This is a genomic window from Streptomyces sp. NPDC000878 (assembly GCF_053599695.1).
In genome coordinates this window covers 56,184-112,514 of the sequence record NZ_JBSFMT010000013.1, presented here as the reverse complement: position 1 = coordinate 112,514, position 56,331 = coordinate 56,184, and the positions used below count along the sequence as shown (strand labels likewise).

Annotated in this window: 50 protein-coding genes (1 of these 50 cut by a window edge); 21 read left to right on the top strand and 29 right to left on the bottom strand. The window is 70.7% G+C overall.

Features of this window, described 5'->3' with window-relative positions; all coding sequences use genetic code 11:
* Positions 1 to 32: 32 nt before the first annotated feature.
* The 4 genes from ACWDR4_RS14855 to ACWDR4_RS14840 all read right to left on the bottom strand — a co-directional run bounded on the left by ACWDR4_RS14855 (position 33) and on the right by ACWDR4_RS14840 (position 6,648).
* Complete coding sequence (locus tag ACWDR4_RS14855; RefSeq protein ID WP_450408414.1) at positions 33 to 758, bottom strand: methyltransferase domain-containing protein; 726 nt, start codon at positions 756 to 758, stop codon at positions 33 to 35.
* 227 nt (positions 759 to 985) lie between these two features.
* Positions 986 to 3,448, bottom strand: a complete 2,463-nt coding sequence (locus ACWDR4_RS14850; protein WP_450408411.1) for a SpoIIE family protein phosphatase — start codon at positions 3,446 to 3,448, stop codon at positions 986 to 988.
* A gap of 210 nt (positions 3,449 to 3,658) precedes the next feature.
* Positions 3,659 to 6,037, bottom strand: coding sequence for an MFS transporter (locus ACWDR4_RS14845; RefSeq protein ID WP_450408409.1), 2,379 nt, complete (start codon positions 6,035 to 6,037; stop codon positions 3,659 to 3,661).
* 167 nt (positions 6,038 to 6,204) lie between these two features.
* Positions 6,205 to 6,648: an SRPBCC family protein gene (locus ACWDR4_RS14840; protein WP_450408407.1), complete on the bottom strand. Its 444-nt coding sequence runs from the start codon at positions 6,646 to 6,648 to the stop codon at positions 6,205 to 6,207.
* 206 nt (positions 6,649 to 6,854) lie between these two features.
* Here ACWDR4_RS14840 and ACWDR4_RS14835 point away from each other — a divergent pair, with 206 nt between their 5' ends.
* The gene (locus ACWDR4_RS14835; RefSeq protein ID WP_450408404.1) at positions 6,855 to 7,907 is read left to right on the top strand and encodes an Rv2578c family radical SAM protein; all 1,053 of its coding nucleotides are present in this window, start codon (positions 6,855 to 6,857) and stop codon (positions 7,905 to 7,907) included.
* 64 nt (positions 7,908 to 7,971) lie between these two features.
* Positions 7,972 to 8,508: an N-acetyltransferase family protein gene (locus ACWDR4_RS14830; protein ID WP_450408403.1), complete on the top strand. Its 537-nt coding sequence runs from the start codon at positions 7,972 to 7,974 to the stop codon at positions 8,506 to 8,508.
* 4 nt (positions 8,509 to 8,512) lie between these two features.
* Here the strand turns inward: ACWDR4_RS14830 and ACWDR4_RS14825 are convergent, their stop codons facing one another.
* Positions 8,513 to 9,094 (bottom strand): adenylosuccinate lyase, encoded by a 582-nt coding sequence (locus tag ACWDR4_RS14825; protein ID WP_450408401.1) that lies wholly within the window; start codon positions 9,092 to 9,094, stop codon positions 8,513 to 8,515.
* 357 nt (positions 9,095 to 9,451) lie between these two features.
* Here ACWDR4_RS14825 and ACWDR4_RS14820 point away from each other — a divergent pair, with 357 nt between their 5' ends.
* From ACWDR4_RS14820 to pssA, 9 genes are all read left to right on the top strand, one after another.
* On the top strand, positions 9,452 to 11,257 hold the full coding sequence (locus tag ACWDR4_RS14820) for a 3-hydroxyacyl-CoA dehydrogenase family protein (RefSeq protein WP_450408398.1): 1,806 nt from the start codon (positions 9,452 to 9,454) through the stop codon (positions 11,255 to 11,257).
* Between the two features lie 148 nt (positions 11,258 to 11,405).
* On the top strand, positions 11,406 to 12,218 hold the full coding sequence (locus ACWDR4_RS14815) for a TetR family transcriptional regulator (protein WP_450408577.1): 813 nt from the start codon (positions 11,406 to 11,408) through the stop codon (positions 12,216 to 12,218).
* 409 nt (positions 12,219 to 12,627) lie between these two features.
* Complete coding sequence (ccrA, locus tag ACWDR4_RS14810; protein WP_450408396.1) at positions 12,628 to 13,971, top strand: crotonyl-CoA carboxylase/reductase; 1,344 nt, start codon at positions 12,628 to 12,630, stop codon at positions 13,969 to 13,971.
* 9 nt (positions 13,972 to 13,980) lie between these two features.
* A complete protein-coding gene (locus tag ACWDR4_RS14805; RefSeq protein WP_450408395.1) occupies positions 13,981 to 16,008 on the top strand; it encodes a protein meaA in 2,028 nt (675 codons plus the stop codon).
* Positions 16,005 to 16,970, top strand: a complete 966-nt coding sequence (locus ACWDR4_RS14800; protein WP_450408393.1) for an HpcH/HpaI aldolase/citrate lyase family protein — start codon at positions 16,005 to 16,007, stop codon at positions 16,968 to 16,970. The genes ACWDR4_RS14805 and ACWDR4_RS14800 overlap by 4 nt, the downstream gene beginning before the upstream one ends.
* Positions 16,971 to 16,975: 5 nt before the next feature.
* Entirely contained in the window at positions 16,976 to 17,488 is a 513-nt protein-coding gene (locus ACWDR4_RS14795; protein WP_383950957.1) for a MaoC family dehydratase, read from the top strand.
* Positions 17,489 to 17,490: 2 nt separating this feature from the next.
* Positions 17,491 to 18,696, top strand: coding sequence for an acyl-CoA dehydrogenase family protein (locus ACWDR4_RS14790; RefSeq protein WP_405534625.1), 1,206 nt, complete (start codon positions 17,491 to 17,493; stop codon positions 18,694 to 18,696).
* Positions 18,697 to 18,865: 169 nt separating this feature from the next.
* Positions 18,866 to 19,522 carry a phosphatidylserine decarboxylase gene (locus ACWDR4_RS14785; protein WP_053747193.1) on the top strand — a complete coding sequence of 219 codons (657 nt, stop codon included), beginning with the start codon at positions 18,866 to 18,868 and terminating at the stop codon, positions 19,520 to 19,522.
* Positions 19,523 to 19,544: 22 nt separating this feature from the next.
* The gene (pssA, locus tag ACWDR4_RS14780; RefSeq protein WP_450408575.1) at positions 19,545 to 20,366 is read left to right on the top strand and encodes a CDP-diacylglycerol--serine O-phosphatidyltransferase; all 822 of its coding nucleotides are present in this window, start codon (positions 19,545 to 19,547) and stop codon (positions 20,364 to 20,366) included.
* A gap of 85 nt (positions 20,367 to 20,451) precedes the next feature.
* On the opposite strand, the gene ACWDR4_RS14775 is transcribed toward pssA, so the two are convergent.
* From ACWDR4_RS14775 to ACWDR4_RS14755, 5 genes are read right to left on the bottom strand one after another with little or no spacing between them, the layout of a single operon-like run.
* Positions 20,452 to 21,720, bottom strand: coding sequence for an ABC transporter substrate-binding protein (locus ACWDR4_RS14775; RefSeq protein WP_450408389.1), 1,269 nt, complete (start codon positions 21,718 to 21,720; stop codon positions 20,452 to 20,454).
* On the bottom strand, positions 21,717 to 22,820 hold the full coding sequence (locus ACWDR4_RS14770) for a branched-chain amino acid ABC transporter permease (protein ID WP_450408387.1): 1,104 nt from the start codon (positions 22,818 to 22,820) through the stop codon (positions 21,717 to 21,719). Before ACWDR4_RS14770 ends, ACWDR4_RS14775 begins: the two co-directional genes overlap by 4 nt.
* A complete protein-coding gene (locus ACWDR4_RS14765; RefSeq protein WP_450408384.1) occupies positions 22,813 to 23,703 on the bottom strand; it encodes a branched-chain amino acid ABC transporter permease in 891 nt (296 codons plus the stop codon). Before ACWDR4_RS14765 ends, ACWDR4_RS14770 begins: the two co-directional genes overlap by 8 nt.
* A complete protein-coding gene (locus ACWDR4_RS14760) occupies positions 23,700 to 24,506 on the bottom strand; it encodes an ABC transporter ATP-binding protein (protein WP_450408572.1) in 807 nt (268 codons plus the stop codon). The genes ACWDR4_RS14765 and ACWDR4_RS14760 overlap by 4 nt, the downstream gene beginning before the upstream one ends.
* A 15-nt stretch (positions 24,507 to 24,521) precedes the next feature.
* Positions 24,522 to 25,472, bottom strand: a complete 951-nt coding sequence (locus ACWDR4_RS14755) for an ABC transporter ATP-binding protein (protein ID WP_450408381.1) — start codon at positions 25,470 to 25,472, stop codon at positions 24,522 to 24,524.
* Between the two features lie 198 nt (positions 25,473 to 25,670).
* On the opposite strand from ACWDR4_RS14755, the gene ACWDR4_RS14750 reads away from it, so the two are divergent.
* Positions 25,671 to 26,912: a PucR family transcriptional regulator gene (locus ACWDR4_RS14750; RefSeq protein ID WP_450408378.1), complete on the top strand. Its 1,242-nt coding sequence runs from the start codon at positions 25,671 to 25,673 to the stop codon at positions 26,910 to 26,912.
* A gap of 301 nt (positions 26,913 to 27,213) precedes the next feature.
* Here the strand turns inward: ACWDR4_RS14750 and ACWDR4_RS14745 are convergent, their stop codons facing one another.
* A complete protein-coding gene (locus tag ACWDR4_RS14745; RefSeq protein WP_450408569.1) occupies positions 27,214 to 28,332 on the bottom strand; it encodes a glycerate kinase in 1,119 nt (372 codons plus the stop codon).
* Between the two features lie 219 nt (positions 28,333 to 28,551).
* Here ACWDR4_RS14745 and ACWDR4_RS14740 point away from each other — a divergent pair, with 219 nt between their 5' ends.
* On the top strand, positions 28,552 to 29,631 hold the full coding sequence (locus ACWDR4_RS14740) for an ADP-ribosylglycohydrolase family protein (RefSeq protein WP_450408375.1): 1,080 nt from the start codon (positions 28,552 to 28,554) through the stop codon (positions 29,629 to 29,631).
* 51 nt (positions 29,632 to 29,682) lie between these two features.
* Positions 29,683 to 30,174, top strand: a complete 492-nt coding sequence (locus ACWDR4_RS14735; protein WP_450408373.1) for an NUDIX domain-containing protein — start codon at positions 29,683 to 29,685, stop codon at positions 30,172 to 30,174.
* Between the two features lie 19 nt (positions 30,175 to 30,193).
* Here the strand turns inward: ACWDR4_RS14735 and ACWDR4_RS14730 are convergent, their stop codons facing one another.
* Positions 30,194 to 30,400 (bottom strand): DUF2191 domain-containing protein, encoded by a 207-nt coding sequence (locus ACWDR4_RS14730; protein ID WP_450408371.1) that lies wholly within the window; start codon positions 30,398 to 30,400, stop codon positions 30,194 to 30,196.
* Positions 30,401 to 30,524: 124 nt separating this feature from the next.
* Between ACWDR4_RS14730 and ACWDR4_RS14725 the strand changes: the two genes are divergently transcribed.
* Positions 30,525 to 31,259 carry an SIR2 family NAD-dependent protein deacylase gene (locus tag ACWDR4_RS14725; RefSeq protein ID WP_450408369.1) on the top strand — a complete coding sequence of 245 codons (735 nt, stop codon included), beginning with the start codon at positions 30,525 to 30,527 and terminating at the stop codon, positions 31,257 to 31,259.
* A gap of 25 nt (positions 31,260 to 31,284) precedes the next feature.
* Here the strand turns inward: ACWDR4_RS14725 and ACWDR4_RS14720 are convergent, their stop codons facing one another.
* From ACWDR4_RS14720 to ACWDR4_RS14710, 3 genes are all read right to left on the bottom strand, one after another.
* Complete coding sequence (locus ACWDR4_RS14720) at positions 31,285 to 31,767, bottom strand: methylated-DNA--[protein]-cysteine S-methyltransferase (RefSeq protein WP_450408366.1); 483 nt, start codon at positions 31,765 to 31,767, stop codon at positions 31,285 to 31,287.
* Positions 31,768 to 31,810: 43 nt separating this feature from the next.
* Entirely contained in the window at positions 31,811 to 33,307 is a 1,497-nt protein-coding gene (locus ACWDR4_RS14715) for an AlkA N-terminal domain-containing protein (RefSeq protein WP_450408566.1), read from the bottom strand.
* A 91-nt stretch (positions 33,308 to 33,398) separates the two neighbouring features.
* Positions 33,399 to 35,396, bottom strand: coding sequence for a heavy metal translocating P-type ATPase (locus tag ACWDR4_RS14710; RefSeq protein WP_450408363.1), 1,998 nt, complete (start codon positions 35,394 to 35,396; stop codon positions 33,399 to 33,401).
* 68 nt (positions 35,397 to 35,464) lie between these two features.
* On the opposite strand from ACWDR4_RS14710, the gene ACWDR4_RS14705 reads away from it, so the two are divergent.
* Positions 35,465 to 35,851, top strand: a complete 387-nt coding sequence (locus tag ACWDR4_RS14705) for an ArsR/SmtB family transcription factor (RefSeq protein ID WP_450408360.1) — start codon at positions 35,465 to 35,467, stop codon at positions 35,849 to 35,851.
* 33 nt (positions 35,852 to 35,884) lie between these two features.
* Here the strand turns inward: ACWDR4_RS14705 and ACWDR4_RS14700 are convergent, their stop codons facing one another.
* Positions 35,885 to 36,295, bottom strand: a complete 411-nt coding sequence (locus tag ACWDR4_RS14700) for a winged helix-turn-helix transcriptional regulator (protein ID WP_450408356.1) — start codon at positions 36,293 to 36,295, stop codon at positions 35,885 to 35,887.
* A gap of 92 nt (positions 36,296 to 36,387) precedes the next feature.
* Between ACWDR4_RS14700 and ACWDR4_RS14695 the strand changes: the two genes are divergently transcribed.
* Positions 36,388 to 37,242, top strand: coding sequence for an SDR family oxidoreductase (locus tag ACWDR4_RS14695; RefSeq protein ID WP_450408353.1), 855 nt, complete (start codon positions 36,388 to 36,390; stop codon positions 37,240 to 37,242).
* Positions 37,243 to 37,305: 63 nt separating this feature from the next.
* Here ACWDR4_RS14695 and ACWDR4_RS14690 read toward each other — a convergent pair whose 3' ends face one another.
* Positions 37,306 to 37,818, bottom strand: a complete 513-nt coding sequence (locus ACWDR4_RS14690) for an O-acetyl-ADP-ribose deacetylase (RefSeq protein ID WP_450408350.1) — start codon at positions 37,816 to 37,818, stop codon at positions 37,306 to 37,308.
* The gene (locus tag ACWDR4_RS14685; protein ID WP_450408562.1) at positions 37,815 to 39,224 is read right to left on the bottom strand and encodes a phytoene desaturase family protein; all 1,410 of its coding nucleotides are present in this window, start codon (positions 39,222 to 39,224) and stop codon (positions 37,815 to 37,817) included. Before ACWDR4_RS14685 ends, ACWDR4_RS14690 begins: the two co-directional genes overlap by 4 nt.
* Positions 39,225 to 39,320: 96 nt before the next feature.
* Here ACWDR4_RS14685 and ACWDR4_RS14680 point away from each other — a divergent pair, with 96 nt between their 5' ends.
* Positions 39,321 to 39,983: a hypothetical protein gene (locus tag ACWDR4_RS14680; protein ID WP_450408348.1), complete on the top strand. Its 663-nt coding sequence runs from the start codon at positions 39,321 to 39,323 to the stop codon at positions 39,981 to 39,983.
* Here the strand turns inward: ACWDR4_RS14680 and ACWDR4_RS14675 are convergent.
* Both ACWDR4_RS14675 and ACWDR4_RS14670 read right to left on the bottom strand, forming a co-directional pair.
* On the bottom strand, positions 39,919 to 40,764 hold the full coding sequence (locus tag ACWDR4_RS14675; RefSeq protein WP_450408345.1) for an inositol monophosphatase family protein: 846 nt from the start codon (positions 40,762 to 40,764) through the stop codon (positions 39,919 to 39,921). The genes ACWDR4_RS14680 and ACWDR4_RS14675 overlap by 65 nt on opposite strands.
* Before the next feature lie 86 nt (positions 40,765 to 40,850).
* Entirely contained in the window at positions 40,851 to 42,725 is a 1,875-nt protein-coding gene (locus ACWDR4_RS14670; protein ID WP_450408342.1) for a gamma-glutamyltransferase family protein, read from the bottom strand.
* A 301-nt stretch (positions 42,726 to 43,026) separates the two neighbouring features.
* Between ACWDR4_RS14670 and ACWDR4_RS14665 the strand changes: the two genes are divergently transcribed.
* Entirely contained in the window at positions 43,027 to 43,689 is a 663-nt protein-coding gene (locus ACWDR4_RS14665) for a hypothetical protein (protein ID WP_450408340.1), read from the top strand.
* A gap of 48 nt (positions 43,690 to 43,737) precedes the next feature.
* Here ACWDR4_RS14665 and ACWDR4_RS14660 read toward each other — a convergent pair whose 3' ends face one another.
* The 9 genes from ACWDR4_RS14660 to ACWDR4_RS14620 all read right to left on the bottom strand — a co-directional run bounded on the left by ACWDR4_RS14660 (position 43,738) and on the right by ACWDR4_RS14620 (position 55,131).
* Positions 43,738 to 45,288: an NCS1 family nucleobase:cation symporter-1 gene (locus ACWDR4_RS14660; RefSeq protein WP_450408337.1), complete on the bottom strand. Its 1,551-nt coding sequence runs from the start codon at positions 45,286 to 45,288 to the stop codon at positions 43,738 to 43,740.
* Between the two features lie 163 nt (positions 45,289 to 45,451).
* Positions 45,452 to 46,471: a TIGR03842 family LLM class F420-dependent oxidoreductase gene (locus ACWDR4_RS14655; protein WP_450408334.1), complete on the bottom strand. Its 1,020-nt coding sequence runs from the start codon at positions 46,469 to 46,471 to the stop codon at positions 45,452 to 45,454.
* 11 nt (positions 46,472 to 46,482) lie between these two features.
* On the bottom strand, positions 46,483 to 47,886 hold the full coding sequence (gene hydA / locus ACWDR4_RS14650) for a dihydropyrimidinase (protein WP_450408331.1): 1,404 nt from the start codon (positions 47,884 to 47,886) through the stop codon (positions 46,483 to 46,485).
* 111 nt (positions 47,887 to 47,997) lie between these two features.
* The gene (locus tag ACWDR4_RS14645) at positions 47,998 to 48,840 is read right to left on the bottom strand and encodes a nitrilase-related carbon-nitrogen hydrolase (protein ID WP_450408329.1); all 843 of its coding nucleotides are present in this window, start codon (positions 48,838 to 48,840) and stop codon (positions 47,998 to 48,000) included.
* A gap of 189 nt (positions 48,841 to 49,029) precedes the next feature.
* Positions 49,030 to 50,592, bottom strand: a complete 1,563-nt coding sequence (locus ACWDR4_RS14640; RefSeq protein WP_450408326.1) for a PucR family transcriptional regulator — start codon at positions 50,590 to 50,592, stop codon at positions 49,030 to 49,032.
* Between the two features lie 29 nt (positions 50,593 to 50,621).
* Positions 50,622 to 51,908, bottom strand: a complete 1,287-nt coding sequence (locus ACWDR4_RS14635; RefSeq protein WP_450408323.1) for an aspartate aminotransferase family protein — start codon at positions 51,906 to 51,908, stop codon at positions 50,622 to 50,624.
* On the bottom strand, positions 51,905 to 52,747 hold the full coding sequence (locus ACWDR4_RS14630; protein ID WP_450408320.1) for a nitrilase-related carbon-nitrogen hydrolase: 843 nt from the start codon (positions 52,745 to 52,747) through the stop codon (positions 51,905 to 51,907). The genes ACWDR4_RS14635 and ACWDR4_RS14630 overlap by 4 nt, the downstream gene beginning before the upstream one ends.
* Before the next feature lie 164 nt (positions 52,748 to 52,911).
* Entirely contained in the window at positions 52,912 to 54,708 is a 1,797-nt protein-coding gene (locus tag ACWDR4_RS14625; RefSeq protein WP_450408317.1) for a hypothetical protein, read from the bottom strand.
* Positions 54,709 to 54,870: 162 nt separating this feature from the next.
* Positions 54,871 to 55,131 carry a helix-turn-helix domain-containing protein gene (locus ACWDR4_RS14620; protein ID WP_450408315.1) on the bottom strand — a complete coding sequence of 87 codons (261 nt, stop codon included), beginning with the start codon at positions 55,129 to 55,131 and terminating at the stop codon, positions 54,871 to 54,873.
* Positions 55,132 to 55,163: 32 nt separating this feature from the next.
* Between ACWDR4_RS14620 and map the strand changes: the two genes are divergently transcribed.
* Positions 55,164 to 55,955, top strand: coding sequence for a type I methionyl aminopeptidase (map, locus tag ACWDR4_RS14615; protein ID WP_450408312.1), 792 nt, complete (start codon positions 55,164 to 55,166; stop codon positions 55,953 to 55,955).
* On the top strand, positions 55,952 to 56,331 hold the 5' portion of the coding sequence (locus ACWDR4_RS14610) for an N-acetyltransferase family protein (protein ID WP_450408309.1). The gene runs 172 nt beyond the window's last position; only the first 380 of its 552 coding nucleotides appear in the window; it begins with the start codon at positions 55,952 to 55,954; its stop codon lies off the right edge, out of view. Before map ends, ACWDR4_RS14610 begins: the two co-directional genes overlap by 4 nt.

The window sequence follows — 56,331 nt, the reverse complement described above, 5'->3', positions numbered from 1 at the left end:
TCGGTGGCGCCCCTGGCGTCCGGCCGCCGTCCTCACCGCTGGTGCGCCACCACCACCCAGTTGGAGGGCAGCACGACCCGGGTTCCCTCCGAGGTGTACTCCGTGGTGGTGAGCGGGAGTTGGCCGCTCGCGAGGATCTCCAGGCCGGCCGCGCCCAGGTACACGGGCACCGCCGAGTCCGCCACCTCGCCGGGTGCGATGCCGTGTTCGAGGACCGGGCGCAGCTTGGGCGGCGGGCCCTCGGGGCTCTGGGCGAGGCCCATGAGGATGGGGCGCGCCTCCTGCGACAGCTCGACCAGGAAGGCCCGGCCGCGCCGTCCGATCAGGGTCGCGATGCCGTCGACGAGGGTCTGCCGGTCGTCGGCGTCGCACTGGTGGAGCACCCCGCGCATGTACACGTTGGTGTCGCCGAGCTTTCCGTGCAGTTCGTCGACCTCGGTCTTCTCGGCGCAGTCGAGCAGTTCGTACTCGGCCGCGCCCTCCGGGTCGGCGCGGCGGGCGCGGTCCAGGGCGGCGGCGGAGAGGTCGGCGCCGACGACCCGGGTGAACCGGTCGGTGAGGAAGCGGGTCTGGGTGCCGTTGCCGCAGCCGAGGTCCAGCAGGGGCAGTTCGAAGTCCGCCATGTGCGGTTCGAAGACGGCGAGATGGAGGCCGGCGGTCAGCATCGGCTCCGAGTCCCAGAAGACGGCCCCCTGTCCGTGGGGAGCCTCGCGCCAGAAGCCCTCCCAGGACTCCCTGTACCGACTCGACACGCTCATGGCCAACTCCCCAGGGTGCGACGGCGGCCCATCCGAGGTGACGGGCCAGTTCGGTCTACCGCGCCCCGGTTGCGCCGACAAGCACACCGCGCATACCTTCACTGCTCGTTCGAGAGGTATACGCCGGTGCGCGTCTCGCACGCCTCCCCGACCCCGTGGCACGATCAATCCAAACACAGGGCACTGACAATGCCGACGCAGCACCACGGGCGGCCTCGGCCGGAACGTCAGCGTCGGCGTGGCAACGTGAGTTCGAACCACACGGTCTTGCCCGCGCCCGTACGGCTCGTGCCCCACTCCCGGGCCAGTGTGCTCACCACGCGCAGCCCGCGCCCGGACTCGTCCGTGGGCTCGGCGCTGAGCAGCGTGGGCAGGCTGTGGTCGTCGTCGTCCACCTCGCACAGCAGCGTCTCGCCCCGCACGAGCCGCAGTTCGAGCGGCCGTCCGTGCGAGTGCCGTACGGCGTTGGTGACGAGTTCGCTCACCAGCAGTGAGGCGCTGTCCACCAGCTTGTCGAGGCCCCAGTCGTAGAGCTGTTCGCGGACCACGGCACGGGCCCGGCCGGCCTCGGCCGGGTCGAGGGCGAGCCGCCATTCGGCGACGTCGTCGGGTTCGATGCCGTTGAGCCGGGCCAGCAGCAGCGCCACGTCGTCCTTGCGGCCGCCGGCGGTGTTGAGGGCGCGGATGATCGTGTCGCAGGCGTCGTCCATGGAGGCGGCCGGGTGCGCCGCGGACTCGCAGAGCGTCGCCAGGCCCACGCCGATGTCCTCACCGCGTACCTCGACCAGGCCGTCGGTGCACATGACGAGCCGGTCGCCGGGCTCCACGCGCACGCGTACCGCCTCGAAGGGCACTCCGCCGACACCGATGGGTGCCCCGGTGGGCAGGTCGAGCAGCTCGCTGCGGCCGTCCTCAGCACGGACCAGCACGGGCGGGATATGGCCCGCGTTGGCGATGTGCAGCTCGCTCGCGATCGGGTCGTAGACGGCGTAGAGACAGGTCGCCAGGTAGGTCTCGCCGAGGCGCTGGGCGAGGTCGTCGAGGTTGCGCAGGAGCTGGGCGGGCGGCAGGTCGAGGGCGGCCATGGTCTGGACGGCAGTACGCAACTGGCCCATCATCGCGGCCGAGTTGAGGCCGTGTCCCATGACGTCGCCGACGACGAGCGCGGTGCGGGCGCCAGGCAGTTTCACGGAGTCGAACCAGTCGCCGCCGACCCGGCCGAGGAGTGTGCCGGGCAGATAGCGGGTGGCGATGTCGCAGCCCGCCATGCGCGGCGGGATGTGCGGCAGCATGCTGTCCTGGAGGGTCTCGGCGACGCTCTCCTGGTAGGTGTACATGCGCGCGTTGTCGAGCACGAGGCCCGCGCGGGCGGCGAGTTCGGCGCCGGTGACGCGGTCCATGTCGTTGAACTCGACGCGCTCCGGGTGCCGCAGCAGGATCATGAAGCCGAGGACGACATTGCGTGCCTTCAGCGGTACGACGAGCATGGAGCGGCCCGTGATCAGCGGTCGGATGTCGCGCTTCTCGAACTGCGAGGCGATCATGTGCCCCATCTGCTCGCTGATGCGCGGCACGAGGACGGGCTGACCGCTGGTCATGCACTGGAAGAACGGGGTGTGCGCCGGGAACGGCATGGCCTCGCCGACCGGTACGACGTCGTCCCAGCGGCCCGGTTCGTCGGTGTGTTCGAGGGCGACCCGGTGCCACATCGTCGTCGTGTCGGGCACACCGTCGGGGAACCCCTCGCCCGCGACGACCTGTTCACGCAGATAGGTGCCCGCCACGTCCGTGAAGCGGGGGACGACGGCCTTGCTGACCTCGATGATCGTGCGGGACAGGTCGAGCGAGGTGCCGATGCGTCCGCTGACGTCGTTGAGGAACTCCAACCGCTCGCGCACGGCCGCGTACTCGAGGTCCTCGACGTCGTCCTGGAGGTCCTCGGGCAGCGGTTCGCCGGTCTGCGCCGCGCGGGCCGCCCGCTCCCGGCGGGCCTTGCGCTCGGCTCGCCGGGGCACGCCCCAGTCGGGGGTGACCGGGACCAGGTCGTTCTGGCTGAACTCCAGGACCGGATAGCCCAGTTCGAGGATCTGGGCGACGATGCGGGCGCTCTCCCCGACGCTCATGCTGGGCAGGATCTCGGGGAGCCTGCGGGCGAGTTCGTCGGCGCCTGGGAAGTTGGTGTGCAGGGCGAAGCCGGGCGCGATGCGCTCGACGGCGACGTCGTCGTCCTGGCGCAGTACGTCGGTGTCGGCGGCCAGCACCAGGAGGCGCTCGTGGCCCGGACCCACCAGGGGGTAGGCCCACCACAGGACGTCCACGCGGTCGCGCCCCGGCACGGTGAGGCGGGCACGGCCCGACGCCGGGTAGGACAACCGGCCGTCCAGGGAGGACTCCAGGTCGGGCCCGAGGCCGTCGTCGGCCAGGTGCGCCCCGTACGGCGTGGTGTCCTCGTCGCCGTCGTCGGGGAGGGCTCCGGAGACAGGCAGCAGATCCACAGCGGGCTGGCCGAGGGCCTCCTCCTTGGAGGCGCCGAACAGGCGCCGTGCGCCCCGGCTCCAGTGCGAGACGAGGCCTTCGCGGTCGACGACGACCACGGCCAACGGGATACGGCCCGCAGCGGCGTGCTCCGCCGGTACGCCCTCACCGGCCCCGCGGCCGGGAGTTGCGCCCGTCTCGGTGCCACGGTCCATGGCGCAGGCCCCTTCTTCCCACGGCTCCGCAAGATCTGTGCCGTCGTCACCACCGTACGGCTCCGGTCGGTCGCGATGTGTGGCAATCCGGTAATTGGTCTTCACCGGTCCGCTCCGGCGCACGGCCGCGCGCCCCGCACGCCGGCAGACCCGGACCGACCGGCCGGTCGGTGCCCTGTTCGACCCTTGTTCGGCGGCCTTACCTGGGGCTCAGTCCTCGTGCCCGAGCTGGAGGTCGCGTTCGGTGCGGTCGCCGCCGGCCACCTGGAGGACCGTGGCGACCGGCGGGTAACCGGAAGCGATGACCGTGTACTCGCCGCAGGACAGGTCGACGAACCGGAACGTTCCGTCGGCTCCGGTGGTGAGCGTGTCCACGACGTTGCCGGCCGCGTCGAGCAGCGTCACGCGCGCGTCCTCGACGGGTCGTCCGCCGCCGGCCCGCACGGTGCCCTTGAGGACGGCGCCGCCCGCGAGTTCGACGTCCTGGCGGGTCTCCCGGGAGGCCCGCACCATGACGGGGAGCGCGGTCGGGCGGAACGCGGGCGCGCTGGCGGCGAGGGTGTACTCGCCGGCCACCAGTTCCGTGATGACGTACCCGCCCTCGCGTCCGCTGCGGGTGGTGGCGACGACCTCGCCGTGCGCGTTGGTGAGCGTGACGGTGGCGTCCCGGACCGGCGAGCGGTCCGCGGTCAGCACCTGGCCCACGAGGTGCCCCGCGCCGCCGAGGACGACGTCCAGCTCGACGGGACGCTCGCCGACGGTCACGGTGACCGCCTGCGGCTGGTGGCCGCCCGCCGCCGCGATCAGGACGTACGCCCCCGCGCCGGGCGTGGACAGCGCGTACCGCCCGTCCTCGGCGCTCGCACCGCGCCCGATCTGCGCCCCCGTGACGTCGATGAGGGTGAGCGCGGCGCGCGGTACGACGGTCCCGTCCGGGTGCTGCACGGTGCCGCACACCGGGATTCCGGCGGTGTACGGCGCCCGGGCCTGCGGGATCGCCAGGGGGGTCGAGGGTCCTCGGGAGTCGAGGTCGGCGGGGGCGGTGTGGTGGGACACCAGCGGTTTCTCCTTGAGGAAGAAGGCGATGAGGAGGCCGAGGACGAGCACCGGCACGAGGTACAGGAAGATGCGCGGCATGGCGTCGGCGTACGCCCTGATGTAGCTGTCGCGCAGCGCCGGGGGGAGCGCGTGGACGAGCTGCGGGGTGATGGACTCGGGGTCGGGCAGCCCGGCACCGGTGGGCAGCCGCTCCTCCAGCGCGTCCGCGAGCCGGTTCGCGAAGAGCGTGCCGAAGATCGCGGCGCCGACGCTGCCGCCGATCTGCCGGAAGTAGTTGTTGGCGCTGGTCGCGGTGCCGAGGTCGGCGGGGCGCACGGAGTTCTGGACGGCGAGGACGAGGACCGGCATCACCATGCCGATGCCGGCGCCGAGGACGGCCATCCAGAGGCTGTAGTGCAGCCGGGGCGTGTCCACTTCGAGGCGGGAGAGCAGCCACATGCCGAGGACGGACAGGGCGCCGCCCAGGACCGGCCAGACCTTGTAGCGGCCGGTGTGGCTGATGAGCTGCCCGGAGACGATCGACGCGCCGACGATGCCGGCCATCATGGGCAGCATCAGCAGACCGGACTCGGTGGCGGTGGCGCCGTCGACCATCTGCAGGAAGGTCGGCAGATAGCTGGCGGCGCCGAACAGCGCCACACCGATCACCAGGCCCACCAGACCGGTGACGTTGAAGACGGAGTCCCTGAACAGCCGCAGCGGGATGAGGGGTTCGGGTGCGAAGTGCTCGGCGACGAGGAAGAGCACGGTGGTGAGGACCGCTCCGGCGCCGAGCCCGAGGATCTCGCGCGATCCCCACGCGTACTCGGTGCCGCCCCAACTGGTCAGCAGCACCAGGCAGGTCGAGGCCACGGCGAGCAGCAGCGCCCCGAGGAGGTCGAGCCGGGCCTTGACGGCGGGCTTCGGCAGTTTCAGTACGACGGTGACGACGGCCAGGGTCAGCAGCCCGAACGGCACGTTGAACCAGAAGCACCACCGCCAGGAGAGATGGTCGGTGAAGTAGCCGCCGAGGAGCGGCCCGGCGACCGAGGCGAGGCCGAAGGCGGCGCCGATCAGGCCCATGAAGCGCCCGCGTTCACGCGGCGGCACGATGTCGGCGATGATCGCCTGCACGCCGATCATCAACCCGCCCGCGCCGACGCCCTGGAGGGCGCGGTAGGCGATGAGCTGGTCCATGGTGCGCGACCAGCCGGCCAGCGCCGAGCCGACGACGAACACGACGATCGCGAACTGGAAGACGCCCTTGCGGCCGAGGAGATCGCCGAGCTTGCCGTAGACCGGCAGTCCGACGGTGGCGGTGAGCAGATACGCGGTGATCGCCCAGGACATCTTGTCCAGGCCGTGCAGCTCGCCGACGATCCTCGGGAGCGCGGTGGCGACGATCATCTGCTCCAGCGCGGCGAGCAGCAGCGCGAGCATGAGCCCGAAGAACACCAACCGCACCTGGCGTGGGCCCAGTTGCGGGGGTTCGGCCGGGGGTGGCGCGGGTGCGGTCGTCGGGCCGTCCTGCACCAGAGTGATCCCGCCCATGTACCGCTCCCCTCGTCGCACCTACCGCACAATTCCCGCTTTGGGCGACAACTGTGAGCAAGCGCGACGAGTTACGGCGTACCGGTGCACGGGGGCGGAGATCCACTCGAACCGGTGAGGGGTACGAAGGCGCGAGCCAACGCCCCTTGAGGGGTTTGCCCCTTGGGCTACTTCTCCACCTCGGTGGCGAGCTTGTCGAGGACGGCGTCGTAGATACGGGCGAGGCCCTTGGGGGCGAAGGTCCGCTCGAAGAAGCCGCCGATGCCGCCGGCGCCGTCCCAGACGCTGGTGACGACGACCCGCGACTTGCCCTCGCCGGCCGGGGTGACGCGCCAGGTGGTGACCATCGAGGAGTTGCGGTCCTTCTCGACGAGTTCGCCGTCGGTGGGCTCACTGACCTCCAGGAGGCAGTCACGGACGCGCTTGCTGGTGGCCTGGAGCTTCCAGTGGACGAGGGTGCCCTCGCCGTCGCCGCCCTCGCGCACCTCGTACTCGCTGAACTGCTCGGACAGCACCGTCGGGCGGGTGCCGTTGTAGTCGGCGAGGGCGTCGAACACCGTCTCCGCGTCCGCCGCGACGATGCGCTCCGTGGTGGCCTCGACCTGCGCCATTGCGTTCCTCCAGCAGCTGGGTGTTCGGGGGTTCGCGCTCACCCAACCACCCCGCCGCCCGGCCGCCCAAATCGGGGTGCCCCAAGGGGACCGGCGAGGGGACCGGCGAGGGGACCGGCGAAGAGCTTCACAAGACTCGAACATACGATCGCACGATCAAGGGAACATGTGTTCTATTCTGGGGTCAGTGCTACCGAGGAGGTGTCATGCGCTGGGAGAACCTCACAGTGGAGTCCGGCTCCGGCCCGGCCGACGCCGCGTTGTTCGGCGCGGACGCGGTGACCACCCGTACCTTCGACTCCCCCGAGTTCCGCGGAATCACCTTCCACGAGATCCGGGCCCGTTCGATCATCAACCGGGTGCCGGGGGCCTCCCGCATGCCGTTCGAGTGGACGGTGAACCCGTACCGGGGCTGCACGCACGCGTGCGTGTACTGCTTCGCCCGCAAGACGCACAGTTATCTGGACCTCGACACCGGTCTCGGCTTCGACTCCCAGATCGTCGTCAAGGTGAACGCGCCGGAGCTGCTGCGCCGCCAACTCGGCTCACGCCGCTGGCTGGGCGAGCACATCGCGATGGGCACCAACGTCGACTGCTACCAGCGCGCGGAGGGCCGCTACCGGCTGATGCCGGGCATCCTCAGCGCCCTCCGCGACCACGCGAACCCCTTCTCGATCCTGACGAAGGGCACGCTGATCCTGCGCGACCTCGACCTCCTGGTGCAGGCGTCGCAGGTCACGGACGTCGGTATCTCCGTCTCCGTCGGCTTCACCGACCCCGCACTGTGGCGCACGGTCGAGCCGGGCACACCCGCTCCGGAACGGCGCCTGGACGTCGTACGGACGCTGGGCGAGCACGGCATCGGCTGCGGGGTGCTGATGGCCCCGGTGCTGCCCTTCCTCAGCGACCACCCGGCTCAACTGCGGGACACGGTGCGGGCGATCGCCGCCGCCGGGGCGACCTCCGTGACCCCGCTGGTGCTGCATCTGCGCCCCGGCGCCCGCGAGTGGTACATGGCCTGGCTCGCGCACCACCACCCGCATCTGGTGCGCCGGTACGAGCGGCTGTACGCGGAGGGCGCCTACGCCCCCAAGTGGTACCAGCGCCGGATCACCCGCCAGGTCCACGACCTGGCCCAGGAGTACGGGATAGGCCCCACGCGCGCGGGGATGCCCCGCAGGATTCCGCCGCCCGTCGAGACCGACCCCGTCGCGCCCGGGCCCTCGGTACCCGAGCCGGTCCAACTGACCCTCCTCTGAGGACCCGGCCCAGGGCCCGAAAATTCGGAGGTCCCCGCGCGTCCGGTACGCCTAGGGTGCCGCCATGAACGACCCGAACGACCCGATCCTCGTCCGCGAGATGACCCTCGACGACTGCGAGCGCGTCTCCGAGATCCGCATCCGGGGCTGGCAGCACGCCTACAAGGGCCTGATGCCGCAGCCGTATCTCGACGCCCTCAGCGTGGCGGAGGACGCCGAGCGGCGGCGTACGTTCTTCGTGGGGGCCAGGTCGGAGGTCGTCAATCTGGTCGCCGAGCGGGCCGGCGGAGTCGTCGGCTGGGCCTGTCACGGGCCCTACCGGGACGGCGAGTTCCGCACCGAGGACGCCGAGTTGTACGCGATCTACGTGGACGTCGGGCAGTTCGGCGCCGGGGTCGGGCCGGCGCTGCTGCGGGAGTCGGTGCGGCGGTGCGCCGATGCCGGGCACCGGCGCATGCTCCTGTGGGTCCTCAAGGGCAACGACCGCGCACGACGGTTCTACGAGCGGGCGGGGTTCACGGCCGACGGCGCCGAGGAACCCTTCGACGTGGACGGGGTCGCCGTACCGGAGGTGCGGTACGCGCGCGTGCTGCCCGGCTGACGGCTCACCTCTGCTTGGGGATGCGCGCCAGTGCGTGCACCGCCGCCTCGGCGAGGGCCGGGTGCGCGAGGGCCTCGTTCAGGACCGGGGCCGCGCGCCGGTCCCCCAGCGTGCCCAGCCCCTCCACACAGGCGAGCGCCACCCGCCGGTAGGGGTCGTGGGGTTTCAGGCGGCGGGCCAGGGTGGTGATCAGCGCGGGCACGGACTCGGGGGCATGCAGCTCGGCCAGCAGCCGGACCGGGTGCAGGGCGTAGGCGACGCGCAGTTCGTTGGTCGCGAGGGCGGCTGCCGCGCGGGCCGTGCGCGGGTCGCCGAGGCGGGCCAGGGCGTACGCGGCGGAGGCGCAGCGCTGCGGGTCACGGTGGTTGAGGAGGAGGACGAGGGCCTCGAAGGCGCGCCGGTCCCCCACGAGTCCGAGCCGGAAGGCGGCCAACTCCCTTGCCCAGAGCGGCTGTCCGGGCGCGGTGAGGACATCGGCCAGCGCGTCCTGGTCCTCGGTCGCCGCCAGGTCCTCGTACACCTTCGAGGCACCTGCCCCGGCCTCGGCCCGTAAGCGCTCCGTGAGTGATCGCAACTCTTCGTCCATGAAGCCGAGATTAGGTGCGGGAACAGGGCCGCGTGGGCAGGATCTCGGGACGTACATCACAAATTCGGGGGCTGGCGCGCTCGTTACCCACCGGTTAAGCTCAGACGAGCGAGTTACCCACTCGCATGATTGCTTACGACGGCCTGGTGACGCAGCCGTCGTGAGTGCTGGTCGGTTCGGTACGTCAAGTACCGCAGTACGGCACGGCTTTGGGACAGGGCCGGTCGGATCCACCTTTCTCCGGGCGTGTGCGCTCGCAGCCCGGCAACACCCGCACTCCTTCTCGCACCCGGTGCGCCCCCTCGGCGCACCCGTCGTGCTCCCAGTCGTCACCACCCTCATTCCTGGAGTCCCGCGATGGCCACTCCCCTGTCCCACACCTCTGCGTCCCCACTGATGACCGTCGCCGTGGTCGGCCTCGGCACGATGGGCACCGGCATCACCGAGGTCCTCACCCGCGCCGGCCGCGAGGTCGTCGGCATCGACATCAGCGAGGCCACGGCCGCGAAGGCCGTCGCCGCCCTGGAGTCCTCGACCGCCCGTGCCGTGGTGCGCGGCCGGCTCACCGAACAGGAGCGCGCGGACCTGCTCGCCCGCTTCCGCACCTCCACCGACCTGCGCGCGGCGGCCGACGCCGACCTGGTCATCGAGGTGGCGCCGGAGTCGTACGAGATCAAGCACCAGATCTTCCGCGCCCTCGACGACATCGTGCGCCCCGAGACGATCCTCGCGACCGGCACCAACGCTCTCTCCGTGACCCGCCTCGCGGCCGATTCCGCGCGCCCCGAGCGCGTCCTGGGCCTGCACTTCTTCAACCCGGCGCCTGCGATGAAGCTGGTCGAGGTGGTCTCGTCGGTGCTGACCGCACCGCAGGCCGTCGCCGCGGTCACCGATCTGGCGATCGAGCTGGGCAAGGAGCCCGTCGCGGTCGGCGACCGCCCCGGATTCGTCGCCGACGGACTGCTGTTCGGCTATCTCAACCAGGCCGCCGCGATGTACGAGGCGAAGTACGCCTCCCGGGAGGACATCGACGCGGCGATGCGGCTCGGCTGCGGGCTGCCGATGGGCCCGCTCGCCCTGCTCGACCTGATCGGCGTCGACACGGCCCGTACGGTCCTGGAGGCCATGTACGCCGAGTCCCACGACCGGCTGCACGCCCCGGCGCCCGTCCTCAAGCAGCTCAGCGAGGCGGGCCTGACCGGCAGGAAGTCGGGGCGCGGCTTCTACTCGTACGAGGCACCCGGCAGCGCGACGGTCGTGGCGGACGCCCTGACCCCGCTCTCCGGCGCCTCCGAGACCCCCGGCCGCACGGTCCGCTCCGTCGGTGTCGCCGGCTCGGGGACCATGGCCTCGGGCATCGCGGAGGTCTTCGCCAAGGCCGGGTACGAGGTGGTCCTGGCCGCCCGGAGCGAGGAGAAGGCCCAGACCGCCAAGGCCAGGATCGGCAAGTCGCTGGCGCGCTCCGTCGACAAGGGCCGTCTCACCGCCGAGGCCGCCGCGCAGACCCTCGACCGGATCACCGCGGCGGGCTCGTACGACGCCTTCGCGGACGTCGATCTGGCCGTCGAGGCCGTCGCCGAGGACCTGGAGATCAAGCAGCAGCTGTTCGCGACGCTGGACAAGGTCTGCAAGCCGGGCGCGGTGCTCGCCACCACGACGTCGTCCCTGCCGGTCATCGCCTGCGCCCGTGCCACCTCGCGTCCGCAGGACGTGATCGGCATGCACTTCTTCAACCCGGCGCCGGCGATGAAGCTGGTCGAGGTCGTCCGTACGGTGTTGACGGCCGACGACGTCCACTCAACGGTCCGCGAGGTCTGCGTCAAGATCAAGAAGCATGCCGTGGACTGTGGCGACCGGGCCGGATTCATCGTCAACGCACTGCTTTTCCCGTATCTCAACAACGCGATCAAGATGGTGCAGGAGCACTATGCATCTCTTGACGACATTGACGCGGCGATGAAGCTGGGCGGCGGCTACCCGATGGGCCCGTTCGAGCTGCTGGACGTGGTCGGGCTGGACGTCTCCCTGGCGATCGAGAAGGTCCTGCACCGCGAGTTCCGGGACCCCGGCCTGGCCCCCGCGCCGCTCCTGGAGCATCTGGTGGCCGCGGGCTGCCTCGGCCGCAAGACGGGCCGCGGCTTCCGCGAATATGCCCGCCGCTGACGGGGAGGGCGACCGGTTCGAGCACGTCTTCGGACAGAAGGACGACTGGGGCGGACTGCTCGACCCGGCCTCGGCACCCCCGCCCACCCAGGGCGGGGGTGGTCCGGGACGTGCGCGCCACCCTGCACACATGCAGTACGTTCGGGTCATGTCCCAGGCCGCCAAGTCCTCCCGTACCCCAGCCACTCCCGACGCGCCGGAAAGCGCCGCGGGCAGCCGCGCCGCCGCCCAGCGACTCAAGATGCGCCGAGAGCTGGCGGCGGCGGCGATGGAGCTGTTCTCGACCAAGGGCTACGAAGGCACCACCGTCGACGAGATCGCGGCCCGGGCCGGCGTGGCCCGCCGTACCTTCTTCCGGCACTTCCGCTCCAAGGAAGAGGCGATCTTCCCGGACCACGACGACACGTTGATCCGGGCCGAGGCGGTGCTCAACGCGGCACCCGCGCACGAGCATCCGCTCGACACCGTGTGCCGCGGCATCAAGGAAGTCATGAAGATGTACGCGGCCCGGCCGGAGATCTCGGTCGCCCGCTACAAGCTGACGCGCGAGGTCCCCACCCTGCGGGAGGCGGAGATCGCGTCGGTCGCCCGCTACGAACGCCTCTTCACCCGCTATCTCCTGGGCCACTTCGACGAGCACGCCCACGACGACGACGCGAACGACGACCCGCTGCTGGCCGAGGTCGCCGCGTCGGCCGTCGTCACCGCACACAACCACGTCCTGCGGCGCTGGCTGCGGGCGGGCGGCCAGGGCGACGTGGAGACCCAGCTCGACCACGCCTTCGGGATCGTACGGAAGACCTTCGGCACAGGCATCGGGGCCGGGCGCGACACCGCGCCCCGGACGGTGCCGGCCTCGGTGACCTCGCAGGGCGAGGTGCTGGTGGCGGTCGCGCGGACCGACGCGCCGCTCGACGAGGTGATGCGGACGATCGAGCAGGCGCTGAAGGAACGCTCGTAGCGGAGCGTCGCAACGAGGGAACAGGCGGGTCGCGGCGGATGCGGCCCGCCTCTTCTGTGCGCCCGCGCGGGCTACTCGGCCGCAGCCCTGATCGATCATCGCTCATTTGTTACGTAAAGATTTCATTTGAGGCCACTTTCTGGCACCCAGTGCCTTGCTAGCTGACACGGGGTGCCATACCGTGAAGGTGTCCGGGCGGCCGGCGTGCAGAGACCATTCGTACGCCGGCTGTCCCCGCAAACCACGTGTCTGCGCGCCCGGACGCCTGCGTCACAGGCAACCTCCCGCGCCACCACGCGCTGCCGAAACATCACCGCCGAACCGACGGCACGTCTCACCCAAACCCTCAGCAGCACCGACGTAACCCTCAGCGTCTTCCCTCAAGACGCCATTCGCCGGAGGCAACACCGTGACCGTGAAGGACATCCTGGACGCGATCCAGTCGCCGGACTCGACTCCGGCCGACTTCGCCGCCATTCAGCTTCCCGAGTCGTACCGTGCGATCACCGTGCACAAGGACGAGACGGACATGTTCGCGGGCCTCGAAACCCGCGACAAGGACCCCCGTAAGTCGATCCACCTGGACGACGTCCCGGTGCCGGAACTCGGCCCGGGCGAGGCCCTGGTGGCCGTCATGGCATCGAGCGTCAACTACAACTCGGTCTGGACGTCGATCTTCGAGCCGCTGTCGACCTTCGGCTTCCTGGAGCGCTACGGCCGTCTCAGCGAGCTGACCAAGCGGCACGATCTGCCGTACCACGTCATCGGTTCCGACCTCGCGGGCGTCGTCCTGCGCACCGGTCCCGGAGTCAACTCCTGGAAGCCCGGCGACGAGGTCGTCGCGCACTGCCTGAGCGTCGAGCTGGAGTCCTCCGACGGGCACAACGACACGATGCTCGACCCCGAGCAGCGCATCTGGGGCTTCGAGACGAACTTCGGCGGGCTGGCAGAGGTCGCACTTGTCAAGTCCAACCAGCTGATGCCCAAGCCGGACCACCTGTCGTGGGAGGAGGCCGCCGCACCCGGTCTGGTCAACTCCACCGCGTACCGCCAGCTGGTGTCGCGCAACGGCGCCGGGATGAAGCAGGGCGACAACGTCCTCATCTGGGGCGCGAGCGGCGGCCTGGGCTCGTACGCCACGCAGTTCGCACTGGCCGGCGGCGCCAACCCCATCTGTGTCGTCTCCAGCGAGCAGAAGGCGGACATCTGCCGGAGGATGGGCGCCGAGGCGATCATCGACCGCAACGCCGAGGACTACAAGTTCTGGGCGGACGAGCACCACCAGGACCCGCGCGAGTGGAAGCGGTTCGGCAAGCGCATCCGTGAGCTGACCGGCGGCGAGGACGTCGACATCGTCTTCGAGCACCCCGGCCGCGAGACCTTCGGCGCCTCGGTCTACGTCACCCGCAAGGGCGGCACGATCGTCACCTGCGCCTCCACCTCGGGCTTCAACCACGAGTACGACAACCGCTACCTGTGGATGTCCCTGAAGCGCATCATCGGCTCCCACTTCGCCAACTACCGCGAGGCCTGGGAGGCCAACCGCCTGGTCGCCAAGGGCAAGATCCACCCCACCCTGTCCAAGGTCTACTCCCTGGAGGAGACCGGGCAGGCCGCGTACGACGTCCACCGCAACCTCCACCAGGGCAAGGTCGGCGTCCTGTGCCTCGCCCCCGAGGAAGGCCTCGGTGTGCGCGACGAGGAGAAGCGCGCCCAGCACATCGACGCCATCAACCGCTTCCGGAACATCTGAGAGGCGTCGATGAGCGAGCGTCAGAAGGACCGGCCGTGGCTCATGCGCACGTACGCCGGTCACTCCACGGCCGAGGCGTCCAACGAGTTGTACCGGCGCAACCTCGCCAAGGGCCAGACAGGTCTGTCGGTGGCCTTCGACCTGCCGACCCAGACCGGGTACGACCCCGACCACATCCTCGCCCGCGGCGAGGTCGGCCGGGTCGGCGTGCCCGTCTCGCACCTCGGTGACATGCGCCGGCTGTTCCAGGACATCCCCCTGGACCAGATGAACACCTCGATGACGATCAACGCCACCGCCATGTGGCTGCTGGCGCTCTACCAGGTCGTCGCCGAGGAGCAGGGTGTCGACATCACCACGCTCCAGGGGACGACCCAGAACGACATCGTCAAGGAGTACCTGTCCCGGGGCACACATGTGTTCCCTCCGGGACCCTCGCTCCGGCTGACGACGGACATGATCTGCTACACGGTCAACCACATCCCCAAGTGGAACCCGATCAACATATGCAGCTATCACCTCCAGGAGGCGGGGGCGACCCCGGTCCAGGAGATCGCGTACGCCATGTCGACGGCCATCGCGGTCCTCGACGCCGTACGCGACTCGGGGCAGGTGCCCGCCGAGAAGTTCGGTGATGTCGTCGCCCGTATCTCCTTCTTCGTGAACGCGGGTGTCCGGTTCATCGAGGAGATGTGCAAGCTACGGGCCTTCGGGCGGATCTGGGACCAGGTCACCCAAGAGCGCTACGGCATCGAGAACCCCAAGCAGCGGCGTTTCCGGTACGGCGTGCAGGTCAACTCCCTCGGGCTGACCGAGGCGCAGCCGGAGAACAACGTCCAGCGGATCGTGCTGGAGATGCTGGCGGTGACGCTGTCGAAGGACGCACGCGCGCGTGCCGTCCAGCTCCCCGCCTGGAACGAGGCGCTGGGGCTCCCCCGGCCCTGGGACCAGCAGTGGTCGCTGCGCATGCAGCAGGTGCTCGCCTATGAGAGCGATCTGCTGGAGTACGAGGACATCTTCGCCGGGTCGCACGTGGTCGAGAAGAAGGTGGCCGAGCTGGTCGAGGAGTCGCTCGCCGAGATCGGGCGGATCCAGGAGATGGGCGGCGCGATGGCCGCCGTCGAGTCGGGGTATCTGAAGTCGCAGCTCGTGGCGTCCCACGCCGAGCGCCGGGCTCGTATCGAGTCCGGTCAAGAGAAGATCGTGGGCGTCAACATCTTCGAGTCGACCGAGCCGAACCCGCTCACGGCGGACCTCGACGCGGCGATCCAGACGGTCGACCCGGCCGTCGAGGCACGGGTGACGACGGCGCTCCAGGGATGGCGCGACACGCGCTACCAGCCGCCCTTCAACCATCCGCGCCCCTGCAAGGCGCTGGAGCGGCTCAAGGAGGCCGCGAAGGGCACCGCCAACCTCATGGAGGCAACCCTGGAGTGCGCCCGCGCCGGGGTCACGACCGGTGAGTGGGCCGGGGCCCTGCGCGAGGTGTTCGGAGAGTTCCGGGCGCCGACCGGGGTCTCGTCCGCGCCGGTCGCGGTGACCGCCGAGGAGGGCACCGCGATGGCGCTGGTCCGGCGCAGGGTCGCGGACACGGCGAAGGAGATGGGCGTCGGCAATCTCCGCTTCCTGGTGGGCAAGCCGGGCCTTGACGGGCACTCCAACGGGGCCGAACAGATCGCCGTGCGGGCCCGTGACGCCGGGTTCGAGGTGGTCTACCAGGGCATCCGGCTCACCCCGGAGCAGATCGTGGACGCGGCCCTCGAAGAGGACGTGCACGCGGTCGGCCTGTCCATCCTGTCCGGCTCGCACGCCCAGCTCGTGCCGGACGTACTGGAACGCCTCCGTGTGGCCGGTGCCACAGATATACCCGTCATCGCCGGTGGGATCATCCCCAATGGTGACGCCGAACAGCTGAAGGCTGCGGGCGTGGCCGCGGTCTTCACCCCGAAGGACTTCGACATCACCGGAATCATCGGCCGCATCGTCGACGAGATCCGGAAAGCGAACAAGCTCGACCCCCTGGAGGTCCCCGCATGACCACGCCCGTCAACCGTCTGCGTCCGCGCCGCTCCTGTCTGGCCGTCCCGGGGAGCAACCCCCGCTTCCTGGAGAAGGCCCAGGGGCTGCCGGCCGACCAGGTCTTCCTGGACCTGGAGGACGCGTGCGCGCCGCTCGCCAAGCCCGAGGCGCGGCACACCATCGTCAAGTTCCTCAACGAGGGCGACTGGACGGGCAAGACGAGGGTCGTGCGCGTCAACGACTGGACGACGGAGTGGACGTACCGCGATGTCGTCACGGTCGTCGAGGGGGCCGGTCAGAACCTCGACTGCATCATGCTGCCGAAGGTGCAGACCGCCCAGCAGGTCGTCGCCCTCGACCTGCTGCTGACGCAGATCGAGAAGACGATGGGCTTCGAGGTCGGCAAGATCGGCATCGAGGCGCAGATCGAGAACGCGCAGGGTCTCAACAACGTCAACGAGATCGCGACAGCCTCGCAGCGCGTCGAGACGATCATCTTCGGCCCGGCCGACTTCATGGCGTCGATCAACATGAAGTCGCTGGTCGTGGGCGAGCAGCCGCCCGGCTACCCGGCGGACGCCTACCACTACATCCTGATGAAGATCCTGATGGCCGCCCGCGCCAACAACCTCCAGGCGATCGACGGCCCCTACCTGCAGATCCGCAACATCGACGGCTACCGCGAGGTCGCGCAGCGCGCCGCCGCGCTCGGCTTCGACGGCAAGTGGGTGCTGCACCCGGGCCAGGTCGAGGCGTCCAACGAGATCTTCTCGCCCTCGCAGGAGGACTTCGACCACGCCGAACTGATTCTGGACGCCTACGACTTCTACACGTCCGAGGCGGGCGGGAAGAAGGGCTCCGCGATGCTCGGCGACGAGATGATCGACGAGGCCAGCCGCAAGATGGCGCTGGTCATCTCGGGCAAGGGCCGGGCCGCCGGCATGGAGCGCACGTCCAAGTTCGAAGCCCCGGAGGCCTGAGCGCCATGCAGTTCGGACGCACCTACGAGGAGTTCGAGGTCGGGGCGGTCTACAAACACTGGCCCGGGAAGACGGTCACGGAGTACGACGACCACCTCTTCTGTCTCCTGACGATGAACCACCACCCGCTCCACATGGACGCCAACTACGCCGAGAACACGACGGACTTCGGCAAGAACGTCGTGGTCGGCAACTACATCTACTCCCTGCTCCTGGGCATGTCCGTGCCGGACGTGTCGGGCAAGGCGATCGCGAACCTGGAGATCGAGTCGCTGAAGCACGTGGCGCCGACCTTCCACGGCGACACGATCTACGGCGAGACGACGGTCCTCGACAAGACGCCCTCCCGGTCGAAGAACGACCGCGGGATCGTCTACGTGGAGACCAAGGGCTACAAGCAGGACGGCACGCTGGTCTGCGTGTTCCGCCGCAAGGTGATGGTGCCCACCGAGACGTACATCAAGGAGCGCGGCGGCGAACAGCCCGGCCGGCCCCAGCTCAAGGAGCAGGAGAAGTAGCCATGGCGCGACTCGCCCAGACCGCCGGTCTGACCGACATCCAGCAGGAGATCCTGTCCACGGTCCGGGACTTCGTGGACAAGGAGATCCTCCCGGTCGCGACCGAGTTGGAGCACCGCGACGAGTATCCGCAGCAAATCGTCGACGGCCTCAAGGAGTTGGGCCTGTTCGGCCTGATGATCCCCGAGGAGTACGGCGGTCTGGGCGAGTCGCTCCTGACGTACGCGCTGTGCGTCGAGGAGATCGCGCGCGGCTGGATGTCGGTCTCCGGGATCATCAACACGCACTTCATCGTGGCGTACATGCTCAAGCAGCACGGCACGCAGGAGCAGAAGGACCACTTCCTGCCGAAGATGGCGCTGGGCGAGATCCGCGGCGCCTTCTCGATGTCGGAGCCGGGGCTCGGCTCCGACGTGTCGGCGATCACCTCGAAGGCGGTCAAGGACGGTGACGAGTACGTCCTCAACGGCCAGAAGATGTGGCTGACGAACGGCGGAACGTCCACTCTGGTCGCCGTACTCGTCCGAAGTGACGAAGGACACCCGGAGGGGACCGCGCCCCACAAGTCGATGACCACCTTCCTGGTCGAGAAGGAGGCGGGCTTCGGTGAGGTCCGGCCCGGGCTCACCATCCCCGGGAAGATCGACAAGATGGGTTACAAGGGCGTCGACACCACCGAACTCATCATGGACGGACTGCGCATTCCGGCCGATCGCGTCCTCGGCGGCGCCACCGGCCGGGGTTTTTACCAAATGATGGACGGCGTCGAGGTGGGTCGCGTCAACGTGGCCGCACGTGGTTGCGGGGTCGCTCAGCGTGCGTTCGAGCTGGGTGTCTCGTATGCCCAGCAGCGTCACACTTTCGGCAAGCCGATCGCCCAGCACCAGGCCATCCAGTTCAAGCTGGCCGAGATGGCTACCAAGGTCGAGGCCGCGCATGCGATGATGGTGAACGCGGCACGCAAAAAGGACTCGGGAGAACGAAACGACCTTGAGGCAGGGATGGCGAAGTACCTCGCCTCCGAGTACTGCAAAGAGGTCGTGGAGGACGCCTTCCGGATCCACGGCGGCTACGGCTTCTCCAAGGAGTACGAGATCGAGCGCCTCTACCGCGAGGCCCCGATGCTGCTGATCGGCGAAGGTACCGCCGAGATCCAGAAAATGATCATCGGGCGCAGGTTGCTCGAAGAGTACAAATTCCAGGGCTGATTGTCCGGTTCGGGGTGTTTTCTTCGAGAAGAAGATCACACCCCGTCAGCACTCTTCAGCCGCCGACTCGGCTTCCTGGCTTACCCAGTTGTGGCTGTGAGCCGCTACGATCGCCGGAAAGCCGCCGTCCCCTGATACAGCGCGGCATCATCCGCTACGAAGGTCATCCATGCCCCACAGCCAAACCTCTGCACCTCGCGACAGCCTGGCAGGCGTACGCCTGGCGCGCGGAGCATCGCCGTGGCTCCTCCCGACCGTCGCCACCGCAGCCCTCAGCCTGGTACGCGCGCGCAAGTCCGGCGCCGCCAAGGCCGTGGCCGTACCCGCCACCGCGCTGGCGGCGGGCATGCTGTGGTTCTTCCGTGACCCCGAGCGCGAGATCACCCAGGGCCGGGTCATCTCTCCCGCCGACGGTGTGGTGCAGAGCATCATGCCGTGGAAGGACGGCCGCACCCGCGTCGCGATCTTCATGAGCCCGCTCAACGTACACGTCAACCGCGCGCCCCTCTCCGGCACGGTGACATCCGTCGAGCACATCCCCGGCGGGTTCGTTCCGGCGTTCAACAAGGAGAGCGAGAACAACGAGAGAGTCGTCTGGCACTTCGACACCGAACTCGGTGACATCGAGATGATCCAGATCGCCGGTGCGGTCGCTCGCCGCATCGTCCCGTACGTCCCGCAGGGCACGAAGGTCGAGCAGGGCGACCGGATCGGCCTGATCCGCTTCGGCTCGCGCGTCGACATCTACCTCCCCGAGGGTGTCGAGGTCGCGGTCGAGGTCGGCCAGAAGACGGTGGCAGGGGTGACTCGCATTGACCGTGATTGATCCCGAGACACAGGCCGGCTGGGTGCCGGAGGCCGACCAGGTGGGTGACGACGAGGAGGAGATGCCTCTTTCTCTCCGCCTCTCAATAGCGGACACCCTCACCCTCGGTAACGCCACCTGCGGCTTCATGGCGGTGTACTTCACCACCACGGGCATCCTGATCCCTCACCTCACCGGCAGTGACGAGTCGGGCATGGCCCGTCACTCGGCGGCGACCGCAGTGATCCTGATGCTCTGCGCGGCGGTCTTCGACCTGTTCGACGGTCTGGTCGCCCGCAAGCTGCGCTCCTCCCCCATGGGCGCCGAGCTGGACAACCTCTCCGACCTGATCAGCTTCGGCCTCGCACCGGCGTACTTCGTGCTGGTGTACGGCATGGTCGCGGACGACGCGTACCAGAAGGTGGCCGCGGTCGGCGCGATCGTCGTCCTGCTCGCGGTCGTGCTGAGACTCGCGAGATTCTCCTGTGTGACGGTGAAGGACGGCACCTTCCAGGGCATGCCGAGTCCCTTCGGCGCCCTGACGGTCGTCTCGATCGTGCTCCTGGAACTGCCGTTCGTGGCCACGCTCATGGCCATCGTCGGCACCGCCTGGCTGATGGTGAGCCGGGTCGAGTACCCGAAGCCGCGGGGTCCGCTCGCGATCGCGATGGTCTCCTGGATCGTCTCCGGGATGGCCCTCCTGGCGGCCTGGGCCTTCGACGCCCCCGGCGGCCAGCTGCTCCTCCAGACCGGCTGCGCCCTGCAGCTCGTCCTGGGCGCGGTGATCCCGCTCTTCGCCACGGCACGTCGTGTGAACAACTTCCGCGACAACCGCCGCGAGGCACGGGCGGCGCAGCTGCCGTAGCGGTCGTAGCAGTGTGTTGTACGGAGGGCCCCGAACCGGATGATGGTTCGGGGCCCTCCGCGTTGCGCGTACGGCGTTTCGAGGGTCACCCGGCCGGTGAGTAGCCCTCCGCGACGGACGACGCCTCGGACTCCCGTACGACCTTCATGCCTCCCGTCACGCTCTTGTCGGGCTGGAGGATGACGCTCTCCTTGGAGGAGGGCGCCTTCGGGTCGCTGAAGTTCTGCGGGCTGCCGAAGCCGACGTCGAACGAGTTGATCGTCAACAGGGCCTTGTCCACACCCGCACGCGTGAGGTCCTTGCTCGCGCAGGCCTTCTTCAGTGCCTCACCGAAGACGGAGACCGCCGTCCAGCCGGCCACCACACCGTTGTCGAGCGAGTCGTTCGGATACGCCGCCTGGTAGTCGGCCACCAGCTTCTCGGCCTCCGGGGTGTCCGCCCCGATGGGCAGGGACGGTGAGGCGACCCAGTAGTTCTTGGACAGGGCCGGGCCCGCCTGGGTGGCCAGGAGCTGCGGGGCGAAGGCCGAGTTGTTGCCGATGACCGGGACGTTGAAGCCACCGGCCGCCGCCACGCCGACCAGGGAGGCCGCCTGGCGCGGTCCTGCGCTGACCACGATCGCCTTGACGCCCGCCTGCTTCAGCGCGGCGACCTGGGCGGTCATGTCGTTGTCGGTCGGCTTGATCTTCTGCTCGACGACCGTCAGCCCCGATTTCTCCGCCATGTACTTGGAGCCGACCAGGGCGCTCTCGCCGTAGTCCCCCTCGAAGTAGACATGACCGATCTTGTCGCCCTTCTTGATCCCCTTCTCATTGATCAAGAAGTCGACCGCATTGATCGTCTCAATGTCGTACGTTGACCCGATCACGCGTATGTACGGGCTGCCGAGCAGCGAGGCCGCCCACGCCTGTGGCAGCACGAGGACCTTGTCCTGGCCGTCGACGCGCTGTTTCACCGCCGCGACGAACGGCGAGCCGATGAACTGGGCGAACCCCAGCACGTCCGGTTCCAGTTCCGTGTAGCCGGACACGGCCTTCTGCGGGTCGTAGCCGTGGTCGCGGACGGTGAGGTTCACCTGGCGCCCGCAGACGCCGCCGGCGGCGTTCAGCTGCTTCACGTACAGCTGCTGGGCCTGGGTGACGCTCTTGCCGAGGGTCGCGTAGACCCCGGTCATGTCCGTGAGCGCGCCGAGCGTGATCGTCTTGGCGGACACACCGACGTCGGTCTTGACGCCGCCCGCCGACTCCGAGCCGTTGTCACCCCCGTCGTCCTTGGCCTTGGAGCTGCACCCGGCCACCGCCAGCAGCACGGCGAGCGCGCCCGCGGCAGCTCGGGCCGCGTATCTCGTGGTCATCGTTCCTCCCCTGGATTACGTGCGACTCGACGCCGGGCGGCCACCCTGACCAGCCCGCCCGGCAGGAAGAGCACCACCGCCACCACGGCGGCGCCGTACAGGTACCGGGACGCCTCGCCCGGTGCGATCCCGCCCGTGCCCGGGGCGGAGACCAGGGGCAGCGCGTCGCTGTAGCGGGTCAGCAGCTGGGGCAGCAGCGAGACGAAGGCCGCGCCGATCACCGCCCCGGAGACCGAGCCGAGCCCGCCGATGACGATCATGGCGAGGTACTCCAGCGACAGCGTGATGCCGAAGTAGTCGGGCACGGTCCGCTGGAAGACAAGGGCGAGCAGGACGCCGGCCAGTCCCGCGTACATCGAGGACAGGACGAAGACGGCGGCACGGTAGCGGGCCACGGGCACGCCGATCACACCGGCGGCGATGCGGTGGTCGCGGATGGCGTTCATGGCCCGTCCGGGCCGCCCGCGCAGGACGCCACGGGCGAACAGCGCGCAGCCGAGGAGGAGGACGAGTCCGGCGTACCAGAGCTTCTCCGCGGAGCCGAACGGCACGTTCGCTACGAGGAGTTCGCTGTCGTCGAAGGTGAGGCCGAATAGGCTCAGCGGCGGTACGTCACGGCCGTTGAAGCCGCCGGTCAGCTCGCGGGCGTTGAACAGGACGTGCTGGCCGATGAAGATCAGGGCGATGGTGGCGATGCCGAGATAGGGGCCGCGCAGGCGTCCGGCGATCGGGCTGAACAGGCCGCCCGCGACCCCCGCGACGAGCGTGGCCAGGACGGCCGCGAGCCAGGTCGGCAGGCCGAGCCCGGTCAGTCCGTCACCGCCCTCCGCCGCGAACACGCAGTAGCTGTAGGCGCCGACCGCGAGGAAGAAGGCGTGGCCCATGGAGAGCTGGCCGGTGGCGCCGGTGAGGAGGTTGATGCCGATGGCGCCGATCGCGGCGGCCATGGCGAACAGGCCGGCCAGGAGCCAGAAGCGGTCCACGTAGAACGGGAGGGCGAGGAGCAGGAGGGTGCCCGCGGCAGCCGCGTACGTGCGCGCGTGCGGCTGTCGGAGGGTGCGCCGGGGCTTGGCCGCCGTGTCAGCGAGGACGTCAGACACGGGCCAGCTCCTTCGTGCCGAAGAGCCCGGCGGGCCGGACGAGCAGGATCGCGACCATGACGAGATAGGGCGCGAGGTCGCCGAGGCCGCGGCCCATGAAGGTCAGGTCGCTCTGGTAGCCGGTGGCGAGGGACTCGGTGACGCCGACCACCAGGCCGCCGACGAGGGCGCCCGTCGTGGAGTCGAGGCCGCCGAGGATGGCGGCCGGGAAGGCCTTGAGCGCGGCGAGGGAGGTGGCCCGTTCCAGGCCCGGGGTCGGGAAGACGGTGAGGAACACGGCGGCGACGGCCGCGAGTCCGCCCGCGACGGCCCACGCGCCGAGCGACACGCGGCCCAGCCTGACGCCCATGAGGGCGGCCGTCTCCGGGCTCTCGGCCGCCGCGCGCATCGCCACGCCCCAGGTGGTGTGGCGGAAGGCGAGCAGGAACGCCGTGATGAGCAGGGCGGCGGCGACGAAGGCGGCTATCCGGGTGTGCGCGAGCGAGATCGGGCCGAGGGTGAGGACGGCGTCGCCCCAGGGGTCGCCGAGCGCGAGGACATCCGTACCGAGGCGGCGGGTGAGTTCGGTGGTCAGCAGGATGTCGACGCCGATGGTGACGATGGCCAGCACACTGTGGTCGTTGCCCCGGGAGCGGCGCATCACCAGGAACTCCACGGCGGCGCCGACGAGCGCGGCTCCCGCGATGCCCGCCAGCAGCGCGGGCCAGAAGCCGATGTCGTCGTGGAGGCTGGCGGTGACATAGCCCCCCGCGAGCAGCAGCGAGGCGTGCGCGAAGTTGACGACCTCGGTCGCCCGGAAGATCACGACGAAGCCGAGGGCGATGAGGGCGTAGACGGAGCCCATGGAGATGCCGTTGAGGAGCAGTTCGGCGAAGGTGCTCACGGTGTGGCCTCCTCGCCGAGATAGGCCCGTACGACCTCCGGGTCGTTCTGTACGTCCACGGGGGCGCCGTCGGCGATCAGCCGGCCGAAGTCGAGCACCGTGACGGTGTCCGCGAGTCTCATCACCACCCCCATGTCGTGCTCCACCAGGACGATCGAGATGCCGAGGCTGTCGCGGACACCGGCGATGACGGCCGCGACCCGGCGCCGTTCGTCGGCGGTCATCCCGGCCACCGGTTCGTCGAGGAGCAGCAGACGCGGCTCCATGCACAGGGCCCGGGCGAGTTCCGCGAGTTTCTGCTGGCCGTAGGGCAGGGAGCCGGCCGGGCGCCCCAGTAACCCCTCCAGACCGACGAACTCGGCGATCTCCCGCACGCGCGCGCGGTGCCGGCGTTCCTCGCGTGCCGCCGACGGCAACCGCAGGCCGGCGGCGACGAAGCCGGTCCTGGTGAGCCGGTGGCGGCCGAGCAGCAGGCTGTCCTCGACGGTGGCGTGGGGCGGCAGGGCGAGGTTCTGGAAGATCCGGGCGACACCGAGGGCGGCGATGCGGTGCGGGGGCATGCCGGTCAGCTCGTGCTCGCCGAAGCGGACGCTGCCGGAGGTGGCCCGGTAGACCCCGGACAGGACGTTGAAGCAGGTGGACTTGCCGGCGCCGTTGGGGCCGATGAGGGCGTGGACGGTGCCGGGGTCGACCGTGAAGGTGACGTCGTCGAGGGCGAGGAGGCCTGCGAAGCGGACGGTGAGGTGGTCAACGTGGAGGGCGGGAACGGCGTGGGCGTCAATGGTGGACGGCGGTCCGTCAATGGTGGTCAATGTGGATCAACCCTCCCATCTGGTCAACCTCGGCATGGAGCGCGTCAACCCACCGGGCGCGCCCGATCCACCCGATCCACCCATCGCTCCCGCCCCACCTGCCGCACCTGCCGCACCTGCCGCCTCCATCGCCCCCGCCGCATCCGCCGCCGCGTCCTCGTCGACCACGCCCAGATAGCGGCGCCGCACCTCGTCGGAGGCGGCGAGTTCGGCGCAGGGGCCGGAGAGGGTGACCTCGCCGACCTCCAGGACGTACGCGTGCGTGGCCAGCCGCAGGGCAAGGGCGGCGTTCTGTTCGACGAGCAGGACGGAGGTGCCCTGGGCGTTGATCTCGCGCACGGTGTCGGCGATGCGCGCGGCCATCAGCGGGGCGAGGCCGAGCGACGGCTCGTCGAGGAGGAGCACCTTGGGGGCGGCCATCAGGGCACGCGCGACGGCCAGCATCTGCTGCTCGCCGCCCGACAGGAGCCCGGCGCGCTGCTGGGCGCGGTCGGCGAGGACGGGGAACAGCTCGTGGACGCGACGCAGGGCGGCGGCCCGGTCCGCGCGTCGGCCGCGTGCGCCGAGGGCTCCGGCGCGCAGATTGTCGGCGACGGTCATCCGGGCGAACACCCGCCGCCCTTCCGGGACTTGGGACACCCCGGCGGCCACCACCCGGTCGGGGGCGAGCCCGTCGATCCGGCGTCCGCCGAGCGTGACCGTACCGCCGGTCGTCGCGCCGCCCTGGAAGGAGAGGGTGCGGCTGATGGCGCGCAGCAGCGTGGACTTGCCGGCGCCGTTGCCGCCCAGCACCGTCACGACGGCCGCCTCGGGCACCTCCAGCGACACCTGACGCAGGGCGCGCACGGGCCCGTACCCGACCGACAGATCCCGTACGACGAGATCGGCGCCGCCACGGGATCCGCCTCCGGAACCACCCGGCGACCCGCCCGGAGACCCCCTCGTTCCACCGCCCATGGCGTCCGCTCCCTCCCGCACACACGTCCGGTGTGGCGCACAGCCCAGCACCGAGGCGGGCGTCCGTCCACGGGTCGCGGCCGAAACCCCGCCGAAACGTGGCCGGTGACCAGCGGACTCCGCCGCCTGTTGTGCGCGCGCACAACACTGCGTGTCAGGGGCCTGCCGCAAGGGCTCGGCGGGTGGCATCCTCCGCTCATGGGCCCCCGCAGAAGGCGTACCGGTCATGACTGGAAGGTGCTCGCGGAGTCCTGCGCGGCGCTCCTTGATCGGGTGCCGGAGCTGGTCGACGAGCATCTGCGGCAACTGACGGAGCACTCCCCCGTCTACGGCCAGGTCCTCCCGTACGACCAGCAGTGGCGGGAGGCGGAGGAGGCGATGCGGATCGGCATCGGGACGATCTCCGCGCCCCGGGGCTCACCGCGCCGCGATCTGGAGTACGCGGAGGACGCGGGCCGGCGCCGCGCCCAGCAGGGGCTGCCGCTGGAGCTGCTGGTGCACGCGTACCGGAGCGCGGGCTATCTCGTCTGGGACGCGCTGTTGGAGGGGGCGGGCGGCCAGGAACCCGAACGGCTCGGGGCGCTGATGCGGTCGGCGACCCTGGTGTGGTCGGCGATCGACGCGCAGGCGGCGGTGGCGTCGGAGGCGTACCGGGCGACCGAGATGGAGCTGCGGCGGCGTACGGACGAACAGTTGCAGGCGTTGCTCGACGCGCTGCTCGACGGCCAGGAGTCGCCGGGCCTGGCCGCCCGGGCCGCGGCGGGGCTCGATCTGCCGGAGCGGGGCGCGTACGCGGTGGTGGTGCTGCGGGCGGAGCGGCGGGACCCGAGGGAGGCCTTCCACCGGCCGTTGCGGGGCGCCGGATACCGGTTCGTGTGGCGGATGCGGGCCGACCAGGAGGTGGGCGTGGTGCTGCTGGGGCCCGACCAGGGGCTCGACGCGGTGGCGCAGGCGCTGAGCGGACGGTGCTCGGGGGCGGGCGGGATCAGTCCCGTCGTACCGGGGCTGGCCGAGCTGGGGCGGGCCCGGCGGCTGGCCGAACTGGCGTTGCGCACCTGCCCGCCGGACGCGAGTGAGGTCGTACGGCTGGATCAGCGGATGCCGACGGCCCTGGTGGTGAGCCAGCCGGAACTCGCGAACCGGCTGGTGTCGTCCGTCTTCGGCGCCCTGGTCGGGCTGGAGCCCGCCGACCGGGAGGTGCTCCTCGAGACCCTCGACGTGTGGCTGGCCTGCGAGGGGTCGGCGGGACGGGCGGCCGGGCGGCTGTACTGCCACCGCAACACGGTGTTCAACCGATTACGGCGCCTGGAGCAACTGACGTCCAGGTCCCTGGCCAGACCACGCGACCTGATCGAGATGACCCTGGCGCTGGACGCGTACCGGTTGTCGGGGCCGACGGGGGTGCTGGAGGAGGCCGCGCGGCTCGCCGGGAGCGGGTGAGGGGACGCGGCGCGGCTGAAGCGCGGAACGCGGCTCGGTGTGGACGAGGGACGCGGTCCGGCGCCACGGGAGTGCCGGATGCGGCGCGGCACGAACGGGGGACGCCGCCCGGGCGCCTCGGGAGCGTGGTGCGCCGCGCGGCACGCATGCGGAACGCGCCTGACGCCGCAGGAGTGCGGGACGCGGTCGCCGACCGCCGCCCCTCAGCCCTCCGGCCCCTCCCGATCTCCGGCCCGCCAGCTTTCCGGCTCTCCGGCTCTGGCGCTCCGGCCCGCCCGCCAACCCTCCGGCTTACCGGCCCTCAGACCAGGAAGTCCCGTCCGATGCTCTCCGCGACCCGTTCCAGGATCGGGCCGGCGTCGGCGATGCACTTGGCGAGGTCCGGTTCGATGTCCGTCAGGGGGTAGGCGCGGCGGATTCCGGCGCGGCCCAGGGCTTCCGGGCGCAGGGCGAGGCGGCCGCAGACCGCGACGACCTCGCGGCCCTCGGCCCGGGCCGCCGCGGCGACGCCCGCCGGGGCCTTGCCGTGCAGGGTCTGCTCGTCGAGGGAGCCCTCGCCGGTGATCACCAGCGTGGCGCGGTCCAGGGCGGGGCCGAAGCCGAGGACGTCGAGCATGACCTCGATGCCGGGCCGGAACCGGGCGCCGAGGATCAGGGCGCCGTAGCCGATGCCGCCGGCGGCGCCCGCACCCGGGGCGGAGGCGTACTCGGCGGCCTTCGGGCCGATCGCCGCCTCCAGGATCTTCGCGTAGTGCGCGAGGGCCGCGTCCAGGGCGGCCACGTCGTCCGGGGAGGCGCCCTTCTGCGGGCCGTACACCGCGGGCGCGCCCTTCGGCCCGGTCAGCGGGTTGTCCACGTCGCTGGCCAGCACGAAGTCGACGTCCGCGAGGCGGGTGTCGAGGTCCGAGAGGTCGGCCGTGGCGAGGCCCTCAAGGCCGCCGCCCCCGGGCGGCAGCGGCTCGCCGTCGGCGTCCAGGAAGCGGGCGCCGAGCGCGGACAGCATGCCCGCGCCGCCGTCGGTGGTGGCGCTGCCGCCGACCCCGAAGACGATCGTGCGCGCGCCCGCGTCCAGCGCGGCCCGCAGCAGTTCTCCGGAGCCGTACGTCGATGCCGTGAGCGGTGCGAACACGCCCGCGGGCAGCCGCTGGAGCCCGCTCGCCTCCGCCATCTCCACCACGGCGGTGTCGTCGCGCAGCGCGAACGCGGCCGTCACCTCGTGCCCGAGCGGGCCCGCGACCCGTACCTCACGCCGTTCGAATCCGGCGGCGACCGCGGCGTCCACGGTCCCGTCGCCGCCGTCGGCCACGGGCAGCGACTCGACCTCGACATGGGGGGCGGCCTTGCGCAGCCCGGCGGTCACCCGCTCGGCGACCTCCACGGCCGTCAGCGACCCCTTGAACTTGTCGGCGGCGATCAGCACCCGGGCCACCCGCACACCCGTCGCCCTCGCCGTACCCGCCGTACCCGCCGTACCCGAAGCGTCCGCCACCCTGCACATCCCTTGCTTTCCGGCCCCGTCAACGTCAGGGCAGTCGCGCCGCTGCGACCTTAACCGCAGGAGGCACGCCCCGTCATGCCTTCCCGGCCGCCCACAGTCAGGGCACAGCCGGCGACCGCACATGGTGGTAGACCGGGAGCCATGACCCATGCAGGCACCGAGCCCGACCTCGCGGACCGCGTTCTCGGGGGCTGGCTGGGCCGGATCGCGGGCAACATGCTCGGCAAGCCGGTCGAGCGGGGCGACTACTGGACGCGCGACCGCATCGACCGCTATCTCCGGCTCACCGACGCCCTGCCGCTCACCGACTATCTGCCCGAGCCGCCGCCCGGAGCCGAGAACGACGGTTTCGAACTGCGCCGCGAGTGGCGTGAGTGCGTACGCGGCCGGATCCACGGCAGCTGCCGTGACGACGACGTCGACTACGCGATCCTCGGCCTGGACCTGCTGGAGACGCACGGCTTCGACTTCAGCACCGAGCAGGTCGGCGAACTGTGGCTGCTGCGGCTGCCGTTCCTCCAGACGTTCACGGCGGAACGGGCCGCCTACCGCAACCTCGCGACCGGTCTCAAGCCACCGCTGACGGCCACGCACGACAACCCGTACCAGGAGTGGATCGGCGCCCTGATCCGCGCCGACATCTACGGCTGGACCTGTCCGGACGCCCCGCAGCGCGCCGCCTACCTGGCCCGCAGGGACGCCGTCCTCTCCCACACGGGCAACGGCGTGTACGGGGCGATGTTCGCGGCGGCACTGATCTCGGCGGCGTTCACGGCACCCAGCGTGCGGCACGCCCTGGATACGGCCCTGACGGTGATCCCGGCGAGCAGCCGCCTGGCCCGTACGGTACGCAGGGTCATGGCCCTGCACGAGACCCGGCTGACCTGGGAGGACACGCTCACCACGGTCGCCGCGGAGACCTCCGGCCTCGGCTGGATCCACACGGTCCCGAACGTCGCCGTCCTCACCGCCGGGCTCCTGTACGGCGACGGCGACTTCACCCGCACGATCACGCTGACCGTCCGGGGCGGTCTGGACACCGACTCGAACGGCGCGACGGCGGGCTCGGTGGCCGGTGTGCTGTGCGGCGCGGAGGCGATCCCGAGCCAGTGGAAGGACCCGCTGGAGGACACCGTACGCAGCGCGGTGTTCGGTTTCGACGGGGTGCGGATCAGTGAACTGGCGGCGCGAACCGTGCGGTTGGGGCACCCGCAGGTGTGACGGAACCCCGACGGACGGCGGTCCGCCATCTCCGCTGGTTACGCTTCCGGGATGACCATTCAAGACTTCGCCACATACATCGCCGGCCTGCCCCGCGTCCTGGCCGGAGCCGCCGCGCTCTTCCGTGACGCCGACGGACGGATCCTGCTCGTCGAGCCCAACTACCGTGAGGGCTGGGCCCTGCCGGGCGGCACGATCGAGTCGGACGACGGGGAGACTCCACGGCAGGGCGCGCGCCGGGAGACCCTGGAGGAGATCGGTCTCGACCGGGAGCTGGGCCGGCTTCTGGCCGTCGACTGGGTCCACATCCCGGGCCACATGCCGCTGGTGGCGTACCTGTACGACGGCGGCGTCCTCGACGAGGCCGAGTTCAAGTCGATCAGACTGCAGGAGGAGGAGCTGCTGTCCTGGCGGCTGGTGGCACGCGAGGACCTCGGCGAGTACCTCCAGGGCTCCCTGGGCCGACGGGTGCTGCACGCCCTCGACGTCCTGGCGGAGGGCACGGGAACGGTGGAGCTGGAGAACGGCGACCGGGTGGCCTGACCACCGTCCGGACCGGGGTTCAGCCCTGAACGTCCGGCGGCTTCACATCGTCCCCCGCACGCAACGCGTCGTCGCGCTCGGCGACCCGGGCCTCCGTCCGGTGGCCGCGCGCGATGTAGTCCCGCACGACGAGCTCGACGGCGTCCTGCGGGTTCCCGACGCCCGCGAGCACCATGACTTCGACGACGAGTTCGGCGTCGAGCGCTACGGAGACCTTGGCTGCCATGGGCGGACATTAACACCGGGCGCCTGTTCGTACAGAGGTACGGCGGCCACGGTCACGCTCCCCGCGAGAGGCCTCGGGCTGTTAACCGGTCGCCGCCCCGAACCCCGCGACCTACCCTCGGCACATGACCAAGCCCCTCGTCGCCGTCCTCAGCGGCGCCGGAATCTCGACCGACTCCGGTATCCCCGACTACCGCGGCCCCAACGGCCTGTGGCGGCGCGACCCCGAGGCCGAGAAGCTCGTGACGTACGAGTACTACATGGGCGATCCCGAGATCCGGCGCCGTTCCTGGCAGATGCGGCGACAGAACCGGACCCTCCGGGCCGAGCCCAATGCCGCGCACCTGGCCGTGGCCGAGCTGGAGCGGGCCGGGGTGCCCGTGCGGGTGATCACGCAGAACGTGGACGGGCTGCACCAGCTCGCCGGGATGCCGGCCCGCAAGGTGCTCGAACTGCACGGCACCGCACGGGAGTTCGTGTGCACCGAGTGTCATGCGCGCGGGCCGATGGAGGACGCCCTCGCCCGGGTCGACGCCGGGGAGGACGACCCCGCCTGTCTCAGCTGCGGCGGGATCCTGAAGTCGGCGACCGTCATGTTCGGTCAGCGGCTCGACCCGGTCGTCCTCGGTGACGCCCTCGCCATCACCAAGGCCTGCCAGGTGTTCATCGCCGTCGGGACGAGCCTCCAGGTCCAGCCCGCCGCCGGGCTCGCCGGTGTCGCCGCCGACCACGGCGCCCGGCTCGTCATCGTCAACGCCGAGCCGACCCCGTACGACGACCGGGCCGACGAGGTCGTACGGGAGTCGATCGGCACGGCGCTGCCCCAACTGCTGCGCGAGCTGAGGGAGTCGGCGGTCTAGGCACCCGGACTCACGGACTCACGGACTAGAAGAGCGCCGCACCTCGCTCGAAGTCCAGCAGCCGCTGCTTCCGCTCCAGCCCGCCCCCGTACCCGGTGAGACCACCGTCCGCGCCGACCACCCGGTGGCAGGGCACGATGATGCCGACCGGGTTCCTGCCGTTGGCGAGGCCCACGGCACGGGAGGCCTTCGGATTGCCGAGGGCGTCGGCGAGTTCGCCGTACGAGCGGGTCTCGCCGTAAGGGATACAGCACAGCTGCTCCCACACGCTGCGCTGGAACTCCGTTCCCGACAGCCGGAGTTCCAGGGTGAACTCCTTCAACTCACCCTCGAAATAGGCCTTCAGCTGGTCGACCGTCTCCCCGAAAGGCGTGTCGTCGCGTGCGCCGAAGTTCTCCTCGGGCGGGCGGTGACGCTGGTCGACCATGTAGAGGCCGCAGAGGACTCCGTCGTCGGCGACGAGAGTGAGGGGGCCGTACTGGCTGTCGATGACCGTGTGCTGTTTCATGGGGATTCCCTGCTGTCCTCAATGTCGATATGCGGGAATGTCGTTATACGGGCAGGAAGTTGATCGGGTGACTGTCCGTCGCCCACAAATACTGGACCGCGTACGCCCGCCACGGCCGCCAGGCCGCCGCGCGTGCGGTGAGCGCGGCCGGCGTCGACGGGAGGCCCAACTCCTGGGCCGCGCGCCGGATTCCGAGGTCCGTGGGGAGGAACGCGTCGGGGTCGCCGAGGGCACGCATCGCGATGACGTCGACCGTCCAGGGGCCGAAGCCGGGGAGGGCGAGGAGCCGGGCCCGGGCCTCCGGCCAGTCGCTCTCGACGCCCAAGTGGAGCGTCCCGTCGGCGAGTTGGGCGACGAGTGTGGTGAAGGTGGCCCGGCGGGTGCGGGGCATGGCCAGGGACTCGGGGTCGAGGGCGGCCAGAGCCTGTGGCGTCGGGAAGAGGTGGGTCAGGCCGCCCTCCGGATCGTCGACCGGGTCGCCGTACGCCGTGACGAGACGGGCCGCGTGGGTCCGGGCGGCGGCCGTGGAGACCTGCTGGCCGAGCACGGCCCGTACGGCGAACTCCGCCTCGTCGACCGTGCGCGGTACGCGCCGACCCGGGGCCTTCGCGACGAGTGGCGCCAGCACCGGATCCGTACGCAACTGCTCGTCGACCGCGACCGGATCGGCGTCCAGGTCGAGCATCCGGCGGCAGCGGCTGCTGGCGACGGGCAGGTCGCGCAGGTCGCTGAGGGTGAGGCGGCACGCGATGTGGTCGGACTTCGGGGTGAGCGCGGCGATGCCGTGTCCGTACGGGAGGCGCAGGGTCCGGCGGTAGGCGCCGTCACGCCATTCCTCCACGCCGGGTACGGCGGTCGCGGCGAGGTGGCCGAAGAGGTTGTCGGGGTTGAGCGGGGCGCGGAAGGGGAGGCGGAGGTTCAGGGCGGCCGGGGTGCCAACGACCGTACTCGCGCCGCCGGTTGTCTGCGTGCGTGTCTTCGGGAGGCGGGCGCGGAGTTCGCTCGGGGAGAGGGCGAAGACCTCGCGGACGGTGTCGTTGAAGGTGCGGATCGAGGCGAAGCCCGCCGCGAAGGCGATCTCCGCCATGGGCAGCACTGTCGTCTCGACGAGGAGCCGCGCGGTCTGGGCGCGCTGGGCACGGGCGAGGGCGAGCGGGCCCGCGCCCAGTTCGGCGAGGAGCTGCCGTTCGATCTGGCGGGTGCTGTAACCGAGGCGGGCGGCCAGGCCGGGCACGCCCTCGCGGTCCACGATGCCGTCGCCGATCAGCCGCATCGCGCGGGCCACGAGGTCGGCCCGCTGGTTCCACTCCGGTGAGCCGGGGCTGGTGTCCGGGCGGCACCGCTTGCAGGCCCGGAAGCCCGCCTGCTGACAGGCCGCCGCGCTCGGATAGAAGGTCATGTTCTCGGGCTTGGGCGGCACGACCGGGCAGCTGGGCCGGCAGTAGATCCGGGTGGTCAGGACCGCAGTGAAGAACCAGCCGTCGAACCGCGCGTCCTTGGACTGGACGGCACGTACGCAGTGCTCGGTGTCGGTGTGCATCGCGTTCCGCATACGTCCAGCATCGGCGATGGGCCGGGCCGGGGCTGGCGGGAATCCGACATCAAGGTGGCGTGTCCAGGGGCGTTCCGGATCACCTTCCCTGCTTGACCGCATCTCTCCACGCGGCCTCCCGCAGCAGCCGCAGCCCGTTGAGGCCGACGAGGACGGTCGAGCCCTCGTGACCCGCGACGCCGAGCGGAAGCGGCAATGTACCGATCAGGTCCCAGGCGACGAGGCCCGCGATGAACACTCCGGCGATCACCAGATTCTGCACGACCAGGCGTCCGGCGTGCCGGGAGAGCGCGATCACGGCGGGCACGGTGGTGAGGTCGTCGCGCACGATCACCGCGTCCGCGGTCTCCAGCGCGAGGTCGGAGCCCGCCCGCCCCATGGCCACGCCGGTGTGGGCGGCGGCCAGCGCCGGTGCGTCGTTGACACCGTCCCCGACGACCATGACCCTGCGCCCGGCCGCCTCCAACTCCCTTACCGCGCCCAGCTTCTGCTGGGGAAGCAGCCCGGCCCGCACGTCCTCGATCCCGACCTCGGCGGCCAGTCGAGCTGCGGCACGCGGGTTGTCGCCGGTCAGCAACACGGGTGCGGTGCCGGTGAGTTCGGTGAGCGAGCTGACGGTGGCGGCGGCACCGGGACGGAGCCGGTCGGCGAGGCCGAGGACTCCGACCGGCACATTGTCGGCGACGACGAGGACGGCCGTACGACCGGACGCCTCGACCTCCTTGACCAGCAGCCGAGTTGCCGAACCGTCCGGCACCCCGGCACCGTCCAGCAGCCGCCCTGGCGCCCCCACCGCGACCACGCACCCGTCCACGGCAGCCGTCACGCCCACTCCCGGCGTCGAGTCGAAATCCTCCGCCACGGACAGCACGAGCCCTCGCTCCCGCGCCGCCTCCACCACGGCCCGGGCCAGCGGGTGTTCGCTCGGGTGCTCGGCAGCCGCCGCGAGCGCCAGCAGGTCGTCCTCGCCCAGGTCCGATCCGGGCAGCGGCCGTACGTCCGTCAGCCTCGGCGTGCCCTCGGTGAGGGTGCCGGTCTTGTCGAGGGCGACGGCGTCGACCTGTCCGAGACGTTCCATCACCACCGCCGACTTGACCAGGACTCCGTGCCGCCCGGCGTTGGCGATCGCCGAGAGCAACGGCGGCATGGTGGCGAGCACGACCGCGCAGGGCGAGGCCACGATCATGAAGGTCATGGCGCGCAGCAGGGCATCGGTGAGGTCCGTACCGAAAGCGAGCGGTACGGCGAACACGGCGAGGGTCGCGGCGACCATGCCCAGCGAGTAGCGCTGCTCGACCTTCTCGATGAACAGCTGGGTGGGAGCCTTGGTCTCGGACGCTTCCTCGACCAGGCGTACGATCCGGGCGATCACCGAGTCGGAGGCGTCGCGCTCGACCCGTACGCGCAGGGCACCGGTGCCGTTGAGGGTGCCCGCGAAGACCTCGCCGCCCGGCTCCTTCGGAGCGGGCAGCGGTTCGCCGGTGATCGTCGCCTGGTCGACCTCGCTCGCGCCGTCCAGTACGCGCCCATCGGCCCCGACGCGTTCTCCGGGGCGTACGAGGATGGTGTCGCCGACGGTCAACTCGTCGACGGGGAGGGTCAGTTCGTGGCCGTCGGGGTCCACCCGAGTCGCCGTGGCGGGGGCCAGGTCGAGGAGGCCCCGTACCGAGTCGGCGGTGCGGGCGGTGGCGAGGGCCTCCAAGGCGCCGGAGGTCGCGAAGATGACGATCAGCAGGGCACCGTCCATGACCTGGCCGATCGCTGCGGCGCCCAGCGCGGCGACGATCATCAGCAGGTCGACGTCCAGGGTCCGTTCCCGCAGCGCCTTCAGGCCTTCCCAACCGGGCTCCCAGCCGCCGGTGACGTACGCCAGCGCGTAGAGCACGCCCCAGGTCCAGGCAGGCGCGTCGGCCAGCTGCAGGGGCAGAGCGAGCAGGAACAGGGCCGTGGCCGCTGCGGCCCAGCGGGCCTCCGGGAGCGCGAGGACGCCGGTGCGGCGGCGGGGTGCGGTGGACGAGGGGGCGACCGGGGAGAGGGGCGAGGACGGGGGTGGGGGCGAGGCGAGGGTGGCAGACACGGAAAGCACCATACAGGAACACATGAACACTCATTCATTCGTTCATATGCGATGGGTAAGATATGGCCATGGGTCATGGAGCCGTCGTCACCGCGCAGGACGCCGCCGAGCGCGTACGCCTCGACGCGGACAATGTCGCGAAGGTGGCCACCACGCTCCATGCCCTGTCCACGCCCTCCCGCCTGCTGATCCTGGCGCGACTGCGCGAAGGTCCGCTCCCGGCGACGGAGTTGGCGGCCGAGGTGGGCATGGAGCAGTCCGCGTGCTCGCACCAACTGCGGCTGCTGCGCAACCTGGGCCTGGTCGTCGGAGAGCGGCGCGGCCGTTCGGTCGTGTACGCGCTGCACGACCACCATGTCGCCGAGCTTCTCGACCAGGCGGTCTACCACGTGGAGCATCTGCGGCTGGGCCTCAGCGACACTGACGGCGACGCCGAGACCGGCAACGCCGGGTAACTCCCCCGGCAGGCCGCTCCCCCGACTGTCCGCTCAGGCGCGGCCCTTCGCCGCGTCGTAGCTCTCCCGCGCCCGCTCCACCTGACTCAGCCGCTCGTTGGTCCAGAGCGCCAGGGCGCGGACCTGTTCGGCGGCCTCGTGGCCCAACTCCGTGAGGGAGTAGCCGACATGGGGCGGGATCACCGGCTTGACGTCACGGTTGACCAGACCGTCGCGCTCCAGGTTCTGCAGGGTCTGCGCGAGCATCTTCTCGGTCACCGGGCCGACGGACTCGGTGGAGTCGATGGCGCGGCGCAGTTCGGCGAAGCGGTGCGGGCTCTCCAGGAGGCGGATGAGCACGAGGACGCCCCAGCGGCTGGTGACGTGCTCCATGGTCAGTCGCTGCGGGCACAGGGCCTTGGCGCCGACCGCCGTCGTGCCGCCCGCTGTGGTACTAACAGCCATGTCAGTACCGTACTTCAAAGTACGTACTCACGCAGAGTGACCGCAGCTCCTAGGGTTGGCGACAGAGCCGATCACGAGGAGTTGTCCGCACCATGAGCATTGTCGTCACCGGAGCCACCGGGAATCTCGGCCGTCTGGTCGTCGAGGGCCTGCTGGAGAAGGTCCCCGCCGACCGGATCACCGCTGTGGTCCGCAGCAAGGAGAAGGGCACCCGCTTCGAGGCCCTCGGGGTACGGACCGCGATCGCCGACTACAACGTTCCCGAGAGCTTCGAGGGCGTCTTCACCGCGGGTGACAAGGTGCTGCTGATATCCAGCAGCGAGATGACCGCGGACCGCGTGGCCCAGCACCGGGTCGTGATCGACGCCGCCGGGTCCGCCGGGGTCGCGCTGCTCGCGTACACCAGCGCGGCGGGCGGTCACGAGACCCCGCTCGCCGAGGCCCATCGCCGTACGGAGAAGGTGCTGGTGGAGTCCGGTCTGCCGTACGTCCTGCTGCGCAACAACTGGTACAGCGAGATCTTCGTCGACGGAGTGGAGCGGGTGGTGGAACAGCGTGTCCTGGTGCGCGCCGCCGGTGACGGTCGCATCGCCTCCGCCTCCCGCGCCGACTACGCCGCCGGCGCCGTCGCGGTGCTCACCGGCGAGGGTCACGCAAACCGGACGTACGAGCTGGGCGGGGACACCGCCTGGAACTTCCCCGAGTTCACGGCCGAGTTGGGCCGCCAGACCGGCAGGGAGATCGTCTACACGCCGGTCACCGCCGAGGCGTACACCAATCTGCTGATCGGTGCGGGGATGCCCGAGCTGTACGCGTCGATCCTGGCGGGCGCGGACGCGTCCTTCGCCGGCGGTGAACTCGCCGGTACGAGTGGGGAGTTGTCGCGGTTGATCGGGCGCCGGACGACACCGATCGCCGACACGATCACGGCGGCACTGAAGCACTGAGGCGGCGCGGCTCGGGTGAACCGGAGCAGCCTTCAGCTCACCAGAGGTGAATCCCCGCTCCCCTCAACGGAGTTGTGCCGCGAACGCCTCGTAAGCCCCCTCGTCGAAGAGCACGAACCGCACCTCTTCCACGTCGGCCTCCGCTTCCCGTACCGCCGCGACCGCGATCCGTGCCGCGTCCTCCATCGGCCAGCGGTAGACGCCCGTGGAGATCGCGGGGAACGCGACTGTCCGGGCGCCCAGTTCGTCGGCGACGCGCAGAGATTCCCGGTAGCAGGAGGCCAGTTGGTCCGAGCGGTCCGCCGATGCACCCCCGAACACAGGTCCTACCGTGTGGATCACCCAGCGTGCGTCCAGGTCGCCCGCGGTCGTGGCGACCGCCTTGCCTGTCGCCAGGCCCTTGCCGTAGTGCGAAGCTCGCAGGGCTCGGCAGGCAGCAAGGATCTCCGGGCCGCCTCGGCGGTGGATCGCTCCGTCGACTCCTCCCCCGCCCAGGAGTGACGAGTTCGCCGCGTTGACGATCGCGTCGGCACTCTGTCGGGTGATGTCGCCCTTGACGAGCGTGATGGCGGTCATGACTGTCTCAGCCTTCGCCAGACGGCCTTCGCCGCGTTGTGTCCCGACATGCCGTGCACGCCCGGGCCCGGCGGGGTGGCCGACGAGCAGATGAAGACGGCGGGGTGCGGGGTGGCGTACGGGAAGAGGGAGAGCCTGGGGCGCAGCATCAGCTGGAGGCCGCTGGCCGCGCCGGAGCCGATGTCGCCGCCGACGTAGTTGGCGTTGCGGGCGGCCAGTTCGGGCGGGCCGGCGGTGGCGCGCGCGAGGACGCGGTCGCGGAAGCCGGGGGCGAAGCGCTCCAGCTGGCGTTCGATGGCGTCGGTGAGGTCGCCCGTCCAGCCGTTGGGGACGTGGCCGTAGGCCCAGAAGACCTGCTTGCCCTCGGGTGCCCGGGAGGGGTCGGCGACGCTCGGCTGCACGGTGATCAGGAAGGGGGTGTCGGGTGCCCGGTTCTCGCGGGAGGCCGCGCGCAGGGCGATGTCGATCTCGGCGCTGCTCGCGCCGACCTGGACGGTGGTCGCCGTGCGGGCCTCCTTCGCCGTCCAGGGCACCGGGCCGTCCAGCGCGTAGTCGATCTTGAAGACGCCCGCGCCGTAGCGATAGCCCTCGTAGTAGCCGCCGAAGCCCGCGATCCGGGCCAGTGCGGTGGGTGAGGTGTCGAAGACGTACGCCCGTGCGGGTGGCAGATCGTCCAGCCGCTTGACCTCGTAGTCGGTGTGGACGGTGCCACCGAGGTCGGTCAGATAGGCGGTGAGCGCGTCGGAGATCGACTGGGAGCCGCCGCGCGCGACCGGCCAGCCACGCGCGTGTGCGGCCAGGGCGAAGACCAGGCCGACGGCGCCGGTGGCGACCCCGTTGAGGGGGGCCATGACATGGCCGACGAGGCCTGCGAACAGGGCTTTCGCCCGCTCGTCGCGGAAGCGGCGCATCAGCCAGGTCGAGGGGGGCAGGCCGGCCAGGCCGAAGCGGGCGAGGGTGACCGGGTCGCGGGGCAGCGCGGTCAGGGGCAGGGACATGAAGTCGTGGGCCAGGGTGTCCCACCTGCTGAGGAACGGCTCGACCAGCCTGCGGTACGCGCCCGCGTCACGCGGCCCGAAGGAGGCCGCCGTCTCGGCCACGGAACGGGACAGCACCGCTGCCGTGCCGTCCGGGAAGGGGTGGGCCATGGGCAGGTCGGCGTGCAGCCACTCCAGCCCGTACCTGGCCAGCGGCATCGCCCTGAACGCCGGAGAGTTGACGCCGAGCGGGTGCGCCGCCGAGCACGGGTCGTGCCGGAAGCCGGGCAGGGTCAGCTCCTCCGTGCGGGCGCCGCCGCCGACGGTGTCGCGCGCCTCGAAGACGGCCACGGAGAAGCCGCGCCGGGCCAGTTCCACGGCAGCCGTCAGCCCGTTGGGCCCCGCCCCCACCACGACCGCATCGAGCATCGACGACACCTTCGGACTCCTTCGTCAGCCGACGGCCACTTGAGATCAGGATATGCCGGGACACCGACCCTGCCCGGCGCGGGTAACCTCGGCCGGATGACGCGCCGTTTCCGCATCCAGTCGCCCGGCAAGGACGCCGACGACACCGCCTGGTACTGGTTCGAGGTCGAGGACGACGGCTGGGTGCTGCGGCAGGCGGTGTTCGAGGCGGGACTGGAGATCCCGCGCTCCTGCGAGCCCCTGCAGAACGCCGACGGCACCACCTCGGGCGGCGCCTCGATGGCCGCCGCCCAGGCCCAACTGGCCCTGGTGCGCGAGCGGTTCGGGCGCCTGGGCGTCCAGCTCTACCAGACGGTGTACGGGGCGTTCACCGAGGGCGCCGTGGAGGTGCCGCCGGAGGCGGTGGACGTGACGGAATCGGAGTTCGAGCGGGCGTGGTCCACGGCCCTGCGGCATCGGCACCTGAGCCACTACGACACGGGCCCACTGCCGGAGGGCTCCCTGCTCACGGGCATGGTGTGCGCGCTGCCGTGGGGGCCGGGCCGGACGGGACTGTTCGTCGACGTCAACCTGCCGGTGGACGCCTTCGTGGACATCGCGTGGCTGCCCTTCGACCCCGGGGACTGGCCGGTGGTCGGCACCGTGGCCGAGTTCGAGGTCGTCACCCTGCGGTTCAGCTCGGCCCGCCCGCAGATCAGGCTCCGCCCGACAGCACCTCCACCACCCGGTCGGCCGTGGCCGCGTCCCGCGCCGCGGTGAACGGCAGGACGTTGCCGCCGGTTATGCGGAACGGCTCACCCGCCCGGGTCAGGTGGGCGCCACCCGCCTCCTCGACGAGGAGGATGCCCGCGGCGTGGTCCCAGGCGGCCTCCCAGGAGAACGCCGTCGCGTCCAACTCACCCCGGGCTATGGCCAGATACTCCAGGCCCGCCGAGCCGCACGCGCGCGGCTGCACGCCGTCCGTCCACAGGCCGAGGAGGGCACGCTTCTCTTCGTCCGTCGTGTAGTCCGGGTGGGAGGTGGCCACCTGGAGGTCGCGCCCAGGCTCGGGCGAGCCCGCGAGCAGGGGCGCGCCGTCGAGGAAGGCGCCCTGGCCACGGATCGCGGTGGCGAGCTGGTCGCGGGCCGCAGCGAACGTCCACGACGCGCGGACGACGCCACGGTGGGCGAGCGCGACGAGGGTGCAGAAGCCGGGATCGCCGTGCACGAACTGCCGGGTGCCGTCCACGGGGTCGACGATCCAGACCGGTGCGTCGCCCTGTATCACCCCGTACGAGGCGGGGTTGGCGTGCACCGCCTCCTCGCCGACCACGACGGAGCCGGGCAGCAGCTTGGGCAGCACCTCGGTGAGATACAGCTCGGCCTTGCGGTCGGCGTCCGTCACCAGGTCGTGCGGGCCACTCTTCTGGTCGACCTCGTGGGCGGCGAGTTGACGGAAGCGGGGCATGATCTCGGTGGCCGCCGCCTGGCGGACCGCTTCCTCGACGTCGGACGCGTGCCGTGCGAGAAACTCTTCGATGGTTTCGGTGTCTCCGATCATGCCTCCATGAGAGCACGCGCCACTGACAATCCCCGCCGGGCCGGTGGACATGGGATGGAATCGCCCTGAACACCGGGATTCGGACATCAGCGCCCTACGGCGTACCCCTGCATCCCCCGAGGATTGGCCGCCGCCGACAGAACTCCCGTCTCGGGGTCCCGCGCGACCGCGCAGAGCCGCCCCTCGGACCACTCGGCACCGACCGTCACGTCGTGCCCCCGGCGGCGCAGCTCCTCGACCACCCCGCCCGGCATCCGGGCCTCCACGGTGACGCTCCCGGGGAGCATCCCGCGCGGGTAGAAGGAGCCCGGGAAGCTGTCGTTGTGCCAGTTCGGGACGTCGATCGCGCCCTGGAGGTCCAGGCCGCCGCGTACCTTCGGGCGCAGGGCGACCGCGAGGAAGAAGTGCAGCTGCCACTGGTCCTGCTGGTCCCCGCCGGGCGTACCGAACGCCAGCACCGGCACCCCGTCGCGCAGCGCGATCGAGGGCGTGAGGGTGGTCCGGGGACGGCGGCCCGGGGTGAGGGAGTTCGGCAGGCCCTCCTCCAGCCAGGTCATCTGGAGCCGGGTGCCGAGCGGGAAGCCCAGCTCGGGCACGACGGGGTTGGACTGGAGCCAGCCGCCACTGGGCGTGGCCGCGACCATGTTGCCCCAGCGGTCGACGACGTCGAGATGGCAGGTGTCGCCCCGGGTACGGCCGTCGGCGGCGACATCGGGTTCCCCCGGCACCGGCGAGGCCGGAAACTTGGCCCCGGTGGGCTCCCCGACACCAAGCGGCCCACCGAGCGCGACCGTCGGCTCCCCGGCACCCAGAGCGCTGAACCCGGGCTCGTCCGTGGCCACCACGCGCGCGTGTGCGCACAGCTGCGGGCTGCGACCGCCGGGGCTGCCGGGCCGCAGCTCGTACGAGGCCTTGTCGCCGACGAGGGTCCGCCGGGCGGCGTTGTAGGCGTCGGACAGCAGTTCGTCGAGGGGCACGTCGGCCCCGCCGGACGCGTCCCCGTACCAGGCCTCGCGGTCGGCCATGGCGAGCTTGCAGCCCTCGATCAGCAGATGGACGTAGTCGGCGGACTCGTACGCGGGCAGCTCAGGCGGGAGGAGCGCGAGCTGCTGGAGGAAGGCGGGGCCCTGGCTCCAGGGGCCGGCCTTGCAGAGGGTCCAGCCCTGCCAGTCGTACGTCGCCGGGGCCTCGTAGGTCGCGGACCAGGAGGCGAGGTCGGTGGCGGTCAGGGTGCCGGTGTGGTGCTCGCCGCTGGTGTCGAGGGTGGGCCGCGCGGACTGCCGTACCAGCGCCTCGGCGATGAAGCCGGTGCGCCACACCTCCCGTGCCGCCTCGATCTGGGCGATGCGGTCCCCCGCCCCGGCGACCTCGGCGAGCAGGCGCTTCCAGGTGGCGGCCAGGGCGGGATTGCGGAACAGCTCGCCGGGCCGGGGCGGCTGTCCGCCGGGCAGGTACACGTCCGCGGACGAGGTCCACTCCGTCTCGAACAGTTCCCGTACGGTCTCGACGGTCGCGCCGATGTTCTCCACGGGCGCGTGCCCGTCCTCGGCGTACCCGATGGCGTACTTCAGGACGTCGGCGAGCGGCTTGGTGCCGTGGTCGCGGAGCAGGAGCATCCAGGCGTCGAAGGCACCGGGCACGGCGGCGGCGAGAGGTCCGGTGCCGGGGACCAGGTCGAGCCCCAGCCCCCTGTAGTGCGCGACCGTGGCCCCGGCGGGCGCGACGCCCTGCCCGCACAGCACCCGCACCTCGCCGCCGGCCGGGGCGAGGATGATCGGCACCTCACCACCGGGCCCGTTGAGGTGCGGTTCGACGACATGCAGGACGAAGCCCGCGGCGACGGCGGCGTCGTACGCGTTACCGCCGTCCTCCAGGACGGCCATCGCCGACTGCGAGGCCAGCCAGTGCGTGGAGGACACCATCCCGAAGGTGCCCTGGAGCGTGGGTCGGGTGGTGAACACGGGCGGCTCCTTCACTACGGCACACGATCAGATGATCGTACGTACCTCACACGAACACCGAACACCGAACGCCAGTCACCTATGGGGCATTAGCCAAGATTGATGGCATTGATGCTGAATTAGACGCTGTCGACGCCGATTTGCGCATTCTGACGGACAGTCCGGGCGGCCGATCATGAACGACAGTCATCGCACAGCCACGGAGCGAGTTCTTACTTCCACCCCACAGGCAGTCATGTGACACTGGCGTCCCGTCCGGAGTGCGGACCCCCTCCGCACCGTCCCCCACGAGAAGTGCGCCTTGAGCCTTCCTCTGCCGCTCGCGCTCGTCACACGCCTGGCGCCGGTCGCCGTGCTCGCCACGGCCGGCTGGGCGTTGTCCTCGGGTCCGCTCGCCGCGTCGCCGACCGCCGACGAGCCCAGGTCGGCCGCCGAGGGCGCGTCCTCGTCGCCCACCGCGCCCTCGACCTCGGCGGCCTCGAAGACGTTCACCGCCGCGCCCGCGCCCTGCTCGGCCGTGCCCCCGGGCACGATCAAGTCCCTTGTCCCGGGCGCCAAGGCGGCCGGCAAGGAGATCCCGTCGACTGACACCAACGCCCGCCGTACCTGCTCCTGGAACGCGCTCAAGGGGTACGACTACCGCTGGCTCGACGTGTCGTTCGAGCTGTCCGACACGGACGCGGCGGCGGAGAAGACGTACCAGGACCGCCTGACCGAGAAGAGCGGTGGCGGTGAGGTGCCGGGTCTCGGTGACGCCGCCTACTCCGTCGTGAACCTCACCACCGAGGACAAGCAGCAGACCCGCGAGGGCGTGGTGCTGGTCCGCGCGTCGAACGCGCTGGTGGTGATCACGTACAACGGCAGTGACTTCGAGTCGAAGAAGGCGCCCAGCACGGATGTGATCAACAAGGGCGCCATCAAGGCCGCCCGGGACGCGGTGGCAGCGCTGGAGGGCGGCCGGTAGAACCGGCCGCCCTCCAGCACGCGTCACAGGGTCGGAACAGGAACAGGGTCAGACCTGCGCCTTCGCCTCCTCCTTCACCTCGTCCTTCCCCTTGCCGGTCGCCAGCATGAGCACCAGGTAGAGGACCATCGAGGTGCCCAGGCCCACGGCCCAGCCGTAGTTCGCCAGCGAGGACAGTGCCGGGATGGGCCGCCCGTCGATCAGCGGCGCGAAGTTGGCGCCGCCGACGGCCAGCACACCGCCGACCAGGAACGCGACGACCGCACGCCAGTTCCAGCCGTTGTCGTACCAGTAGCGTCCGCCCGCCTTGTACAGGTCGGCGAGGTCGAGCTTGCCGCGGCGCAGGATCCAGTAGTCGGCGATGAGGATGCCGGCGACCGTGCCGAGCAGACCGCCGACCAGGCCGAGCCAGGTGAAGATGTAGCCCTGCGGGTCGGAGTACAGCTTCCACGGGAAGATCAGGACGCCGAGTACGCAGGTGGCGAGCGCGCCCGCCCGGAAGCTGATCTTGCGCGGGGCGATGTTGGAGAAGTCGAAGGCCGGGGAGACCAGGTTGGCCGCGACGTTCACGGACAGGGTCGCCACCAGCACGGTGACCAGGGCGAACAGCAGGCCGAAGACGTTGTCGGTCTTGGCGGCGAGCTGTACCGGGTCCCAGATGGCCTCGCCGTACACGGCCTGCGAGCCCGAGGTGACCATGACGGACAGGAACGCGAACAGCGTCATCGTGGTCGGCAGACCGAGCGCCTGCCCCCACGTCTGGGCCTTCTGGCTCTTCCCGTACCGGGTGAAGTCCGGGATGTTCAGCGACAGCGTGGACCAGAAGCCGATCATGCCCATGAGGGCGGGCGCGAAGATCTTCCAGAAGTCCGCGCCGTAGCCCAGCTTGGAGGGCTGGTCGAGCAGCGGACCGAAGCCGCCGGCCTTGTCGGCCATCCACCACAGCATCACGCCGGCGCCGAGGAGGACGAAGGGCGCGGCCCAGTTCTCGAAGCGGCGGATCGTCTCCATGCCCCGGTAGATGATCGCGACCTGGATCGCCCAGAAGATGGCGAAGGACAGCCACATCGTCCAGGCGTAGCCGCCGATCTTCCCGGCGTCGCTCCAGCCGTTGCCGATCAGCTTGCCGGCGAGGAAGTAGATCGCCTCGCCGCCGATCCAGGTCTGGATGCCGAACCAGCCGCAGGCCACCAACGCCCGTACGACGGCGGGGAGGTTGGCGCCCCGGATGCCGAAGGAGGCGCGGGCGAAGACGGGGAACGGGATGCCGTACTTGGGTCCGGCGTGTCCGGTGAGCAGCATCGGGATGAGCACGATCACGTTCGCCAGGGCGATCGTGAGCACGGCCTGCTTCCAGTCCATGCCCACGGCGATCAGACCCGAGGCGAGGGTCCAGGAGGCCGTGTTGTGGGCCATGCCCACCCAGAGAGCCGAGAAGTTGTACGTGGTCCAGGTGCGCTTCTCGATCGGAACCGGCAGCAGGTCCTCGTTGGCGTACGGCCCGCTGGGCACGGGCGCGTCGGGGGAGATCTCCACCCGGCCGTCGGCGAGGGTGAGTTGGGAGGACGGCGGTATGGCCGTGGGAGCGGTGTCGGTCATGGGCAGGCCAATCAATGAGGTGGGTCGGGAAAGGCCGTGCGGGTGGCGCGTTGGGGGATGCGCACAGGACACCCGGGGGTGTCCTGACCCCCTCCCCGGCAACCTGAACGCCGGGGAGAGGGAGATATCGGGGACGACGTAACACGGCGGCCGAACCGGTACGTCAGGCGTTGACGGCCGGGATCACCGTTGATCCGTAGGCGTCGATGACGGCTTCCTGGGCGTCGTGCATGTCGTAGACGGCGAACTGGTCGACGCCCAGTTCGCGCAGCTTGTTGAGCTTCTCGATGTGCATCTCGGGGGTGCCGATGATGCAGAACCGGTCGACGATCTCGTCGGGCACGAACTGGGTGTCGGGGTTGTCGGCGCGGCCGTGATGGGAGTAGTCGTACCCCTCGCGGGCCTTGATGTAATCGGTGAGTTCCTCGGGTACGGCGGCGGAGTGTTCGCCGTACTTCGACACCAGGTCGGCGACGTGGTTGCCGACCATCCCACCGAACCAGCGGCACTGCTCACGGGCGTGGGCGAGCGCCTCGGGCGAGTCGTCCTCGGTGATGTACGCGGGGGCGGCGACGCAGATCTTCACCTCGGACGGGTCGCGTCCGGCGGCGACGGCCGCGTCCTTGACCGTCTTCACCATGTACTCGGTGAGGTAGAGGTCCGAGAGCTGGAGGATGAACCCGTCGGCCTCCTCGCCGGTCATCTTGAGCGCCTTGGGGCCGTACGCGGCCATCCAGACGGGGAGTTCGGCGCCCGGCTTCACCCACGGGAACTTGATCACCGTACCGCCGAGGTCGGCCTCGTCACCGCGGCCGAGCGAGCGGATGACCTTCATCGCGCCGCTGATCCGGGCCAGCGTGTTGGGAGTTCGGCCGGCGACGCGCATCGCGGAGTCGCCGCGGCCGATGCCGCAGACCGTGCGGTTGCCGAACATGTCGTTGAGGGTCGCGAAGGTGGAGGCGGTGACCTCCCAGGTGCGGGTGCCCGGGTTGGTGACCATCGGGCCGACCGTCAACTTCTCGGTGCTGGAAAGGATCTGACTGTAGATCACGAACGGTTCCTGCCACAGCACGGCGGAGTCGAAGGTCCAGCCGTACGTGAAGCCGTTGCCCTCGGCGCGCTGCATCAGCTCGATGACACGCGAGGCCGGCGGGTCGGTCTGCAGGACGAGTCCGAAGTCCATGAGCGCTGCTCCTAGTTGAGGTACTGACAGGTGGAGCGGGGGGTGTAGACGCCGTGACCCGCGCGTCCGGTGAACTCCCGCTCGGTGATGACGAGTTCGCCCCGCGAGAGGACGGTCTCGACGCGGCCGGTGATCCGCTTGCCCTCGTACGCCGAGTAGTCGACGTTCATGTGGTGGGTCTCGGCGGAGACGGTCTGCTCGGCGGCCGGGTCGTAGATGACGATGTCGGCGTCGGCGCCCGGGGCGATGGTGCCCTTCTTCGGGTAGAGGCCGAACATCCGGGCCGGGGTGGCGCAGGCGATCTCGATCCAGCGGCGGCGGCTGATGTGCCCGTCGACGACGGCCTGGTGGAGGAGGTCCATGCGGTTCTCGACGCCCGGGAGCCCGTTGGGGATCTTCGAGAAGTCGCCGCGGCCCAGTTCCTTCTGGCCCTCGAAGCAGAACGGGCAGTGGTCCGTGGAGACGACCTGGAGGTCGTTCGTCCGCAGCCCCCGCCACAACGCGGCCTGGTGGTCCTTGGGCCGAAGCGGCGTCGAGCACACGTACTTCGCGCCCTCGAAGTCCGGCTCCGCGAGGTTGTCCGTCGACAGGAACAGGTACTGCGGGCAGGTCTCGCCGAAGACGTTGAGCCCCTCGTCGCGCGCCCGTGCCAGCTCGGCGACTGCCTCCTGCGCCGAGACGTGGACGACGTACAGAGGTGCGCCGGCGACCTGCGCGAGCTTGATGGCGCGGTGCGTGGCCTCCGCTTCGAGGAGGGCCTTGCGGACCTCGCCGTGGTAGCGGGGGTCGGTCTCGCCCCGGGCCAGCGCCTGCTCGACGAGGACGTCGATCGCGATGCCGTTCTCGGCGTGCATCATGATCAGGCCGCCGTTCTCGGCGGAGCGCTGCATGGCGCGCAGGATCTGGCCGTCGTCGCTGTAGAAGACGCCCGGGTAGGCCATGAACTGCTTGAAGGAGGTGACGCCCTCCTCGACGAGCAGGTCCATCTCCTTGAGCGTGTCCTGGTTCACGTCGGAGACGATCATGTGGAAGGCGTAGTCGATGGCGCAGTTGCCGTCGGCCTTGGCGTTCCAGGTGTCGAGTCCGTCGCGCAGCGACTGGCCGACGCTCTGCACGGCGAAGTCGATGATCGTGGTCGTACCGCCCCAGGCGGCGGCCCGGGTGCCGGTCTCGAAGGTGTCCGAGGCGGCCGTACCGCCGAACGGCAGTTCCATGTGGGTGTGGGCGTCGACGCCGCCGGGGATGACGTACTTTCCGGTGGCGTCTATTGTCCGCTCGGCCGTCCAGGACTCGGCGGGGGCGCTTCCGCTGGTGGCGAGGGCGGCGATGCGGCCGTCCTCGATGAGGACGTCGGCGTGGATCTCGTCGGACGCGGTGATGACGAGTCCGCCTCGGATGACGGTACGGCCGGCCATGGGTTCACGCTCCTCGGTTGTCTACAAAGTGCCGGTTGTCTGTGGCTGGTCGCGCAGTTCCCCGCGCCCCTGAAGACAAAAGACAGGGGCGCGGGTGTGAGCGTCTGCTGTTTACGGTGCCGTCAGGGGGCCGTATGCCTCCGGGCGGCGGTCGCGGTAGAACTGCCAGCGGTCGCGGACCTCGCGCAGTTTGGCCAGGTCCAGGTCGCGGACGACGAGTTCGGTCTCCTTGTCGCTCGCCACCTCGCCGACGAACTGTGCCTCCGGGTCCACGAAGTACGAGGTCCCGTAGAAGTCGTTGTCGCCCAGCTCCTCGACGCCGACCCGGTTGATCGCGCCGACGAAGTACTCGTTGGCGACGGCCGCCGCCGGCTGCTCCAGCTGCCACAGGTAGGCGGACAGACCGCGCGAGGTGGCCGACGGGTTGAAGACGATCTCGGCGCCTTCGAGGCCCAGCGCACGCCAGCCCTCCGGGAAGTGCCGGTCGTAGCAGATGTAGACGCCGATCTTGCCCACGGCCGTCTCGAAGATCGGCCAACCCGCGTTCCCCGGGCGGAAGTAGAACTTCTCCCAGAACCCGGCGACCTGCGGAATGTGGTGCTTGCGGTACTTGCCGAGGTACGAGCCGTCCGCGTCGATCACGGCGGCCGTGTTGTAGAGGACGCCCGGCTGCTCCTCCTCGTACATCGGCAGGACGAGGACGATGCCCAGTTCCTTGGCGAGCGCCTGGAAGCGCTTGACGATCGGGCCGTTCGGGATCTGCTCGGCGTACTCGTAGAACGCCTTGTCCTGGACCTGGCAGAAGTACGGTCCGTAGAACAGCTCCTGGAAGCACATGACTTGAGCACCCTGCGCCGCGGCGTCGCGGACCGCCTGCTCGTGTACCTGGATCATCGACTCCTTGTCGCCCGTCCAGGCAGTCTGGAAGATGGCGGCGCGAATCACCCTGCTCATCGGGACCTCCGGTCACTCGGTGTACGCCGAGCCTAGGAAGCCTGAAGAGCGGGTTTGAGTTGCACGGTGTCACGCCTGCGGGCGTTCGGCGTTCCACGGTGTCACCCTGACATGGGCCCATGTTTCACCACTGTTTTCCCAGGTCCTCTGATGTTTCGGAGCGGTAAGACGGAGCAGTGCGCGATGCGGTCATCGGCCTTGCTGAGCATCGTGCGCGAGGAGCGCGATATGGACGGAGGCGGCCTGCTCGAAGTCGTCGAGATCGAGCCCGAGCCGCGCCTCTATCGCCTCCAGCCGTCGGTAGAGCGCGGGGCGCGAGACATGGTGCAGTTGCGCGGTACGTGACTTGTTGCGCCCGGTGGCGAGATAGGTCCGCAGGACCGGAAGCAGCTCGGACTCGCCCTCGGCCCCGCAGAGCAGCCCGTCCAGCTCCCGCTCGGCGAACGCCTGCACCTGCGGATCGTCCCGCAGCAGCCGGACAAGGCCACGCAGCCGTACGTCCCTCAGGTACACAAGGACCGGCAGATCCTGCCCCGCCGGGGTGTCCGTGACGGCCGCGGCGACGTGCAGCGCCTCGCGCAGTCCGGTGGGTACGTCGTCCCAGGAGCCGAGCGCCTCCGCGGCGGCAACGACGGTCCGGGCCCCGGTGGTCTCCGTCCGCAACCGGAGCGCGAAGTGCGCGGCCAGCGCCTTGGCGTCCTGGTCCCGGGCGAGGCTCAGCAGCACGGCGGTGGCGTCGTCGGCCAGCTCGGCGACCAGCCCCGGCAGCCCCAACAACCGCAGTACGCGGTCGAGTTCAGCGGGGTCACCGTCCCGTACGACCAGCGGCACGAACGTCCGCCGGTTGACGGGCAGTCCGGCGGCACGAGCCCTTGGCAACAGCTGCCGGGCCGGTACGACCCCGCTCACCAGGTCCGTGAGCAGGCTCTGCGCGGACTGCTCCTCCCAGGTGTGTACGGAGCCCCCGAGCATGCGGTGCAGGACGAGCGCCTCGGCGGCCCGGTCGGCGAGCAGCCGTCCGGTGGCGGCGTCGCCGCGGTATCCGCAGAGCACGATCCGCCCCCAGCGTTCCCCGCGCCCGCCCAACTCTGCGCGGATCCATCCGTCGCCCTCACTCCCACCCGCCTGCCGGGAGATGCGCTCCCAGTCCCGCAGCACGTCGTCGACGGCCGACCGCTCCCCCGATGTGGCGAGGACGCGATGGGCGAGGTTGGTGACGACCACGGGACAGCCACTGTGCGAGGCGACCTCGTCGAGGAGCAGTTGCAGCGGGGCGCCGCTCGTGATCAGCCCGGTGAGGGCGGTCCGTACCGCCTCGGACAGGCTCACGGCGGCGAACTTCCGCCGTACGAGCCTGGATTGGACCTCCTCCGTCAACTCGGCGAAGGGGAACGGTCGGTGGAGCACCACCATCGGCAGCCCGCACCGCTCGGCCGCGCGCCGCATGACGTCCGGCGGCGCGGGAAAGGCGCGGCCGAGTCCGAGGACGACGGCCGCGGCCTCCGCGCGGTGCAGCGAGCGGATGTACTCGACCTGGGCCTCTTCGTCCCCGGCGAGCAGCACGCCGGTCGTGAGCACCATCTCGCCGCCGCTGAGCATCACACCGACATCGGCGGCCTCGGCGACATGCACCCAGCGCACCGCCCGGTCGAGCTGCCCGGCCCCGGCCACCACCTCGGGCTCGCCCGCGAGCACCCGTTCCAGGCCGAGGACCTGGCGGACCGACAGGGCGGGTTCCAAGGTGGTGGTCATGAGCATGGGCCGACTTCCTTGCTGTGGTGTTACTGGACGCAGCTCCTCAGAGCGCGTTCGAGGATCGCGGCGCCCTCCTCGGCCTCCGCGACGGTGAGCGACAGCGGCGGTGCGATGCGCAGCGCGCTGGTGTTGTGGCCGCCGCCCTTGCCGAGGAGCAGCCCTTCCGCCCTGGCCGCTTCGAGCACGGCGGCTGCGGTCTCCGGATCGGCGGTGTCGGTACCGGGCTTCACCAGCTCGACGCCGATCATCAACCCGCGCCCACGGACCTCCCGTACGCCCGGAAGCTGCGCGGCGACGGCCCGCAGCCGTTCGATGAGCAGTCCGCCGACGCGCCGGGCGTTGCCCTGGAGGTCGTGTTCCAGGAGGTACGTGAGGTTGGCGAGGCCGGCCGCCATGGTGATCTGGGTGCCGCCGAAGGTCGAGATGGAGTTGGAGTCGAGGCAGTTCATGATCTCGGCGCGGGCCACGACCCCGCCGATGGACATGCCGTTGCCGATGCCCTTGGCGAAGGTGACGATGTCCGGCGGACCGTTCTCCGCGTGCGCCTGCCAGCCCCAGAAGTGCTCACCGGTGCGTCCCCAGCCGGTCTGCACCTCGTCGGCGATCCAGAGGATGCCCCGCGCCGCCAGCACCTCGCGGAAGGCCGCGTACAGCCCGTCGGGCGGGGAGGTGAAACCGCCGACGCCCTGGATGGGCTCGGCGATCAGGGCCGCGGGCGGACGGACGTGACCGAGCAGGTCCTCCAGGTCGGCGACGCAGGCGGCGATGAACTCGTCGTCGCTCAGATCGGCGTACGGACCGCGCGAGCGGACGCCGCCGTGGACGTACAGGGTCTGGAGCGGGGACAGGGAGGTCGGGGACCAGCCCTTGTTGCCCGTAATGCCGACCGTGCTGAACGAACGCCCGTGGTAGCTGTTGCGCATCGCCAGGATCTGGTTGCTGCGCCGGTAGGACGTGGCGAGGAGGAGGGCCGTGTCGTTGGCCTCCGTGCCTGAGGTGGTGAAGAAGACGCGGGCGTCCGGGATGCCGGACAACTGGGCGACGCGCTCGGCGAGTTCGACCATCGGGCGGTTGAGGTAGAGCGTGGACGAGTGGATGATCCGCCCGGCCTGTTCGCTCACCGCCTTGGTGATCTCGGGCAACGCGTGCGCGGTCATCGTGGTGAGGATGCCGCCGAAGAAGTCGAGGTACTGCTTCCCGTCCGCGTCCCACACGTACCGGCCCTCGCCGTGCGTGATCTCGATCGGGTCCTCGTAGTAGAGGGCGAGCCAGTCCGGCAGGACAGCCTTGTGTCGCCCGTACAGATCGCTCACGGCTGCACCAGCCCTTCGTACGCGTCCGGCCGCCGGTCCCGGTAGAAGGCCCACTGCTGCCGGACTTCCTCGATGAGATCGAAATCCAGGTCCCGCACGACGAGTTCCTCGTCCTTGTCGCTGGCGACCTCGCCGACGAACTGGCCGCGCGGGTTGACGAAGTACGAGGTCCCGTAGAAGTCGTTGTCCCCGTACTCCTCCTGCCCCACCCGGTTGATGGCGGCGATGAAGTACTCGTTGGCGACGGCCGCGGCGGGCTGCTCCAGCTGCCAGAGGTAGGCGGAGAGGCCGCGCGAGGTGGCGGACGGGTTGTAGACGAGCTGGGCACCGTTCAGACCGAGCTGCCGCCAGCCTTCCGGGAAGTGGCGGTCGTAGCAGATGTAGACGCCGATCTTCCCGACGGCCGTCTCGAAGATCGGCCAGCCGAGGTTGCCGGGCTTGAAGTAGTACTTCTCCCAGAACCCCTTGACCTGCGGGATGTGGTGCTTGCGGTACTTGCCGAGGTAGGTCCCGTCGGCGTCGATCACGGCCGCGGTGTTGTAGTAGAACCCGGACTGCTCGACCTCGAAGACCGGGACGACGATCACCATGCCGGTCTCGCGCGCCAGCTCCTGCATACGGGTCACCGTGGGCCCGTCGGGCACGGGCTCGGCCCAGCTGTAGTGCTCGGGCTCCTGGACCTGGCAGAAGTAGGGGGCGTTGAAGACCTCCTGGAACCCGATGACCTTGGCACCCTGCCGGGCCGCCTCACGGGCGTGCTCCACATGTTTGGCGACCATGGACTCGGTGTCCCCGGTCCAGGTCGCCTGAACCAGAGCGGCACGTACGACGTTGGCCATGACCTGTTCCTTCCGGCTGGACGTCAGAGAGCCTCTACGCCCGTAGACAGAGGCCGTAGGGGCTTGAAAGTAAGCCTCCGGAAGAGCCTTGCCAAGACCATCGCCGTTAACCCGCGGAGTCGATCACGTTTCACACCCCGGTGGGCGAGTCGTGAGCACCCGGGTCACGCACTGTGGCCTGCCACTCGGAGTGCGTGCACCAGATCCCAGTAGCAGTCCTCGGAGGCACCGCGGGCCGCCTCCAGGAGCAGCGGGACGAGGCTCTGGGGGTCGGCGGCGACGCTGCGGGCGGCCTCCTCGGGGGTGCGGACGCGGACGTACGCGTCGAGCAGCGCACGCGCCTCGCGCTGTCTGCCCTCCTCGACGAGCCCGAGCACGGCCTCGCCGACCTCCTGTGCCGGCCGCACGATGCCCTGCCGCAGAATCTGCTGGCCGTCGTTCCCCCGCCCGGCCGCGACGAGCGCGTCGGCGGCGGCGACCAGCTGAGCGGCCGGCAGCGACGCGGCCTCCCAGAGCAGGGTGGCCCAGTCGGCGCCGAGCCCGGCGCGGTGCAGTTCGGCGGCGAGCAGCGGAAAGCGGGCGGCCGGCCAGTAGGCGGCCTCGACGAGCAGCGCGTGCGCCTCCCCGCTGCGCCCCTCTCTCCGCAGTCGTACGAGGCTGCGGACGGCGTCGATGGTGTCGTGCCGGGCGTCGTCGTCCAGCGCCTCCCGCTTGGGCACCACGGGCTTCACGGCAGCGGCGGCCCCGGCGAACCGCGCCCCGCGCGGGTTGCGGCGGGTCGGGGCGGCGGGCGCGGGCATGACCGGCATGGACGTCGGGTCGACGGTGGGTGTGGCGCCGGTGTCCGCGTCGTCCATCATCCCGGCGAACCGGGCGCTGCCTCGGGTGCGGCGTTTGGAGCGCTGCTTGGGGGCGCGATCGGGTTCCGGCTCGGGGTCGGGTTCGGGGGTGGCGGCCGGGGCCGGGGCGTCGTACCAGTCGGCGGGCAGTTGTGGTGTCGTGCGCTCGGCCGGGGGTTCCGGGGCGTCGGCCTCGCGGGGGTCGTCCTGGTCGTCCGCGCTGACGGAGCGGCGGATGTGGTCGCGCCAGGGACGCAGGTCGTCGTCGGAACCCGACCGGTCAGGGTCGCGGTCGTCTCCGTGGCGGGCGGGACCGGAGCCGTCCGGAGCCTGCCGCTGGGAGCCGGGCCCGTTCTCGTACCCGGCGGCGGTGTCGTTGTCCGCACCCTGCCGGCGGGCGCTGTGCTCGTCGACGTAGCCGGCGGCCGGTCGGGGGCCGCGCTCGTCGTCGTACCAGGCTCCCGTGTCGTCGCCCGGATGCCGCTCGTCGGTCTCGGTGCGCTGCCTCGGCAGGTTCAGGGGGTCGGCGGGCTGCGGGGCGTTGTGGACGCGGGCGGCGAACAGGCCCGCCTCCTCGTCGGGGTCGCGGCGGGGAATGGTCGCCCCGCTCACCGCCCGGCGGGCCAACTGGTCCAGGCGGGACCGGAGTTCGACGCAGCGCGCGGAGGCGCGTTCGTGGTCGTCGTGTGCCCAGGCGAGGTCGAGGCGGAACCCCTCGGCCTCCTCGTGGGTACCGGCGGAGTTGAGCAACCGGCCCAGCTCGACGAGCCGTTCGGCGGCGTACTTCTGTTCGCGGAGCATCACGTCGAGCCGGTCGCCGAGGGTGTCCCGGGCGCCGGGCCGGTTGTCGAACGCGGTGATCGAGGCCTGGTGCAGGGCACGCGCCCGCTCGGCCTCGGGGGTGACGGCATCGGTTCCGTATTCGGTGGCGAGATCGTGGAGCAGCGCCTCCACGACGTCCCAGGGCGGCACTTCGTACCCGTCCAGACAGGCGCGCATACCGTCGGGGTCGCGCTGCCAGAACACGCCGCACCAGCCCGCGCCCTGGTCGAGGCGGGCCAGCAGGCCGCTCAGATACCGCGCGAACTCCCGCACCTGCCCCGGGAGTTGTTCCACCGCCATGATGTCCACCCCATGCCCGAACGGAGTACTCCGTCCCGTAGAAAACACCAGTCGTGTTACGGAAGGGCTACGGGGGGTTTTCGGACCGGACGCAGAGTACCGCGCACCCAGCGGAACGTGATGTGAACCGGGGCCACAATGGCCGGAACCGCCCCACGGGGCTCACGCCGCGACCGGGGCGAGTGGCGCGCACTGCCCGACCAGTTCGTCCATGGACAGTCCGAGGACCCGCGCGAGGGCCGCGACCGTGAAGAAGGCCGGCGTCGGCGCCCGCCCGGTCTCGATCTTACGGAGGGTCTCGGCGGAGATTCCGGCGCGGGCCGCGATCTCCGCCATGCTGCGGCCACCACGCGCCTCACGCAGCAGCCGGCCGAGCCGCTCGCCGCGTTCACGCTCTTCGGGGGTGAGAGGAGTGCGTACCATGACGCCATTCTAATACCGGTATAGTAATTGGCATGGTGGAACTGAAGACAGACACAGCGATCGACGCCATGTACGAGACGGGCCAGGTGGTCGGCAGAGGCCTGACGGCCGTCCGAGAGGCCGCTGCCGTGGGCGTTTCCCTTCGGGAACTGGACGAGGTGGCGCACGAGGTGCTGCGCGCGGCCGGGGCGACCTCCCCCTTCCTGGGCTACCGGCCCTCCTTCGCGCCGACGCCGTTCCCGGCGGTGCTCTGCGTCTCGGTGAACGACGCGATCGTGCACGGCATCCCGGACGACTACCGGCTGCGGGACGGCGACCTCGTCTCCGCCGACTTCGGCGCCGAACTGGGCGGCTGGGCGGGCGACTCGGCGACGAGCTTCATCGTGGGCGAGCCGCGCCCGGCCGACGTACGGCTCGTCGAGACCGCCGAGCGGGCCCTCGCGGCGGGCATCGCGGCGGCGGTCGTCGGCAACCGCATCGGCGACATCGCGCACGCGATCGGCGAGGTGTGCCGCAGCGCGGGGTACGGCATCCCGGACGGCTTCGGCGGCCACGGCATCGGCCGCCGGATGCACGAGGACCCCCCGGTCCCGAACGAGGGCCGGCCCGGCCGGGGCATGCCGCTGCGCCACGGCCTGGTCCTGGCGATCGAGCCCATGCTGATCGGCAGCGGCAAGGACGGCTACCACGAGGCCCCGGACGGCTGGACCCTGCGCACGAACGACGGCTCCCGCGCGGCCCACGCCGAACACACCGTGGCGATCACGGAGTCGGGACCGCGGGTCCTCACGGCACGCCAGGAGGCGCACACGAGCCGGGCGTGACGTACGGCTCCATGCGCATCAGGAACGGCACTTCGGCGGACGCGGAGAGCATCGCGGCCCTGCACACGGCCAGTTGGCGCAGCGCGTACACCGCGCTCATGCCCGCCGCGTACCTGGCCGGCCCGCTGGCGGCGGAGCACCTCGCCAAGTGGCGAACGCGCACGACCGAACTGTCGGCCGACCGATGTCTCCTGCTGGCCGAACAGAACGGAGACCTCTGCGGCTTCATCCACCTGGACACGGCCACGGACGGCCGGGTCCACGTGGACAACCTGCACGCCCGCCCGGACCACGTCGGCACCGGCGTCGGCCGCACCCTGCTGCACCACGGCTTCGCCTGGGCGGCCCGCCACCACCCCGGCCAGGACGTCTACCT

Excerpts from the sequence above, each read along its gene's own strand:
- ACWDR4_RS14680 (WP_450408348.1), top strand. The coding sequence starts at position 39,321 with ATGACGCGCCGTTTCCGCATCCAGTCGCCCGGCAAGGACGCCGACGAC.
- ACWDR4_RS14640 (WP_450408326.1), bottom strand. The coding sequence starts at position 50,592 with ATGACCACCACCTTGGAACCCGCCCTGTCGGTCCGCCAGGTCCTCGGC.
- ACWDR4_RS14755 (WP_450408381.1), bottom strand. The coding sequence starts at position 25,472 with ATGGGCGGTGGAACGAGGGGGTCTCCGGGCGGGTCGCCGGGTGGTTCC.
- ACWDR4_RS14675 (WP_450408345.1), bottom strand. The coding sequence starts at position 40,764 with ATGATCGGAGACACCGAAACCATCGAAGAGTTTCTCGCACGGCACGCG.
- ACWDR4_RS14815 (WP_450408577.1), top strand. The coding sequence starts at position 11,406 with ATGTCCCAGGCCGCCAAGTCCTCCCGTACCCCAGCCACTCCCGACGCG.
- ACWDR4_RS14845 (WP_450408409.1), bottom strand. The coding sequence starts at position 6,037 with ATGGGCGGGATCACTCTGGTGCAGGACGGCCCGACGACCGCACCCGCG.
- ACWDR4_RS14690 (WP_450408350.1), bottom strand. The coding sequence starts at position 37,818 with ATGACCGCCATCACGCTCGTCAAGGGCGACATCACCCGACAGAGTGCC.
- map (WP_450408312.1), top strand. The coding sequence starts at position 55,164 with ATGGTGGAACTGAAGACAGACACAGCGATCGACGCCATGTACGAGACG.
- ACWDR4_RS14840 (WP_450408407.1), bottom strand. The coding sequence starts at position 6,648 with ATGGCGCAGGTCGAGGCCACCACGGAGCGCATCGTCGCGGCGGACGCG.
- ACWDR4_RS14800 (WP_450408393.1), top strand. The coding sequence starts at position 16,005 with ATGACCACGCCCGTCAACCGTCTGCGTCCGCGCCGCTCCTGTCTGGCC.
- ACWDR4_RS14715 (WP_450408566.1), bottom strand. The coding sequence starts at position 33,307 with ATGCACACCGACACCGAGCACTGCGTACGTGCCGTCCAGTCCAAGGAC.
- ACWDR4_RS14795 (WP_383950957.1), top strand. The coding sequence starts at position 16,976 with ATGCAGTTCGGACGCACCTACGAGGAGTTCGAGGTCGGGGCGGTCTAC.
- ACWDR4_RS14660 (WP_450408337.1), bottom strand. The coding sequence starts at position 45,288 with ATGACCGACACCGCTCCCACGGCCATACCGCCGTCCTCCCAACTCACC.
- ACWDR4_RS14830 (WP_450408403.1), top strand. The coding sequence starts at position 7,972 with ATGAACGACCCGAACGACCCGATCCTCGTCCGCGAGATGACCCTCGAC.
- ACWDR4_RS14720 (WP_450408366.1), bottom strand. The coding sequence starts at position 31,767 with ATGAAACAGCACACGGTCATCGACAGCCAGTACGGCCCCCTCACTCTC.
- ACWDR4_RS14630 (WP_450408320.1), bottom strand. The coding sequence starts at position 52,747 with ATGGCCAACGTCGTACGTGCCGCTCTGGTTCAGGCGACCTGGACCGGG.
- ACWDR4_RS14705 (WP_450408360.1), top strand. The coding sequence starts at position 35,465 with ATGGGTCATGGAGCCGTCGTCACCGCGCAGGACGCCGCCGAGCGCGTA.
- ACWDR4_RS14775 (WP_450408389.1), bottom strand. The coding sequence starts at position 21,720 with ATGACCACGAGATACGCGGCCCGAGCTGCCGCGGGCGCGCTCGCCGTG.
- ACWDR4_RS14740 (WP_450408375.1), top strand. The coding sequence starts at position 28,552 with ATGACCCATGCAGGCACCGAGCCCGACCTCGCGGACCGCGTTCTCGGG.
- ACWDR4_RS14695 (WP_450408353.1), top strand. The coding sequence starts at position 36,388 with ATGAGCATTGTCGTCACCGGAGCCACCGGGAATCTCGGCCGTCTGGTC.
- ACWDR4_RS14820 (WP_450408398.1), top strand. The coding sequence starts at position 9,452 with ATGGCCACTCCCCTGTCCCACACCTCTGCGTCCCCACTGATGACCGTC.
- ACWDR4_RS14850 (WP_450408411.1), bottom strand. The coding sequence starts at position 3,448 with ATGGACCGTGGCACCGAGACGGGCGCAACTCCCGGCCGCGGGGCCGGT.
- ACWDR4_RS14725 (WP_450408369.1), top strand. The coding sequence starts at position 30,525 with ATGACCAAGCCCCTCGTCGCCGTCCTCAGCGGCGCCGGAATCTCGACC.
- ACWDR4_RS14645 (WP_450408329.1), bottom strand. The coding sequence starts at position 48,840 with ATGAGCAGGGTGATTCGCGCCGCCATCTTCCAGACTGCCTGGACGGGC.
- ACWDR4_RS14655 (WP_450408334.1), bottom strand. The coding sequence starts at position 46,471 with ATGGACTTCGGACTCGTCCTGCAGACCGACCCGCCGGCCTCGCGTGTC.
- ACWDR4_RS14835 (WP_450408404.1), top strand. The coding sequence starts at position 6,855 with ATGCGCTGGGAGAACCTCACAGTGGAGTCCGGCTCCGGCCCGGCCGAC.
- ACWDR4_RS14785 (WP_053747193.1), top strand. The coding sequence starts at position 18,866 with ATGCCCCACAGCCAAACCTCTGCACCTCGCGACAGCCTGGCAGGCGTA.
- ACWDR4_RS14730 (WP_450408371.1), bottom strand. The coding sequence starts at position 30,400 with ATGGCAGCCAAGGTCTCCGTAGCGCTCGACGCCGAACTCGTCGTCGAA.
- ACWDR4_RS14750 (WP_450408378.1), top strand. The coding sequence starts at position 25,671 with ATGGGCCCCCGCAGAAGGCGTACCGGTCATGACTGGAAGGTGCTCGCG.
- ACWDR4_RS14855 (WP_450408414.1), bottom strand. The coding sequence starts at position 758 with ATGAGCGTGTCGAGTCGGTACAGGGAGTCCTGGGAGGGCTTCTGGCGC.
- ACWDR4_RS14790 (WP_405534625.1), top strand. The coding sequence starts at position 17,491 with ATGGCGCGACTCGCCCAGACCGCCGGTCTGACCGACATCCAGCAGGAG.
- hydA (WP_450408331.1), bottom strand. The coding sequence starts at position 47,886 with ATGGCCGGCCGTACCGTCATCCGAGGCGGACTCGTCATCACCGCGTCC.
- ACWDR4_RS14620 (WP_450408315.1), bottom strand. The coding sequence starts at position 55,131 with ATGGTACGCACTCCTCTCACCCCCGAAGAGCGTGAACGCGGCGAGCGG.
- ACWDR4_RS14700 (WP_450408356.1), bottom strand. The coding sequence starts at position 36,295 with ATGGCTGTTAGTACCACAGCGGGCGGCACGACGGCGGTCGGCGCCAAG.
- ACWDR4_RS14685 (WP_450408562.1), bottom strand. The coding sequence starts at position 39,224 with ATGCTCGATGCGGTCGTGGTGGGGGCGGGGCCCAACGGGCTGACGGCT.
- ACWDR4_RS14735 (WP_450408373.1), top strand. The coding sequence starts at position 29,683 with ATGACCATTCAAGACTTCGCCACATACATCGCCGGCCTGCCCCGCGTC.
- ACWDR4_RS14625 (WP_450408317.1), bottom strand. The coding sequence starts at position 54,708 with ATGGCGGTGGAACAACTCCCGGGGCAGGTGCGGGAGTTCGCGCGGTAT.
- ACWDR4_RS14805 (WP_450408395.1), top strand. The coding sequence starts at position 13,981 with ATGAGCGAGCGTCAGAAGGACCGGCCGTGGCTCATGCGCACGTACGCC.
- ACWDR4_RS14825 (WP_450408401.1), bottom strand. The coding sequence starts at position 9,094 with ATGGACGAAGAGTTGCGATCACTCACGGAGCGCTTACGGGCCGAGGCC.